The 57,671-nt window shown below is 43.0% G+C and carries 51 protein-coding genes (1 of these 51 running past the window's edge); 21 read left to right on the top strand and 30 right to left on the bottom strand.

Annotation, left to right across the window (positions count from 1 at the left end; genetic code table 11):
• On the top strand, positions 1-239 hold a 239-nt coding region (locus JWR61_RS07835), incomplete at its 5' end, for a hypothetical protein (RefSeq protein WP_301927288.1).
• 814 nt (positions 240-1,053) lie between these two features.
• Entirely contained in the window at positions 1,054-2,220 is a 1,167-nt protein-coding gene (locus JWR61_RS07840; protein WP_301927289.1) for a hypothetical protein, read from the top strand.
• Between the two features lie 12 nt (positions 2,221-2,232).
• Here the strand turns inward: JWR61_RS07840 and JWR61_RS07845 are convergent, their stop codons facing one another.
• The 6 genes from JWR61_RS07845 to JWR61_RS07870 form a co-directional block, all read right to left on the bottom strand.
• Positions 2,233-3,312, bottom strand: coding sequence for a hypothetical protein (locus tag JWR61_RS07845; RefSeq protein ID WP_301927290.1), 1,080 nt, complete (start codon positions 3,310-3,312; stop codon positions 2,233-2,235).
• Positions 3,313-3,402: 90 nt separating this feature from the next.
• Complete coding sequence (locus tag JWR61_RS07850; protein WP_301927291.1) at positions 3,403-3,942, bottom strand: hypothetical protein; 540 nt, start codon at positions 3,940-3,942, stop codon at positions 3,403-3,405.
• A gap of 35 nt (positions 3,943-3,977) precedes the next feature.
• On the bottom strand, positions 3,978-4,886 hold the full coding sequence (locus JWR61_RS07855; RefSeq protein WP_301927292.1) for an SDR family oxidoreductase: 909 nt from the start codon (positions 4,884-4,886) through the stop codon (positions 3,978-3,980).
• Positions 4,887-5,128: 242 nt separating this feature from the next.
• Positions 5,129-6,472, bottom strand: a complete 1,344-nt coding sequence (locus JWR61_RS07860) for a GntP family permease (protein ID WP_301927293.1) — start codon at positions 6,470-6,472, stop codon at positions 5,129-5,131.
• Between the two features lie 210 nt (positions 6,473-6,682).
• Positions 6,683-8,005 carry a glycerate kinase gene (locus JWR61_RS07865; RefSeq protein ID WP_301927294.1) on the bottom strand — a complete coding sequence of 441 codons (1,323 nt, stop codon included), beginning with the start codon at positions 8,003-8,005 and terminating at the stop codon, positions 6,683-6,685.
• A 90-nt stretch (positions 8,006-8,095) separates the two neighbouring features.
• Positions 8,096-9,037, bottom strand: coding sequence for a patatin-like phospholipase family protein (locus JWR61_RS07870; protein ID WP_290338739.1), 942 nt, complete (start codon positions 9,035-9,037; stop codon positions 8,096-8,098).
• Positions 9,038-9,187: 150 nt separating this feature from the next.
• Between JWR61_RS07870 and JWR61_RS07875 the strand changes: the two genes are divergently transcribed.
• Positions 9,188-9,637, top strand: coding sequence for an Hsp20/alpha crystallin family protein (locus JWR61_RS07875; protein WP_301927295.1), 450 nt, complete (start codon positions 9,188-9,190; stop codon positions 9,635-9,637).
• A 68-nt stretch (positions 9,638-9,705) separates the two neighbouring features.
• Here the strand turns inward: JWR61_RS07875 and JWR61_RS07880 are convergent, their stop codons facing one another.
• Positions 9,706-10,728: an LLM class flavin-dependent oxidoreductase gene (locus JWR61_RS07880; RefSeq protein WP_301927296.1), complete on the bottom strand. Its 1,023-nt coding sequence runs from the start codon at positions 10,726-10,728 to the stop codon at positions 9,706-9,708.
• A 203-nt stretch (positions 10,729-10,931) separates the two neighbouring features.
• On the opposite strand from JWR61_RS07880, the gene JWR61_RS07885 reads away from it, so the two are divergent.
• Positions 10,932-12,221: a hypothetical protein gene (locus JWR61_RS07885; protein ID WP_301927297.1), complete on the top strand. Its 1,290-nt coding sequence runs from the start codon at positions 10,932-10,934 to the stop codon at positions 12,219-12,221.
• Positions 12,222-12,236: 15 nt separating this feature from the next.
• Here JWR61_RS07885 and JWR61_RS07890 read toward each other — a convergent pair whose 3' ends face one another.
• Entirely contained in the window at positions 12,237-13,052 is an 816-nt protein-coding gene (locus JWR61_RS07890) for an alpha/beta fold hydrolase (RefSeq protein WP_301927298.1), read from the bottom strand.
• An 88-nt stretch (positions 13,053-13,140) separates the two neighbouring features.
• Positions 13,141-13,461, bottom strand: a complete 321-nt coding sequence (locus JWR61_RS07895; RefSeq protein WP_301927299.1) for a hypothetical protein — start codon at positions 13,459-13,461, stop codon at positions 13,141-13,143.
• 411 nt (positions 13,462-13,872) lie between these two features.
• On the opposite strand from JWR61_RS07895, the gene JWR61_RS07900 reads away from it, so the two are divergent.
• The 3 genes from JWR61_RS07900 (at position 13,873) to JWR61_RS07910 (ending at position 17,666) form a co-directional block, all read left to right on the top strand.
• Positions 13,873-14,871, top strand: a complete 999-nt coding sequence (locus JWR61_RS07900; protein ID WP_301927300.1) for an NADP-dependent oxidoreductase — start codon at positions 13,873-13,875, stop codon at positions 14,869-14,871.
• Between the two features lie 134 nt (positions 14,872-15,005).
• On the top strand, positions 15,006-16,451 hold the full coding sequence (locus tag JWR61_RS07905; protein WP_301927301.1) for an amidohydrolase: 1,446 nt from the start codon (positions 15,006-15,008) through the stop codon (positions 16,449-16,451).
• 147 nt (positions 16,452-16,598) lie between these two features.
• On the top strand, positions 16,599-17,666 hold the full coding sequence (locus JWR61_RS07910; protein WP_301927302.1) for a cyanophycinase: 1,068 nt from the start codon (positions 16,599-16,601) through the stop codon (positions 17,664-17,666).
• A gap of 272 nt (positions 17,667-17,938) precedes the next feature.
• Here the strand turns inward: JWR61_RS07910 and JWR61_RS07915 are convergent, their stop codons facing one another.
• Entirely contained in the window at positions 17,939-18,406 is a 468-nt protein-coding gene (locus JWR61_RS07915) for a DinB family protein (RefSeq protein ID WP_301927303.1), read from the bottom strand.
• A gap of 154 nt (positions 18,407-18,560) precedes the next feature.
• On the opposite strand from JWR61_RS07915, the gene JWR61_RS07920 reads away from it, so the two are divergent.
• Positions 18,561-18,974 carry a DsrE family protein gene (locus tag JWR61_RS07920; protein WP_301927304.1) on the top strand — a complete coding sequence of 138 codons (414 nt, stop codon included), beginning with the start codon at positions 18,561-18,563 and terminating at the stop codon, positions 18,972-18,974.
• Positions 18,975-19,048: 74 nt separating this feature from the next.
• Here JWR61_RS07920 and JWR61_RS07925 read toward each other — a convergent pair whose 3' ends face one another.
• Together JWR61_RS07925 and JWR61_RS07930 are read right to left on the bottom strand one after the other, a co-directional pair.
• Complete coding sequence (locus JWR61_RS07925; RefSeq protein WP_290338751.1) at positions 19,049-19,765, bottom strand: hypothetical protein; 717 nt, start codon at positions 19,763-19,765, stop codon at positions 19,049-19,051.
• Between the two features lie 430 nt (positions 19,766-20,195).
• The gene (locus tag JWR61_RS07930) at positions 20,196-21,224 is read right to left on the bottom strand and encodes an LLM class flavin-dependent oxidoreductase (protein WP_301927305.1); all 1,029 of its coding nucleotides are present in this window, start codon (positions 21,222-21,224) and stop codon (positions 20,196-20,198) included.
• Between the two features lie 571 nt (positions 21,225-21,795).
• On the opposite strand from JWR61_RS07930, the gene JWR61_RS07935 reads away from it, so the two are divergent.
• Entirely contained in the window at positions 21,796-23,085 is a 1,290-nt protein-coding gene (locus tag JWR61_RS07935) for a T9SS type A sorting domain-containing protein (RefSeq protein WP_301927306.1), read from the top strand.
• Between the two features lie 52 nt (positions 23,086-23,137).
• Here JWR61_RS07935 and JWR61_RS07940 read toward each other — a convergent pair whose 3' ends face one another.
• Positions 23,138-23,962: an aldo/keto reductase gene (locus tag JWR61_RS07940; RefSeq protein ID WP_301927307.1), complete on the bottom strand. Its 825-nt coding sequence runs from the start codon at positions 23,960-23,962 to the stop codon at positions 23,138-23,140.
• Positions 23,963-24,377: 415 nt separating this feature from the next.
• Between JWR61_RS07940 and JWR61_RS07945 the strand changes: the two genes are divergently transcribed.
• The 5 genes from JWR61_RS07945 to JWR61_RS07965 all read left to right on the top strand — a co-directional run bounded on the left by JWR61_RS07945 (position 24,378) and on the right by JWR61_RS07965 (position 30,655).
• A complete protein-coding gene (locus tag JWR61_RS07945) occupies positions 24,378-25,160 on the top strand; it encodes a 2Fe-2S iron-sulfur cluster-binding protein (protein ID WP_301927308.1) in 783 nt (260 codons plus the stop codon).
• A 32-nt stretch (positions 25,161-25,192) separates the two neighbouring features.
• The gene (locus tag JWR61_RS07950) at positions 25,193-26,197 is read left to right on the top strand and encodes a xanthine dehydrogenase family protein subunit M (RefSeq protein ID WP_301927309.1); all 1,005 of its coding nucleotides are present in this window, start codon (positions 25,193-25,195) and stop codon (positions 26,195-26,197) included.
• 24 nt (positions 26,198-26,221) lie between these two features.
• Complete coding sequence (locus tag JWR61_RS07955) at positions 26,222-28,507, top strand: xanthine dehydrogenase family protein molybdopterin-binding subunit (protein WP_301927310.1); 2,286 nt, start codon at positions 26,222-26,224, stop codon at positions 28,505-28,507.
• A gap of 115 nt (positions 28,508-28,622) precedes the next feature.
• Complete coding sequence (locus JWR61_RS07960; protein WP_301927311.1) at positions 28,623-29,162, top strand: hypothetical protein; 540 nt, start codon at positions 28,623-28,625, stop codon at positions 29,160-29,162.
• 221 nt (positions 29,163-29,383) lie between these two features.
• Positions 29,384-30,655, top strand: a complete 1,272-nt coding sequence (locus JWR61_RS07965) for a glycoside hydrolase family 172 protein (RefSeq protein WP_301927312.1) — start codon at positions 29,384-29,386, stop codon at positions 30,653-30,655.
• Positions 30,656-30,769: 114 nt separating this feature from the next.
• Here JWR61_RS07965 and JWR61_RS07970 read toward each other — a convergent pair whose 3' ends face one another.
• The 4 genes from JWR61_RS07970 to JWR61_RS07985 form a co-directional block, all read right to left on the bottom strand.
• Positions 30,770-32,116, bottom strand: coding sequence for a porin (locus JWR61_RS07970; RefSeq protein ID WP_301927313.1), 1,347 nt, complete (start codon positions 32,114-32,116; stop codon positions 30,770-30,772).
• Between the two features lie 392 nt (positions 32,117-32,508).
• On the bottom strand, positions 32,509-33,390 hold the full coding sequence (locus tag JWR61_RS07975) for an aldo/keto reductase (protein ID WP_301927314.1): 882 nt from the start codon (positions 33,388-33,390) through the stop codon (positions 32,509-32,511).
• A 155-nt stretch (positions 33,391-33,545) separates the two neighbouring features.
• A complete protein-coding gene (locus JWR61_RS07980) occupies positions 33,546-34,301 on the bottom strand; it encodes a TatD family hydrolase (protein WP_301927339.1) in 756 nt (251 codons plus the stop codon).
• A gap of 300 nt (positions 34,302-34,601) precedes the next feature.
• Complete coding sequence (locus JWR61_RS07985) at positions 34,602-35,588, bottom strand: hypothetical protein (RefSeq protein WP_301927315.1); 987 nt, start codon at positions 35,586-35,588, stop codon at positions 34,602-34,604.
• An 891-nt stretch (positions 35,589-36,479) separates the two neighbouring features.
• Here JWR61_RS07985 and JWR61_RS07990 point away from each other — a divergent pair.
• Positions 36,480-36,800: a hypothetical protein gene (locus JWR61_RS07990; RefSeq protein ID WP_301927316.1), complete on the top strand. Its 321-nt coding sequence runs from the start codon at positions 36,480-36,482 to the stop codon at positions 36,798-36,800.
• Between the two features lie 61 nt (positions 36,801-36,861).
• Here the strand turns inward: JWR61_RS07990 and JWR61_RS07995 are convergent, their stop codons facing one another.
• The 3 genes from JWR61_RS07995 to JWR61_RS08005 form a co-directional block, all read right to left on the bottom strand.
• On the bottom strand, positions 36,862-37,185 hold the full coding sequence (locus JWR61_RS07995; protein ID WP_301927317.1) for a hypothetical protein: 324 nt from the start codon (positions 37,183-37,185) through the stop codon (positions 36,862-36,864).
• A gap of 479 nt (positions 37,186-37,664) precedes the next feature.
• The gene (locus tag JWR61_RS08000) at positions 37,665-38,057 is read right to left on the bottom strand and encodes a DUF4242 domain-containing protein (protein ID WP_301927318.1); all 393 of its coding nucleotides are present in this window, start codon (positions 38,055-38,057) and stop codon (positions 37,665-37,667) included.
• 144 nt (positions 38,058-38,201) lie between these two features.
• Positions 38,202-39,302, bottom strand: a complete 1,101-nt coding sequence (locus JWR61_RS08005) for a nickel-binding protein (protein WP_301927319.1) — start codon at positions 39,300-39,302, stop codon at positions 38,202-38,204.
• Between the two features lie 265 nt (positions 39,303-39,567).
• Here JWR61_RS08005 and JWR61_RS08010 point away from each other — a divergent pair, with 265 nt between their 5' ends.
• Together JWR61_RS08010 and JWR61_RS08015 are read left to right on the top strand one after the other, a co-directional pair.
• Positions 39,568-40,653 carry a Gfo/Idh/MocA family protein gene (locus tag JWR61_RS08010; protein ID WP_301927320.1) on the top strand — a complete coding sequence of 362 codons (1,086 nt, stop codon included), beginning with the start codon at positions 39,568-39,570 and terminating at the stop codon, positions 40,651-40,653.
• 147 nt (positions 40,654-40,800) lie between these two features.
• Positions 40,801-41,829 carry an acyltransferase gene (locus JWR61_RS08015; protein WP_301927321.1) on the top strand — a complete coding sequence of 343 codons (1,029 nt, stop codon included), beginning with the start codon at positions 40,801-40,803 and terminating at the stop codon, positions 41,827-41,829.
• 154 nt (positions 41,830-41,983) lie between these two features.
• Here JWR61_RS08015 and JWR61_RS08020 read toward each other — a convergent pair whose 3' ends face one another.
• Entirely contained in the window at positions 41,984-42,550 is a 567-nt protein-coding gene (locus JWR61_RS08020; RefSeq protein ID WP_301927322.1) for a hypothetical protein, read from the bottom strand.
• Between the two features lie 784 nt (positions 42,551-43,334).
• On the bottom strand, positions 43,335-44,198 hold the full coding sequence (locus JWR61_RS08025; RefSeq protein ID WP_301927323.1) for a S9 family peptidase: 864 nt from the start codon (positions 44,196-44,198) through the stop codon (positions 43,335-43,337).
• A 439-nt stretch (positions 44,199-44,637) separates the two neighbouring features.
• Here JWR61_RS08025 and JWR61_RS08030 point away from each other — a divergent pair, with 439 nt between their 5' ends.
• Complete coding sequence (locus JWR61_RS08030) at positions 44,638-45,270, top strand: hypothetical protein (RefSeq protein ID WP_301927324.1); 633 nt, start codon at positions 44,638-44,640, stop codon at positions 45,268-45,270.
• A 394-nt stretch (positions 45,271-45,664) separates the two neighbouring features.
• Here JWR61_RS08030 and JWR61_RS08035 read toward each other — a convergent pair whose 3' ends face one another.
• Positions 45,665-46,651 (bottom strand): EamA family transporter, encoded by a 987-nt coding sequence (locus JWR61_RS08035; protein WP_301927325.1) that lies wholly within the window; start codon positions 46,649-46,651, stop codon positions 45,665-45,667.
• Between the two features lie 3 nt (positions 46,652-46,654).
• Entirely contained in the window at positions 46,655-47,125 is a 471-nt protein-coding gene (locus tag JWR61_RS08040; protein ID WP_290338781.1) for an Lrp/AsnC family transcriptional regulator, read from the bottom strand.
• A gap of 432 nt (positions 47,126-47,557) precedes the next feature.
• Here JWR61_RS08040 and JWR61_RS08045 point away from each other — a divergent pair, with 432 nt between their 5' ends.
• Entirely contained in the window at positions 47,558-48,523 is a 966-nt protein-coding gene (locus JWR61_RS08045) for a DUF1259 domain-containing protein (RefSeq protein ID WP_301927326.1), read from the top strand.
• 11 nt (positions 48,524-48,534) lie between these two features.
• Positions 48,535-49,542 carry a YncE family protein gene (locus tag JWR61_RS08050; protein ID WP_301927327.1) on the top strand — a complete coding sequence of 336 codons (1,008 nt, stop codon included), beginning with the start codon at positions 48,535-48,537 and terminating at the stop codon, positions 49,540-49,542.
• A gap of 211 nt (positions 49,543-49,753) precedes the next feature.
• On the opposite strand, the gene JWR61_RS08055 is transcribed toward JWR61_RS08050, so the two are convergent.
• Together JWR61_RS08055 and JWR61_RS08060 are read right to left on the bottom strand one after the other, a co-directional pair.
• Positions 49,754-50,161, bottom strand: a complete 408-nt coding sequence (locus JWR61_RS08055; protein WP_301927328.1) for a DoxX family protein — start codon at positions 50,159-50,161, stop codon at positions 49,754-49,756.
• Positions 50,162-50,297: 136 nt separating this feature from the next.
• Positions 50,298-50,768, bottom strand: a complete 471-nt coding sequence (locus JWR61_RS08060; RefSeq protein ID WP_301927329.1) for a GNAT family N-acetyltransferase — start codon at positions 50,766-50,768, stop codon at positions 50,298-50,300.
• Positions 50,769-50,994: 226 nt separating this feature from the next.
• On the opposite strand from JWR61_RS08060, the gene JWR61_RS08065 reads away from it, so the two are divergent.
• Complete coding sequence (locus tag JWR61_RS08065) at positions 50,995-53,427, top strand: TonB-dependent receptor (protein WP_301927330.1); 2,433 nt, start codon at positions 50,995-50,997, stop codon at positions 53,425-53,427.
• A 172-nt stretch (positions 53,428-53,599) separates the two neighbouring features.
• Here the strand turns inward: JWR61_RS08065 and JWR61_RS08070 are convergent, their stop codons facing one another.
• The 4 genes from JWR61_RS08070 to JWR61_RS08085 form a co-directional block, all read right to left on the bottom strand.
• Positions 53,600-54,436, bottom strand: coding sequence for a hypothetical protein (locus tag JWR61_RS08070; protein WP_301927331.1), 837 nt, complete (start codon positions 54,434-54,436; stop codon positions 53,600-53,602).
• Between the two features lie 23 nt (positions 54,437-54,459).
• Complete coding sequence (locus tag JWR61_RS08075) at positions 54,460-56,040, bottom strand: amidohydrolase family protein (RefSeq protein ID WP_301927332.1); 1,581 nt, start codon at positions 56,038-56,040, stop codon at positions 54,460-54,462.
• A 450-nt stretch (positions 56,041-56,490) separates the two neighbouring features.
• Positions 56,491-56,919, bottom strand: coding sequence for an rRNA adenine methyltransferase (locus JWR61_RS08080; protein WP_301927333.1), 429 nt, complete (start codon positions 56,917-56,919; stop codon positions 56,491-56,493).
• 141 nt (positions 56,920-57,060) lie between these two features.
• A protein-coding gene (locus tag JWR61_RS08085) for a ThuA domain-containing protein (protein WP_301927334.1) crosses the window boundary here: on the bottom strand, positions 57,061-57,671 show its 3' end. It continues 2,737 nt past the right edge of the window; 611 of the gene's 3,348 nt are visible here — the last part of the coding sequence; its start codon lies beyond the right edge, outside the window; the stop codon is at positions 57,061-57,063.

Raw genomic sequence — 57,671 nt, forward strand, 5'->3', positions numbered from 1 at the left:
ACCGCTACCTGAAACAAAAAAGTACTTTCACTAATTTACAATTCCTGTACAGGCTGGACAGCCTGCAAGTATCAAGCTACCCTATGCGGGATAGTGTAGAAAGCTGGGAGGCGGAAGAACGAAAGGCCTTTGAACTGAATAAGAAATTGCGGGAGCAATCAACAGCAACCAATGAAGTGAAAACAGCATTGGAGGAATTAAAAATTAGAGAAAAGTTAAGAAAAGCAGCTGGCAAATAGATCTGTAAAATTTGTTTTGCAAATAAATTAGCAGAAAAAAATAAAGAGTGATCAGCATGCTTCTGCAAAGGCAGTCCCTAAACTATACCAAGCAAGCTTTCTCAATACTCATTTTGTATAAAATCTTGTGTCAGCCATATGGTGCAGGGATGCAGATAAATATTAATAAGGAATGACAAAGACCCTGTATAGTACACCTGCCTTATATCTTTGTGCCTGCGGCAAATAAGCCAGGAGAACTATGCATGATAAAAGTATTGGTCATTGAGATTAGCTCTGCCCCGCCAACCACAATTCCCGATTTTATAAACGCTTACAGACAATTAAAACATCAATATGTGATTATATAATGCTTATCGCAAAAGGCCCGGCATGGTACTCCGCCCTATTTCTTTGCACCTTCGGCGAATAAGCCCGGAGAACTATGTCGGACAATGATATTGATCATTGAGGTTAGCTCGTACCTCCCCAACCACAATTCAAGCATTTTAAAAATTCTGATGATTTCTTAAAACAGATTCACTAAGTATTACTATCTGGAAATCTTTCAAGCGAATACGTTAAATAGAATTTTTTAGCACCCTTCATCCTTATCTGCCGCAAAGATCTTGACAGGCTTTGCCAAAAGCAAAGTCTGCGTTCCGCCAAAATACAAGGGCGGAACTGGCCGGGGTTTTGTAAAAACAATCTCCACCCCGGTTTGGCCTCCTTCGGAGATATATCTGTGGGGTCGTATTCTTTTTACAAAAACCTTGCTTTTGCCAGCCCCTTTTCAAGGCCGCATCAGATCAATCCCATTAAAATATTGTTCCAGTTGGATATAAAACCATATTACACTTATTTTTGGGTAACCATTTTGTCTGTTATGAAACCCTTGCTTTTTTGCCTGCTTGTTCTCCCCTGCCTCTTCAATAATGCGAAGGCTCAGACCATCGAAGAACAATTGAAAAAAACACATCCCACCTGCAATGATGTGTTCTTAAACGCCGTCGAGATATTTCCAACACTCTACCGGCAAAAGGCTTTTGATTCCATGCACACAGCCATTAACATCTGGAAAGACGCCTGTGGCGACAATGATAAAATAACCTGTACCTCGCTGCTGCTGTCTATACAACAGACTACATTTAAAAAAGATTCCCTCAGTGCTTTTACTATTTCGGTACTGGAGAACTACGCCCGTTCATTTTCTTTCTATAAAAGATATACTTCACCTTATTACAAAAATGAAGCGGCCTTTTATAAATTCATTTCTATCTGGGCAAAATTGCTGATGGCAGAAAGACGATTGGATGGATCTGAGAAATTTATCTGCTCCGTTTTTACTGGTGATATTACCGATCCGGCAACAGAAATTAAACACCATGCCGAAGAATATCCGGAACTGGCGGCACTGGTACAACAAAAAGAAAAAGAGCAAAGAAAAAGATCCCGTGTGAATGGCGCTTTTCTAATTGGCACCTGGGTTCCGAATGGTGATCTTAAAATAATTGGCAATCATCCGGCTATCGGGTTTCAGTGGGGCACAAGAAAAGACAAACAGGAAATTGATTTTACTATGCAGTTTCGTTTTATAAAAAGTGCTAACCCTTACCTGATTAAACGAAACAATACAATGTATCAAAGCGATCATTTTTTCGGTGGCTATATCGGATTTGATTACACCTGTTACCTGCTGAGCAATCAAAAGAATGACCTTGGAGTAATGGCTGGTATTGGCTTTGATGGTTTTGATGTTTCTAAATCAAATGATCAAAGCCTGAGGCCGCTGTCAATAAATGCATTCAACGCCAATGGCGGATTAAGGTATAACTTTTATGTAACACCCACTTTTTACCTGGGGTTGCAGGGCCGGTATAATGTAGTCAACTACTGCAACAGCGGCGGCAGCAGCCTGCAGGGAAATGCCTTTTCAATCGACCTGATTATTGGTGGTTATCACTCACGCTACGGCGGTTACTATTCCCGGTATGGCCGGTGATATTGCAACAGTTTATCTCACTGTTTGCTCTGATCCTTCCAGCGGGCCTCTGTAGCTTAACGGATCTATCTTAAAATGACGTGTGTAAATATTCGCCTGCTGAAAAATATTTTTTAGATTGGTGGCAGTTGCTTCAAAATTTTTACCGTCTCTTGTATCAAAATCATTCAGCACTAACCCTGTAGCTTCCTTCATCATCGCCTGCGGATCATCCAGGTAATAATACAACACGGCCAGGTTATAATAACTTGCATAGCGGATTTTTCGGTCACGTCTTTTGCTGGAAGTATACCTTTGTTTAACACTTTCAAAATAATCAATTACCGGTTTTAATTGTTCACGTGCACCTTCGATGGACTGGTTGGCATTCATCGAAAAAAGTACTTCCGTCAACTGCTGAAAAGCTTTGCGGTGATCTTCATATTCAGGATGCTTTTTGTTGCCCACGATCCACATCATATCATTTACCGTGACATCGCTGTAACCAAAATTATCGGTAATGCGGTCACTGAGGTAGTGCATGGCCCTGTTAACGCAATTGCGGTACAGGTCGCCGGTGGTGGTCATTGTGTTCAATACAAAATAACCTTCTGCCATTGGCCGGAAGGCAAATTCAGGACTTTTAAAAACTTGCTTGTAACCACGATCGGCCAGTGTCTGGTCCATGATATGCATACCCTTGTAATCAGATATCATTGCCATCGCAGCGAACGTGTATACCACTTCCTCGTGGTATAAGGTACGTGTACCGGTAATTTGTCCCAGGTTATTTTTAATATTTTCAATTCTTTCTTTAACAGAAACAGATTCGGGCAACAAATCTTCGAGTTTTACTTTAATAGTAATATGCCCGTACGCAGGAAGTTTTCTCCATCCTTCCAATATTACGGAGTTTTCTGCCACTGCCGGTTTCATAAACGGCTGCATCATTCTGCTGGATTCTACCACTACATTGTAAGTGTGATAAGTGCTGTCAAGGCGCATGGCAGGCAGCGAGTGAAACTGCACCGTGAAATTAAAACGATCTAGATCTACTGCTTGTGCAAAGGACATAAACGGGCAAAATACGAGGATAAACAGGTACTTTTTCATATAGAATTGGATTTGCTTTACCTGTTAACGTTTTTCTTCCCTTATTATTTCTTAAAAATCTTGTCCTAACGTATTGCCAGCAGTGTACTATTAAAATTTTGAAGGTTTTGCCTGATTTTTTCCCATATCCGGAGGCCAATCTTTTGTCTGGTCCCGTTTGCCCGCGTAACTAACAATTATTGAGATAAAGGAACCGGTTGCAAAATTCCCGATGGTAGCTGTGGCCAATATCATCCCCAGCAAGTAAACAGGTTTAGTAGTCAGGTCCTGCGCTGCAGCCCCGGGCAATAATTGTTGCTCAGGCACTGTAGAAAATAAATGCGGGTTGAAAAATAACATGGCTATCACAGCAAAAAGAACAGCCACCAATATCCCGGTCAAGGTAGTAAGATGACCGGCCAGGAGCATTGATACTGCCCGTTTTTGATCATAACGGGTATACAGCAGCTTATACTCGTAAAAAAAGATGGCTACCATAAAAAACAGGCAGCCCATGAAAAGATAATACAAATGCTGGTAACTATTATGGTAAAGAAATAAAACGACTGCCACAGTATATAATGTGGCAGCGGCCGATCCAAACAGCAGGTACTCTTTTAAATGTCGCCGGTCAAAAACAATGCTGCTCATCCAATTCTATTTAGAGGTGCTTCTTTTGGTGGACTTTAAATGGTAGGTGTTCCGCCGGTTACCTGCACTGTTGAACCCGTCATATAACTTGAATCCTGCGATGCAAGCAATACGTATACCGGTGCCAGTTCGGCTGGTTGCCCTGCTCTTTTCAGCGGTGTATCTTTTCCAAAGTTTTGTACTTTTTCAACAGGCATGGTAGATGGAATTAAAGGTGTCCAGATGGGACCGGGTGCAACACAGTTAACCCGTATTCCCTTGTCTGCCCAAAGCTGTGCCAGGCCGGACGTAAAATTTTGTATTGCTCCCTTGGTAGCCGCGTAAGCCAGTAAACCAGGCGAAGGCTTGTACGCATTTACAGAAGTTGTATTAACTACAGTGCTGCCAGGTTTAAAATGAGGCTCAGCCGCCTGGCACAGGTAAAACATGGAATAGATATTTGTTTTGAAAGTGTAATCCAGTTCTTCCGGAGTTATTTCCTGCAGTGACTCGTGTGTAGCCTGGAACGCCGCGTTGTTTACTAAAATATCAATCTCACCCAATTCTTTTACAGCCTGTTCAATCACATTTTTACAATGCCGGGGATCACTGATATCGCCTGGTATCAATACGGCCTTTCTTCCTGCTTCTTCTACATATTTGGCAGTTTCCTGTGCGTCATCATCTTCGTTTAAATAAGAAATGGCTACATCGGCGCCTTCTCTTGCGAATGCAATAGCCACGGCCCTTCCAATGCCGGAATCTCCGCCAGTGATTACCGCTTTTCTCCCCTGCAACTTGCCGGATCCTTTATAAGTCAGTTCCCCGTGATCAGCCCCGGGTTGCAACAAATCTTCGTCTCCCGGAGGTGCCTGTTGCTGTTCTTCATAAGGTGGCACCGGGTACTGTTCCAAAGGGTTTTCCATGCGTTTCGTTTCGTTATTTACTGTTGATGCAGATGTCATGATACTTGTCTTTTAAAAGTTATCAATAAATTGAGCGCAGGTATAACAAGCAACAGAAACATGCCAAAATAATATGCAGTAAACAACTTGCAAAGGCAAGCAATTTGTGTTCATAATCTTACCCAGTTGAGGAGGAAAACTGCCAGTAAAAAATTCGCTTGAACACAGTGATTGCCGGTCATGCCAGCGCCTGGCTCATCTCGTGAATAGTATTGTGAAGTAAATTCTGTTGGGTGATTTTTCTAAAGCAGTGCTGATGCAAGCAGTAAAACAACCAACAGGCAGCAAATACTCAGCACGATGCTTAATAAGGAAAAACTGCGGTAAGTCTGCTGCATACTGAGTCCGCTGAATTGCGATATTACCCAGAAGTAAGCGTCGTTGGCATGGCTTACCATCATGGCTCCCGAAGCTGTAGCGCCCAGTAATAATGACAATGGAAATGGGTCTTTGAACCCTGCTATAAATGCAACAGGCGATAATATGGAGGTAGCAACAATAATGGCTGATGTGGTTGAACCCTGTGCCGTTTTTAATAAACACCCAATTGCATAAGCAATCAGTAAAAAAGCCATCGGCGAAAATGTGCCGTTGCTTACCCAATGCTGCACCAGGTCGGCCAGTGGTGTTTTCTTTAACACATTTCCAAATACACCGCCAGCTCCAACCAATATCAGGATGGGTCCTGCGTTTCGGATCGCTTCTGTTATCCACCCGTTGAAAACCGGGACTTCAGATTGCTTCACCAGCAATAAGGACAACAATAAGCCACTCAGTAAAGCTATTACAGGGCTCCCCAGGAAATGCAATCCATTTTTCAGCTGTGCATGCATTGGTACTATTTCGGTGGCAGAACCTGCGGCTATTAATAAAACGGGTACTATTACCGGTAATACACTTTTCCAAAAAACGGGCAGGTGCATTAGTTCTTCTTCCTGTATTTCTGCTGCCGAGTCGTGTTCGTTCACTACATTTAAAAAGCGGGAGGCAAACAGCCAGCAAATGATTGTAGCGGGGATGCTTACAGCAAGCCCGGTTAAAATAACAGTGCCAAGATGTTGTCCCAAACCAAGATTGGCAGCACCTGCCAGTGCCCCCGGATGCGGCGGTAGTAATGTGTGCGTGATGTATAATCCACCAGCAAGCCCGTTTACAATGGCAGTGTATGATTTTTTTGTTTCCCTGCTCAAAGGTCTTGTAAGCCCGTTTAAAATTACAAAGCCGCTGTCGCAAAAAATAGGAATACCTATTACTGATCCGATAACGGTAATGGCCAGCACCGGCCTGTTCTTTCCTACAAAATGAATAATAGAATCAGCAATACGAAGCGTTGCCCCTGTTTTTTCCAGTACGGTTCCAATCAGTGTTCCCAGCACTACAACAAGCCCGATATGCGTCATCATGTTGCCAAAGCCTTCATTGGTAGTAAGCGCAATATCTTTTACCGGCATTCCCACAGCAATCCCTGTAAACAAAGCTGCTATCAGCAACGCTAAAAACGGATGCCATTTAAAACGGGAACAGGCTATCACGATAAACAAAATAGCAGCAGTAATAATAAGCAGTAAAGAAAAGCCTGTGACCATTTTAATGGATAATTGATAATTTTTTAATGGATAGTTTTAATGGATAGTGGATAATTTTTTAATGGATAGTTTTAATGGATAATGAGTAGCAAGTGGTAGCAAATCAATTTTCCTGCATCGCATCATTAAGTCTTTCACTATAATGAAGAAACCTATAACCTGACAACATTATCCATTATCAATTAAAAAATTATCAATTCACTTTATCCATTAAAGTTCTGCTATTACAATCACCAGGTCCATCACATTGGTTTGCGTTGCGCCGGTTTTAAACAGGCTGTCTGTTTGTTCAAATAAATGATATGCATCGTTGTTATTAAAATAGGCTGCTGCATCCAACTTCTTTTCGCTTGCCAATTCAATACTGTACTGGTCTGCAATCGCACCAGCTGCATCTGTTGGTCCGTCCGTTCCATCGGTGCCGGCTGCTAAAAAAGTAATCGCCGGTGTAGCATTATTTGCTTCCTTGCTCAATTCCAGTTGTGCGCTCAGTGCCATTTGCTGGTTACGACCTCCCTTCCCTTTGCCAGTAACTGCTACAATGGTTTCACCACCCAGTAACCAGCAGGCGGGTAGCGTTCCTGTATAATTTTTGCATTGCTGTACGAGCGCCGTACCTCTCTCAGCGGCGTCTCCATGTAACGTATTTTCAATGCTGACTACCTTGTACCCCAATGCCTTGGCCCTTGCTGCCGCAGCTTTTAAGGCGATGCTATTGCTGCCAATAATATGGTTGTGTACCTGATTGAAAACGGGGTCTGTTGACTTAGCTGTTTCATTTATTTTTCCTGTAATCCCGGCATGGATATAATCGCTGATAGCAGTCGGCAATCGATGCATTAAATTGTACTTAGTCAATACCGCTTCTGCATCTGCAAATTTAGATTGTTCAGCTACTGTCGGGCCACTGGCAATAACCGATAAGTCATCTCCCGGCACATCAGATATAATAAAAGAAAACCAGCTGGCAAGTGGTGCATATTGCAGTAATTGTCCGCCTTTTACACCAGATAAATGTTTTCGCACTGTGTTCATTTCATCAATCGTGGCACCACTTTTCAACAGCAGTTCGTATGTTGTTTGCAGTTTGCTTAAAGTTAATCCCTCCGGTACATCCATCCACAAAGAAGATGCGCCGCCACTGATGAGACAAATGATTAAATCACCTTTACCTGCCTTACTTATTAATTCGATGGTTTGTGCTGTAGCTACCACGCCACTTTCATCCGGCACCGGGTGTGCAGCTTCTGCGCAAATGATTTTTTGCAGTGGAAGGGAATGTTCATATTTTGTAACAATGATGCCGGCACTAATTAAATTACCCAGTATCTCTTCCACCGATTTTGCCATTGCTGCGCTGGCTTTTCCTGCACCAATTACGTAAATATTTTGCAACCCGGCTATTGGAAACTGTTGGTTGAAAATATGCAATGTGCTGTCGCTTATAAATAAATGGGCTGGCATTAATTGTGCCGGTTGCACTGCTGTAATAGCTGAGTTAAATATTTGTATGGCTTTGTCCCTTGTTGTCATATTTAATGCTGCATGCAATCATCCGCAACATACCAACTAATGCTAACTTAACCATAAATTATATCCGGCCAGGAAGATTGGTTTTGCAATTTATTTCATATGCTGAACGGCAGATGCGACCACTTTTGCAACATCCGGCGGATCGATTGTTCTGCAATCAGGGCAGTTTTCTTTTCCTACACTATATCCATATTGCCACCATTCGGCCATCTGAACGGGATCAAAAATCAGGGAGTTGGTGGTGAGCTCCTTTTTTGAATAATAAAAATTAAGTTTGATTTTTTTATTCATTCCTTCCAGCCTGCCGATAATCAAATCATCTGTAACAATCTGGTTCAGCATAAAAGAAAACACCCTGGAAGTAAGATCCAGTGCATTGCGGATAGGCAATTTATTCACCGGGTTTTCATTTGTTTTTAAAACAATAATATCCAGTTCGGTAGCCCCTTTTTGAATGGCCTGGTAAATGGGCACAATGTTACCCATACCGCCGTCCGCATATTCATACCCGTTTTTTGTGACCAGGCTCATAAAAGGTACCAGCGAAGCGGAAGCCCAAACCCACTCACAAAAATCAGTATAAGTACAGTCCTTCGCTTCCTTATATTCCACCGCCATTGTATTGAGGTTAGACACTGTAATATGAACATCATTTTTTTTGATCAGCTCAAAATCACTTTCAGTAATGGTTTTAAAAATCAGGTCCCGCAGGTTCTCACTTTCGCCGAATGTTTTCTTCCCCTCTAAAAACATTTTTACAATACCCAAGTGATTGATTTTTGTTTTATACACGTTCTTCTTCTTCTTCAACAAAAAAGGACAATTGTTAAAGATATCATCCTGTGTAACAGTGGTAAATACGTGCTTTAATTTATCAGTATTACCAATGGATAAAAGCGGTACCAGCAGACTGCCGGTAGAACTGCCAATGAAAATTTTATAATCCCGCTTACATACATTTATCAGGTATTCAGCAATCCCGCCAGCAAATGCGCCTTTGCTGCCGCCGCCTGAAATAACAAGTGCTTTCATACATTATTTTACAAAAGGTAGTATTTTTTTGGCTGAATTTTTGATGCATATGATTAGTTTTTTGTCCTTCAATTTAACTGATGACTGTCATTATTTTCCCTCAAAAATTCAGCGTAACTTGAACCTTCGGTCCACCTTAAATTAAGTCATATGAAAAATGCAAAATTGTTCCCTCCCGGCTATTCCATTTACCCCGGTCAGTTTGTTCCTTTACTAAGTGAAACTGCGGTTAAGAAAGAACTTAAAAAATCTCATACCGGAAACAGGACCATGTATCCTGCTGTAAGCCTGGCAGACGAGGCAGACTATGTTAAGGTTGAAATAGCTGTGCCCGGTGTTGTGCGGGAAGATTTTGTAGTTTACGCTGACAAAAACTTTTTAACGGTTTGTGTAACGCATAAAGAATCGGGCATTCAACCACAAGAAAACGACGGGCAACCGGGCTTTAACAACATCTTCTTTTATAAACGCATTGAGTTGCCATTAAATGTGGATACTGCATTTATAAGTGCTGAATATAACAGCGGCGTACTGCATTTGCATATTCCCAAGTCAAGTGAGCCTGCAGCAAATCTACATACCAGGATTGTGGTGTATTAATTTTATTGCCTGTTTTTACTTACAGTTTGCATGGGAACATTTGTCATGCAAAACACTGTAGCCTGCATTTATCCATTCACCAGCGGCATAACCTTTGAGCCAATCAGCCCGATAGACTGTACTAATTTTTTGTGCGAAAGCCCGGCATTATCCATCTGAAAAGTAAGTCTGGAAATACCACCCAGGGCCTCACTATGCCTTTTAATTTTTTCAGCTACTTCTTCAGGCCCTCCTACCAGTAAAGCTCCGAACATTCCGGTTTGCGCATTAAAGTGCGAACGGGTAACCGGCGGCCAGCCACGCTCCTTTCCTATCCTGGTAAACGTTTCAGCATAGCCGGGGTAATAGTCATCTACGGCTTCTTCTGTAGTATTGGCAACGTAACCAAGCGAATGTAAACCTACGGTCAATTGTTCCGGCGAATGACCTGCCTTTTTTCCTGCGGCCCGGTACAGATCAACCAGGGGACGAAACCGGTGTGTTTCACCACCAATGACGGCAACCATTAAAGGCAGACCCAATGTACCGGCACGGACAAAAGAAGCCGGCGTTCCGCCAACACCGATCCAGACAGGCAAAGGGTTCTGCAAAGGCCTTGGATAGATGGCCTGGTTATGTAAGGCCGGGCGAAACCTACCGGACCAGTTGACTGTTTCATTGGCGCGGATTTTTAAAAGCAGGTCGAGCTTTTCTGTAAACAGTTCGTCATAGTCTTCCAGTTTTAATCCAAATAAGGGAAACGCCTCAGTAAAAGATCCGCGGCCTACCACCATTTCAATACGGCCTTTGGAGATTAAATCCAGGGTAGCAAAATTTTGAAATACCCTTACCGGGTCAGCCGCACTCAAAACCGTAACGGCGCTTGTAAGGCGAATGCGGTTTGTTTTAGCAGCCGCAGCAGCAAGTAGCACCGTTGGCGCAGCATCTAAAAATTCCCTGCGGTGATGCTCGCCTATTCCAAAAACGTCCAGGCCGGCTTTGTCTGCAAAAACAATTCTTTCAATCAACTCGTCTATCGCCTGCATGCTATCCTCTGCAGTACCGCCGGCCTTTGCTGACGCTGCGGCAAAACTATCAATTCCTATTTCCATTTAGTGTTTATTTAGCATTAGCATAACTGTTTCGTCATGCAAATATAGTTGAATGACGACAGGCATTCCAACACCAGGATTAATCATTCCAACCCAACATTTTTCGGGCAAAAGGACTGACAATACTCAATATTTTGCCGGACGATGGTCAGTGTTATTTAAATATAATGCGGGTAGCTTTCTGCTTACTAAACAGCAAGCTCATGAAAAACATTTTGCTCAATATCGTCATTTCCTTTGCCTGTCTCACAGCCATTCTCTCCCTGATGTCGGCAGGCTGCGACAACGAGGAAAGCAATACGGGATATCACTACGTTAACATACCCGGCTTTGAAGAGGCAGACTATATCCCGATGCTCAACAGCAGCAATGAGGAAATACAGTACAATGCGGTTTGTTATTTTGCCGGGCATAATTACTATGACCATTACCTGATGACCGATTCGCTCAGGAAGACTGGGAGTTATGATACTGCGCTGTTGTTATACCAGAAAATTTATCCGATGATGAATTCAAAAAATAGCTGGGTCAGCAGTGCTGCCGTTCTGTTTATCAGTAAGTTTCAATACAACCGCCCGGCTTTTGTAAACTTTGCCCTTACAAACACCAATCCTTCCAAAAACGTGCAGTTAGAAATAATCGCTGGGCTTTTGGAGGATTCTGCTAAAGACAGCCGGCTGCTTCAGCAAAAGGTCAGCTTTCTGAAGCAGCAACCTTCCTGGCTGCTGCAAAACGGAGTGTACCAGTTAATAGGCGAATACGATTCGGTTTCTTCCGAACCATTGATCCGTGAGTATAAAGAAATGAAGGACGACTATAAAAAAATACTGGTGCTGGATGTGCTGTGCAATCACATGACGGACAAAGTATTTTCGTTTGTTGCCAACGAATGGGCTTCCACAAAAAATGAGCGCATCAAAAAAATGATTTCATCCAATATTGTATTTGGCCATAATCACCGGCAGGTGCTAAACTGGTATGCTGCACATTGGCCGGTATTAGAGCAGAACATGGAAGAAATGATTGAAATGGCATCTGAAAACAAGACCCGCAATATCAGTAGTGAACTTATTGTAATGGCGCTATCCAGGGGGTGGAAGCCATCTTCGGTTCTGCAGATAAAAGGGGTAAATGAAAATGAATATGACGGGCAACCGCGTTTGTTTATCACACTGAAGTTGCATCAGCCATACCGTGATAGCAGCAGCGATAAATATTCACCTGCATTAATAAGTATAGAAAACGCACTGCTCCAAAATCCATCTTTAAAAAATGAATGGCAGGCATTCGAAAAGCGATTTACCAAATATCCATTGCCATCAGAATTGATCAGCCAGCAAAAAAAATTAACTGCAACTTACCTGCAGCAAACCGCCATGTTGTTACAGCAATATAAAATCGATACGTCGCTGGCCAATAATTTTATGCAGGGGATCAATTATCAGTTGAACGCATTGACGGGTTCGAGAATCAGCAGGAAAGAAAAAGAATAGGTGAGGTGGTAAGCACTATCGTTGATGAAAAGGTGTCACAAAAAAATCATGTACTTTTTGATTGAATTCGGAGGTGTGTTCTTCCAATGTTCCATGCCCCGAATCGGGCAATATCCATAAATAGGCATGTGGAATATGTTTAAAAATTTGAACCGTATGTTCCAGCACAATTAAGTCATGGTCGCCGCTGATGATCAGTGAGGGGCATTGAATAGCAGTCAAATCAGTTAATGGAATATTGGGTTGCAGCCAGTCGAGCATAAATATTTTCCAGTCATTTTTCTCTTTGGCATCGGTCATTTTTTTTGTATGCAGGGCATCATAATGCTTTTGTTCATCTTTCCATAAAGAAGGAATCAATGCGGTAGAATCCGGCCACAGATTGGCACCTGTTGAAGCCAGTTTAATTACTTTACCCGGGTGACGCATAGCCAGCGAAAGGGCTATAATACCCCCGTCGCTCCAACCAATTACATACGCTGAATCAATATGCATCTTGTCCAGTAATGCAGCCTCATCATCGGCCATCATTTCAAAACTCAGGGAATCATTTGTATCTGTCGATTTACCATGCGCACGGCTATCGGTTACAATTACTTTATACTGCTTAGAAAAGTAAGGAATAATACTGGTCATACTGCTGATGCTGCCTCCGTTACCATGTATCAACAATAGCGGTTTGCCATTACCGTATTCTTCTACATACATTTTCATTCCACGCACATCGTAATATTTCGCCGCGGCTTTGTTATTGCCATAATTCGCTTTCACCTGTGCACTGTTGGTACCTGAAACAATTACACTGAGCAATGCCAACAACCATTTTTGCATGACCATTATTTTTGCAGTAAAGATAAGATTGTCTTCACGTCAAAATACACCAGGTTGATTCATTGGGCGTACTGTACGCTCCATCACATCATACTTTCATGTGCAATTTTTCCTGTATCCAGCCGGTTGAAAAGCCATAGATGACAAGCACAATAACCAGCACCACAATGATTGCCATTACAACTCCTGTTGAAGAATACCTGCTTCGGTGAGCCGGTTTGGCGTAGCTGGAATTGCTGTTCACCGGCAACGTTGTTTTGGCTTTAATCAGTTTACCTGCATACCGGTTGGTAAAAATATCTATCTCAGCTTGATTGCTTACGACCTGCTCGGCCAAAAAAATTTCCTTATTATCCATCAAATCGAATGCCTGTAATGTGGCAGGGAGATCTTCACTTCTTAAGTCCATTGCAGTAAATTTTTAAATTAAAAACTTACCTGTACAATTTTGCTGCCAAGGACATATTGTGCATTTAACAGCCTTATCAGAGACAACCTTCCCGCAGATGGCGCAGGTTGCCGCAAATATTGTTTAATTCATTGCTCTCTTTGTAACAACTGTTTCTTAATGGAAGTCTGCATATTCTTCCCTATTAATCTGCGGGACCGGCAGAAATTTATTTAACGAGCCACTATTGTATGACTGCCCTTTTCTCCATCCCTCAGCGGGTAATAAATTCTACTAAGCAAAAAAATACTTACCGATCAAAACAAAAATAATTTGAACCTTAGCACCCGGCACTTGTAATATTTCTGGTGCAGAACTTGCTAAACAACAGCAAATTTGCTTATTTCAACTTATAACAATAATAACAACAACATGACAACAAAACAAATAGTGCTTGCCCGGAGACCAAAAGGCCTTCCGGTGGCAGCAGATTTCAGAACAGAAAATATAACATTGCCTGCGTTGCAGGAAGGTGAAGTGTTGCTGAAAGGATTGTATTATTCCGTAGACCCTTACATGCGTGGCCGGATGAATGACGTCAAGTCTTATTCCCCGCCCTTTCAAATTGATGCCCCCATTGCAGGTGGAGTTGTTGCCTCCGTTGTGGAAAGTAAATCTGCCAATTTTACAACCGGCGATTTGGTTACAGGCTTTCTTCCCTGGCGCACTGAAATAGTTGCTTCAGAAAAATTGATCTCTAAAATTGATACTACGCTTGCACCTGCAAGTTATTATATCGGCATACTGGGTATGACGGGGCTAACCGCTTATTTCGGGTTGATGCACATAGGTAAACCCAAACCGGGCGAAACAGTAGTGGTATCCGGTGCCGCCGGTGCGGTGGGTGTTGTAGTTGGCCAGCTGGCAAAAATAGCGGGCTGCCGTGTGGTTGGCATTGCCGGGTCTGATGAAAAAATAAAATTGCTGAAAGACGAATTTGGCTTTGATGAAGCCATCAATTACAAAACCACAACGGATATGGAAAAAGCAATTGCAGTTGCTTGTCCTGGTGGTGTGGATATTTACTTTGATAACGTCGGTGGAACAATATCGGATGCGGTGATAGCCAATATCAATTTTCACGCCCGCATTCCTTTGTGCGGACAAATATCTACTTATAACAGCACTGAAGTACCGACCGGGCCACGATTGCAATCTATGTTGCTCACCCGTAGCGTATTGATGCAGGGTTTTATTATTAACGACTTTCAAAGTGAATTTGCGGAAGGCATTCAACACCTGGCCCAATGGGTAAAAGAAGGAAAACTTAAATTCACTGAAACCATTATCCATGGCTTTGATTCACTGCCAACGGCGCTGCTGGGACTATTCAAAGGAGAAAACACCGGTAAGATGATTGTGAAAGCATAGCTTGTTTCAACAACAAGCGTCAATCGTTATTTATTGCATGGCTGAATGGAAGCATCTTATAAAACAAATGCTGTCGATGGATACAGGCTTCGTATTTTAGTACAACCGCCATTCATTCGTTTAAAATAACATTCATGAAATTAATTTTTATTTCCGGCTGCTTACTCGTGGCAGCGTTAAATTCCATTGCTCAAAACAACACGTTTAAAATTGGGGGAAATTTAAAGACATCAGCTGCAAAAAATATACAGGCTGGTTATGAAGACTATAAAAGAATTGCATTAAATATTTGGGACTATGCCGAAGTCGGATTTAAAGAAAACAAAAGCTCACTCCTGTTACAAAATACCCTTAGCCAGCATGGGTTTACAATTGAAGCCGGTGTAGCAGGAATGCCTACTGCATTTGTAGCCAGTTACGGAACTGGTAAACCTGTGATTGGTATTCTTGCGGAGTTTGATGCCTTACCGGGACTGTCACAGGACACCTCATTTACCAAGACGCCCATTGAAGGAAGAACAAGCGGACATGGTTGCGGCCATCACCTTTTTGGTACCGGTTCTGTAGCTGCGGCCATTGCCATTCAGCAATTGATTGAAGCGGGTAAAATCCGGGGCACCATAAAATTATATGGCACTCCGGCCGAAGAAGGCGGCGGTGGAAAAGTATACATGGTGAGGGAAGGTTTGTTTGACAATGCAGATGTGGTACTGCACTGGCACCCGGGTGATAAAAATGAAGTTACTTACAGCAGTGCATTGGCTTACCGCTCTGCCAAATTCAGGTTTTACGGCGTTGCCGCACACGCCGCAGCGTCACCCGAAAAAGGACGTTCAGCACTGGATGCGGTGGAAGCCATGGACAACATGGTGAACATGATGCGGGAACATATACCGCAGGAATCCCGGATTCATTATGTAATTACAAATGGTGGTAAAGCCCCTAATGTGGTCCCTGATTTCGCAGAAGTGTTTTATTATGTGCGCCACCCGGAAAGAGCCACTGTTGAAAGTTTGTTTGAGCGGGTAGCCAGGGCCGCCCGGGGTGCAGCAATGGGCACCGAAACTAAAATGGAGTATGAAGTCATTGATGGAACACATGATTTACTGATCAACAAAACACTGGCGGCAGATATGCAGACCAACCTTGAAAAAGTAGGTGGCATAACCTATACGCCCGATGAAATACTGTTTGCACAAAAATTGCAATCCACTTTTTTAGGTAAGATACCTTCACTGGATTCGGCGGCGATTGTTACTCCCTTGCATACAGATAAAAACCAGGGGTCAACCGATGTAGGTGATGTAAGTTATGTTGTGCCGACTGTGGGTTTATCCACGGCTACCTGGGTGCCCGGCACAGCTGCACACAGCTGGCAGGCGGTTGCCTGTGGAGGGAAAGATATGGGCACAAGAGGCATGATAGCAGCCGCAAAAACGCTGGCTTTCACGGCGATTGATCTGTATTTAAACCCGGCGTTGATCAAAAAGGCAACGGATGAATTCAACACACTTAAGGGTGATTATAAATACAAACCTTTACTGGGAGACAGAAAGCCGGCGTTGAATTACAGGGATTAATTCGCCTGCTGCTTACAACAACTTAATTAATCTTCCACATATTCTTTAATTCTTACAGAAATGGTATAGCATCATTGTAGCAATAAATTGGAAATACATACCTGTTATCAACTATATTTGATAATCCACTTCACTCAAAATTTAATCATGCAAAAGCAATCACCATCAAAGCTGCTGTTACTGATTTCTCTAGGTGTGTTTTTTAGCTGCGCCAAGCAGACAGCTGTTCCTGCAGCTACCAGCCTGTCAGCTGATAAAAGTGCAGGCAATGCACTTAAACCTGTGTCATCGGTAGTAACCTATTTAACAGGAGATGCTGCAGATGTAACTACCTCACCCACTGCAGGTCTTATTTTAATGGGTGGTGGTACAGATGTGGATGCAGCCATAAAATGGTTTTTACAAAGAGCCGGTGGCGGGGATGTGGTGGTGATAAGGGCTACGGGTGCCGATGGGTATAACCAGTATATGTATGATATGGTGGGCGTAAATTCTGTTGAGACTATTATTATTGATAGCAGGGCCAAAGCTGACCTTGCAGAAGTTACGCAAAAGATACGCAATGCCGAAGCGTTGTTTATCGCCGGTGGCGATCAGTGGGATTATATTAATTACTGGAAAAATACCGGTACCGAAGACGCCATCAATTACCTGATCAACACAAAAAAGGTTACGGTGGGTGGCACAAGTGCCGGTCTTGCAGTGATGGGCAGTATTTATTATAGTGCACAAACGGGCAGTGTAACTTCTGCCCAGGCGTTAAAAGATCCATACCATAAATACATCACGCTGGGGCAAAATGATTTTATTGCTACTCCCCTGTTGCAAAATACCATTACAGATTCTCACTATACGCAGCGTGACAGGCAAGGCAGGCACATCACGTTTCTTGCAAGAATGATGAAGGACTTTGCATATGCCAATATCAAAGGCATTGGCATAGATGAACAAACCGCAGTCTGCATCGACCAGACAGGCGCAGGCAAAGTTTATGGCATTAACCAGGCGTATTTTTTACAAAATGAAACCCTGGGGGCAGAAACCTGCATCAGCGGAATCCCACTTACCTGGAACCGCAGCGGTCTTGCAGTAAAGGCCTATAAAATCAGCGCCAGTTTAACCGGTAACGGAAGTTTCAATGCCACCAACTGGACGCTGGGTGGTGGTACAGCCTATCATTATTATGTAAACAATGGTGTACTGGTACAAAATTAATTTCGAAGGGGTTTTATAAAGCGCAACTACCATAAATGCTTCGGCATTGCTGAAGTATGAACCAGTTATTTTGATGAACAATACATAGCGAGTAAAAGAAATTTAGGTTTTCATTTTAGTATGTAAAGCTTGGCAGAAATGAAGCATTATCAGGAATTGACCTTATTATTGTATTGAAAATTTGTCCGGTTAATAAGGTAATGAGGTTGCAGTAAATCAGGTTATTTTCCTACTAGGATGGATGACCCGGTAACAATGATTAAAAGAAAGGCTTATTGCAAACCCTGTTTAATAATACGCTGTATTATTTTTAAATGATGCCGCGTATGCAGTTTCAAAAATGTAATGGCAGGTTTTACATTCAGATCACCGAAAAAGGGATGGGTAAAGAAATGATTGGCAGGTAAGTCTTTTAAAGCATTTACATTTTGTTGAACAGTTATAAAATCTGCTTGTATTTTTTCTATATTGAATTCCCCTTTCGGCTGTACAGCAGCCGGTGCTTTTACTTTTCCTGCGGGAATTTTTCCAATCGTATAAATAAAGGTTCTCATCAAATTGAACTTCCATTTATATTTCGCGGCATCTGACTTTTTTAGCGCATTCATAACCGCATTTAACACAAGTAAACTGTGTTCAATGTGCCAGCCCACGCTGGCCTGGGAAATGGCGGGATTTATTTTTGCAGCATTTGGAATCTGTTCTTCCAGTTGCTTTACGAGACCAGATAATTTTTTCATTTTTAAACCCTTTTTGTACAATTAATTGATGATTCTTTTCAAATATACACCACTTAAAATAGCATCTCCTTTTTATACATCTATCTGGCATGAGCCCGCGGCGATTGCAATTCATCAAAAGTATTTGTAATTTTCATCCCCTAAAATAACAGGTATGAAAAAGATAAGACTCTGCACGTTGTTCTTACTAACGTTTCATTTTTTACTGGCGCAACAGCCCGATTACCGGGTAGTTTTTGATATGAGCACAAAAGATTCAATCAGTCAGCAGGCACTCATCCGTGAGGCGACACTGATCGTCAAGGAAAATCCTGCGGCAAAGCTGGAGGTAGTCATTTATGGTCAGGGGCTTCCACTTGTCACCAAAGCACAATCAGGCCAGGCAAAGCCCATTCAAGACCTTATGGCTGGTAAAAATGTGACCTTTAAAGTATGTGCCTTTACCATGAAAAGAAACGGCATTAGTGAACAGGATCTGTTGCCGGGAGTGCAGGTTGTACCGGATGGCATCTACGAAATTGTCAGCAAGCAGCATGAAGGCTGGGGCTATATTAAAGTAGCACACTAAATGCAATGGTTTTATTTAAAAAAGCAGCGCCGCAAATACATGTGCGGCGCTGCAACAAAATAGTATGCCCTTGTTCAGGCTACCGAGCAGTAAGCACAACCATGCTCCTGTGCACGGCCTACGGCCCACACGCCGGAAGGAACAGGCTGCATACCGGGCAGTAATCCCTGCAGCCATTCTTTTTTTACATCCTCTGCCTTCAGTCCCATTTTATCAGCGGTTGCCGCACTGTAAACGGTTATCGCCGCATCACATACACAGAACATAACACCACTGGCCTGCAGTTCATCTATTCCAATGGCTACTTCTCCAAAACCAGGCACCTTAAATGTGCCCTTCTGTGGCTTCCAGAAAGGGTTTCGGGTGGCGGCGGCTTTCGTGGCGGGGTCATCGGCTTTAAACATTTCTCCAAATTTGTATTTGGACCACAGTTTATCTTCCATAGCATAGGGAATGGCATCATGCCGTAGTATCACAACGACACTGCAATCATTTGCCGCGGAACCGGTCCCTTCATTCGTTAATAAAAAAACCCTTGGCCAGGCAAAGGGAAATATTTCTTTAGGGTGTGTGACATCAAAAACAATACGGTGTTTGCCTTTTATTTTGGCAAACCACGCATCAGGATCTTCAGGGGCCGTTTCAATTTTATTGTTACCGGTTGACTCCACTCCAGCTTTCATGGTAAGGGGAAACGCCAGCGATGCCACGCCAAGGGTGGCAGCACCGGAAGCCAGGAAACCTATAAATCCACGCCTGGCTGTAGGTTGATTTAACATGTTGAGTTCCATTGCTCGTAATTTTAATTGTAGAAGATATATTTTGACCACGAAAAGTACAAATTAGAATCGCCACTTGCAAGCGATTCGTTGTGATAATTTTCGATTACACACAGAATCTGGCAATAAAAAAAATCGTGTGTTATGCCCAGTTATTTTGGAATCAATTGGTTGTTAATGGTTAAATGGCCAGGGAAGACGCAGGTAGGTCATTGCTGCTTATAATTAAGCGGCGAACCAGGCAAAAAGGCAATTAATTTTGTCCGGGCTTTTAGAAATTGGTTCAGCATTGTTGCATCGCCCTCTTATACTTTTCAGCCCAATGCGCCGTCTTCAATTCGTGGTGCCCTTGCTTTCCTGATCTGTGAAAAGTTGTGCTCTTTTCCACGGTCGGTACCGAAGGTCAGACCGTGGAAAAATCAAATTATATCGCTCCTGTCAATCACACAGTTAATTTCATTGTGATCCCCTGCATCACTTCTGCAAATATTTTATACGACTGTAACCTCGCATCCTGGTCATATATATGAGATACCGCCATCACTTCATCCACTTTTGTCTTATCTAAAAAAAGTTGCATTGTATCTTTTATTTTTTCCGGTCCGCCAACAAATGTATAGCCCAGCATTTGCTGCAACATGGCCAATTCAGATGCGTCCAAAATGTCATTGATGTCATCCACAGGCGGTTGTAATAACCTTCGTCTGCCACTTATAATGCCAAAAAACATTTGCTGCAGCGAAGTGGCCAGCTGGGTTGCTTCCGCGTCTGTATCAGCTGCAATTACATTTACACAACTGATAACATACGGACTTGCTAAACTGCCAGAAGGACGAAAATTATTCCTGTACAAATCAATAGCAGCTAAAAACTGGGCCGGTGCAAAGTGACTGGCAAAAGCGTATGGCAAGCCCAGGGCAGCAGCGAGCAGTGCGCTGTCTGTGCTGGAACCTAAAATCCAAATGGGGATATCAAGCCCTTCGCCGGGAATAGCCCTTACCCGGCCATTACTGTTATCTGCAGAAAAAAACTGCTGAAGTTGTTGGATGTCCTGCGCAAAAGTGTCGCCGGCACGGATATTTTCTCCCCTGATCGCGTAAGCGGTAACCTGATCAGTGCCCGGAGCCCTGCCCAGGCCAAGATCAATGCGGCCCGGGTAAAGAGAGGCCAACGTTCCAAACTGTTCTGCAACTATCAAAGGCGCATGGTTCGGGAGCATAATACCGCCCGACCCTACCCTGATGTTATTGGTTCCAGCCGCCAGGTAACCAATTAAAACAGGCGTGGCAGAACTGGCCACTCCCGGCATGTTGTGGTGCTCGGCAACCCAATACCGGCTGTATCCCAGTTGCTCAGTATGTTTTGCAAGCCGCAGACTATTGTGAAAACTATCCGCTGCTGTATCCCCTTCTTTTATTGTTGCAAGGTCCAGAACTGAAAAGACGATATTGTTTAGTGTATTATTTTGCATGATTTAAACCGAAAATTTGTATGCTGATAACAGTTTGCAAACCATAAAGTTCAATGGTGCGTTCAGGTAAGTTGTTATACCGGTACCAATTTTCAATTAAAAATTTTTGCAATAGAAAGATTGCTGAAAATAAGGTAGTATTCGTTCTAAGGCACCTAATAAAGTCCGGTTACAATCTGCAATATCACACCGTAGATTGTAACCAAGCGTTCATCAATTTTTGCAGCAGTATACCCAATTCACTTATCAATTATCCAGCCGGCTGATCTGCTACAGGGTTCATCTTTCTACACAATTGTATGCGGTCAAAGACAGGTTGCAGCATAAAAAGAAGTTTGTTAGTTGCTCGTCTTCCATTTACTGGTTATGATTTTACCGTGTAGTAAAATTTTGAAAGCAAAACTATTGTAACATAGCCGCAGCCGGTGTTGCAGCGATTCAAAAAAAATAAGTCGTGCAATAAGTACAGCATTATAACAGTTAGGCAAAAAAGCATTTAATACGGTCAACCAACGGTGAAAATCGCCTGAACTTGATTTCCGTTTATTATCCAAAGTCAAAAGAAAAATCCATGCAAGTTTTTTACTCAAAATCAGATCAGGTGGCTGACGCCGCAGGCAGCAAAAATCACCTGAAATTATTGTATACTTTAGTGTTTGCGCTGTGGGGTGTTACAGGCAACCAACTGACAGCAGGTCCTGCACGAATTCCTGATTCAACCCCGAATCAAATAATTGCGCCTGCGAGCCAGAAAGGAGCGTTTACTTTATCGCCATGCCCTTCTACCCCTGCAGATCAAAATTTTACCGGCTATACAAACAATACTTATCCTGCAACTATTACACTCGCTTGTATGCTTTATTCTACCAGTGGGGGCACGGGCGTTGTAGGAGTTGAGGATGCGGTTGCAGGAGGAATAAGCGATGGCCCGGTGTTTAGCGGCAACGCCCTGGTGATGACCTTTTCGGGTGGAATAAGTCCAACTTACGCAGACTTTAAATCAACCAGTAACACCATTAATTTCAAGATGGCTTCCCTTGATGTTGAATTCTTTGGCCACTCAAACGGCAATTGTGCCGAAATTTATAATATAATTGGTTACGATAACGGGCTGGTGGTCGCTACTGTTAACAGTTTTAATGTAAAAGCGTCGGGAACTTATGGCACTGGTAATTCCGCCATTGTTTATAATCGCAATGCCTATAACGCTTCGGGTAATAACACCGGGAGTTTAACATTTGGTGCGTTGTGGGCAAATGTGGATGAAGTGCGTTTTGTAATTGCGGATGCCGCTCCCTATAACAACCTTTGGGTGGCAGTGGACAATCTGAATTTTGAACCGGCGATTGTTTTACCAGTTACGCTCAGCAATTTTACAGTTTCGAACGCTAACGGAAAGGCCTTGCTGAAATGGCAGACATTGAGTGAACAGGGAATAGAAAATTTTATGGTGCAAAACAGTATGGACGGCGTAAACTGGCACGACCTTGCTATGATACCGGCAGCAGGCAACAGCAATAGTAAAAAAGACTATAGCTATATGCAGTCAAATCCTCAAAAAGGTACTAATTATTACCGCCTGCTGAAAACAGATTTCAGCGGCAACACAAATTATAGCGATACAAGGATATTGAAAGTAGAAGACAATACCCGCTCTTTTTCGCTGCTCAGTACATCAGCGCATGAATGTCAATTACAAATCAATGAGCCTGTTACATTATCAATCTTTAATGCCAATGGTATGCTGGTGAAGAAAACTAAATTTGCTCCCGGGGTACAATGGCTTGATCTGAATAATTATGCCAAAGGCCTGTATTTTATCCGTAGCAAGGATTTAACCGAAAAGATCATAGTCAGGTAGATCAAAATTTTGATTTCAAAGGGTAAAGTCATCCGCTTTACCCTTTTTGTATTTATTGTAATTTCTCCAGGTAATCTATCATTTGCTTCTTCATTGCGGCATCCGGTAAAATACCTCCATCAGCTTTTAGATTATCCCTGGCATGGGATGGGTTACCGGTAGCAGGTATTACGCAGTTAACAAAGCGATTTGCTATAATGTATTTTAAAAAATAAGCAGCCCAGCTGTCGATGCCCAATTCCGCAGCCCATATTGGTAAAGGTTTTTCTTTCACTTTTGCAAACAATTTCCCTTCTCCAAAGGGACGATTTATAATGGTAGCAACGCCGAGGTCCGCAGCAATATTCAGCAGGCGCTTTTCGGCATGCCGGTTTAAAATGGAGTAATTGAACTGTACAAAATCCGGCACTTGCGCAATCATTATTTTTTCCAGTTCATCATGACTGTCGTCTGTATAATGGGTAATGCCGGTATACCGGATTTTACCTTCGGTCTTCAGCCGGCGCAATTGCGGCAGATGTATTTTCCAGTCAACGAGATTGTGTACCTGCACCAGATCCATGGTGGTTCTTTTCATCTTTATAAAAGAGGCGTTTAACTGGTCAATACCTTCCTGCAAACCGGTTGTCCAAATCTTCGTGGCGTAAAAAAAATCGTCTTTTACCTCCATTTCCGAGGTCAGGTCGCCGATCACCGTTTCAGCATTGCCATACATTGGCGAGCTGTCTATCAAACTTCCGCCAGCGGAATGAAATTCTTTCAATACATCTTTTAATACAGGATAGTGTTGCGTGTTATTGACGTCAAATGTTTGCCAGGTGCCCATTCCGATTACAGGAAGAGCTTCACCCGATGATGGTATAATTCGTTGTAACATATTTCTTGGTTGGATAAATTTACTTAAACTTATCATTGCATGTGCCGCAAATGTCATAACAATTCTTTTTTTTTATAAGGCCGTACCCTACTCTGCTTAAAATAGGTTGATGAATCAAAACCTGCATGAGGAAATAAAGCGCAATCAATTTACGATTGGGGAATATTTGTAGCAGCAATCAGCCCTTTTTACCCTTTATGGAGTTTGCGATAAAAGTTTACTGTCCTTGTTGCGATGGCTTGTATCAGCCAGGCACATTATAATTTGTTATTTATTAAACAATTTAACGTTCGCTATCATTTATACAATCTGGTTCTTTTTTTGTAGCGTGTTATAACGCCCTGCCCTATCAAAAATAGTCAACCAGTACTTTCATATTTTTAAATGTATAGTGATCCATGTTTAAATTTTCTTTATGACAGATCAAAAACAAGCTGCTGATTTTAATGAGGATGAAAAAAAAATAATCGAAGACATGATAACCGGTGATCCTGAAGACATGACGATCTTCGGTGTAAGCCGGCGCCAGTTTCTAAAGCAACTTGCCGTAATTACCGGTGGCTTTGCGGCAGCACAATACATCGGACCGGATGAGCTTTTTGCAGCGCCTTCCGTACTTGCACCCGGCACCATCCCCATAAACAGTATTGAAAATGGTGTAAACGCTTCTTTCAATGTAAATGGTGCGCCGGTCGCACTGGAGGTGGATTCCCGAATGACTTTACTGGACAGCCTGCGTGAAAAACTACAGCTGACCGGCACCAAAAAAGGTTGCGACCATGGGCAGTGCGGCGCCTGTACGGTCATCATTGATGGCAACAGGGTTTTATCCTGTCTTACGCTAACGGCCTGCTGCCAGGGTAAAAATGTAACTACCATTGAGGGCCTTGCAAAAAACAACCAGTTGCATCCTATGCAGACCGCATTTATAAAACATGATGGTTTTCAATGCGGGTATTGTACACCCGGGCAAATATGTTCCGCAGTGGCATTAATGGATGAAGCAAAGAAAGGCGAAGCAAGTTACCTCACTGAAAACATCAGGGAAAAGCCAGTCTCCGTGCAGCTTTCGGACGATGAGATCCGGGAACGCATGTCGGGAAATATTTGCCGTTGCGGCGCCTATCCCAATATCATTGCGGCTATAAAAGAAGTGCATAGCGGAAAGGAAGCTGCACAAAACTGGCAGTTTGCCTGACCAGATTTATCAGACTTATAAAGTAACATTTCATGAGGCCATTTAAATTTTCCACCACAGCCGACAGCAATGAAGTATCAAAAATATTGATAGCAAATCCGCATGCGAGGTTATTGGGAGGTGGTACCAACCTGCTGGATTTAATGAAGGAAGATGTGGAGCGCCCGACTGAACTGGTGGAAGTTGGCAACATCGATGTGATGAAAATTGTATCACCGGCTTCTGCCACCGGAAGCGTTGTTATACCAGCTGTTGAAAAAAACGCCCGCACGGCCAACGACCCGGCGATAAGGGAAAATTTTCCGATGCTTAGCCAGGCTATTTTATCCGGAGCTTCTGCACAGATACGCAATATGGCAACCAATGGTGGCAATTTAAACCAGCGTACCCGCTGTACTTATTTTTATGATGTAGCGATGCCCTGTAATAAGCGGGAACCCGGCAGCGGCTGTGGTGCCATGAAAGGCCTCAACCGGATGCATGCCATTTTTGGATGGTCAGATAAATGCGTGGCGGTGCACCCTTCTGATATGTGCGTGGCCCTGGCGGCATTGGATGCCGTTGTAAAAGTGCAGGGCGCTAATGGCAAACAGCGCAGCATTCCTTTTACAGCTTATCATCGTTTACCCGGCGATCAGCCGCAGAAAGATAATACGCTGCAACCCGGAGAACTGATAACGGCTATAGAAATACCCAGAAACAACTTTGCTGAAAATTCTTATTACCTGAAAGTGCGGGACAGGGCCAGTTATGCATTCGCACTCATCTCAGTGGCAGCAGCAATGGAGTTAAAGAATAACAAAATTGTGAGGGTCAGTATTGCCATGGGTGGTGTGGCACATAAACCATGGCGGGCAAGCGTTGCAGAAAAATATTTGCTACATAAGGAAGCAACCGAAGCCAATTTTAAGATCGCCGCAGCCAATGAGATGAAACTGGCCAAACCGCTTGAACATAATTTATATAAAGTGGAGCTGGGCAGAAAGGCCCTTGTAAGGGCCCTGATGCAGGCTGCAAATGGAGGAAAAACGATTTAAGAAAATCATTAAACCGAAGGATAAATGGCAATCATTGGTAAACCAATCAACCGCGTTGATGCATTATTGAAAGTTACCGGCGCGGCAAAATATGCCGCTGAATTTAATCAGCCAAATATGGTGTATGCTTTCCCGGTGCGCTCAACTATTGCGAAGGGAAGCGTCAGTGCTATCGACAGTTCGGCAGCGGAAAAAAGTGCAGGTGTTATAAAAATATTAACGCCTGAAAATGCACCACAGTTAAAAGCAATCGATCCAAAAGTAAAGACAGGTGGCATGTTGGGTGAACAACTCCTTCCCTTGCAGGATAACCTGGTGTATTACTTTGGACAATACATTGCATTGGTAGTTGCAGAAACCTATGAACAGGCAAGAGCTGCGGCCTCCCTGGTGAAAGTAAATTATTCAAAAGAAAAACACGCCATTGATTTAAATACTGAATTACCCAATGGATACAAACCTCAGAAAGTTCAGGGGGAGGATGCTCAGGTGAATGAAGGAAAGACCGCACCCGTCATTGATGCAACGGCAAATAAAATCAGTTACACTTATACCACACCTACAGAAAATCATCATCCCATGGAGCCGCACGCAAGCATTGCGGTTTGGGAAGGCAGCGATAAGCTGACTCTGTATGATTCAACTCAGGGTGTAATGGGTGCCCGTGGCACGCTGGCTTATCACTTCAGTCTCACACCGGAAAATGTACAAATTGTATCGCCTTATGTCGGGGGAGGCTTCGGTTGTAAAGGCTCCCAGTGGGGGCATATGTTACTTGCTGCTATGGCGGCAAAGCTTGTACAGCGACCCGTTAAACTGGCCATCACCCGGCAAATGATGCAGACCAATGTCGGCCGCAGGCCTGCTACGCAACAAAAAATGGCCATGGCTACAGATGATAAAGGGATGCTTACGGCTATTCGCCATCACACAGATAGTTATGGAAACAAGTCTGATTTTTTTGAACCCAGCGGTAAGCAAACAGCCGTGTTGTATAATGCGCCTTTGCGTGAAATAACCTACAAAATTGCCAAGTTGAATATCGGCACGCCAACTTATATGCGTGCTCCCGGTGAAACGCCCGGCACCTTTGCGCTCGAATCTGCCATCGATGAAATGGCATATAAAATGAAGATGGACCCGGTTGCATTCAGGGTTTTGAATCACACAGCTGAAGACCCATCCAAAAAGCATCCGTTCAGCAGCGAAAATCTGCTGGACTGTTATACCATAGGTTCTGAAAAAATTGGCTGGCAGCAACGCAAAGCTGAGCCGGGGCAATTGCGGAAAGGCAAACAGTTAATTGGCTACGGTGTTGCTACCGCAACCTATCCAGCCGGAAGAAGTGCGGCATCCGCAAAAGTGCAACTGAGGGCGGATGGTTCGGTGATAGTACAAAGCGCCACCCAGGATATTGGCACGGGCACCTATACCATCATCGCACAAACCGCCTCAGAAACGCTGGGTATCCCGGTTGAAAAAATAACTGTAAAGATTGGTGATTCAAGCTTTCCCCCGGCTCCTGTTTCAGGAGGTTCTATGACTACGGCAAGTGTTAACCCGGCGGTAATGGCGGCAGCAGAAATGGTAAGAAAAGAGTTGCTGGCATTGGCAACTGCTGATACTGGTTCTTCGTTAAAAGGAAGACGACTGGAAGACATTGGTTATGCTGACGGTCATTTTTTTGTAACGGCTGATAAAACAACAGTTGATTCCTATGCAGACATCATGCGCCGCAATAATAAAAATATAGTGGAAGCCTGCACTACGGCTATGCCTGCATCTGGCAGCGGACTTGGTGCTCCAACAGCACCGTGTATGGAAGCACCCATCGATAAAGAAGAGAACAGCGATAAAGAAAAATATTCTTTTCATTCCTTCGGGGCCCAGTTTGCTGAGGTTTGGGTAGATGAAGATTTTGGAACCATCAGGGTAAAGCGATTTGTGAGTGTGCAGGACGTTGGCAGAATCATGAATGAAAAAACTGCCCGTTCGCAAATTATCGGAGGCGTTATTTATGGCATCGGTGCTGCCCTGATGGAAGAAACTGCATACGATCACCGATGGGCCAATCCTGCCACCAGAACACTGGCGGATTATCATGTACCGGTAAACCTTGATGTGCCTGATATTGGTGTGCATTTTATCGGCAAACCCGATCCGCATATATCACCTATTGGTGCACGGGGCATCGGTGAAATTGGCACCACGGGTGTGTCTGCAGCCATTGCCAACGCGGTATTTAATGCCACTGGAAAAAGGTTACGTGATCTTCCTTTTACACCAGATAAAATGTTGCTTAAGTCTTAATATCTCAAAGTACAGGTGATGCCTGATATCAAAAAAATTGGCCAAATGTTAAGTTTTGCCTTGTGCATTTCTTATTCCTTTGGATGTTGTATTTTTATAGCATAACCTGAAACGTATGCGCAGCAAACTTCTATTGACAGCATTGATTTTTACTTCCTTTGTAAAAGCTCAGACAGTTTTACCGGGAAGTTATGGTAATCATCTGCAACAGCAACAATTTACAAGGATGAATCAAATGAATGACAGTTTGCCTCAGCCGAAATGGTTTATCAGCAGGTATGCCGGTATTTCTTCCAGCTTTACATTTTTTAAAGGCGGTAACGCCACTGTCTTTTCAGTTCCGGCAGGCATTCAGTTAAACCGCCGGCTGAATAACAACTGGTATGCTTTTGCCAATTTGGCTGCCGCACCGGCTTCCGTCAATTTCAATCATTCTTTTATGTTTTCCAATACCGGTAAATTTGGGCAGAATAACAACCTGTTTGCACGTAACCATTTTGATATGCCGGCAAGCGCCTCCCTGGGCTTGATGTACATGAATGATCAAAAAACCTTTTCGATTTCCGGCAGTATTGGCGTTGAGCGGAGCAGCTATCCGTTTATGCCTTTTAACCAGGCAAGCCCCAACGTTGCTGCTACCCCTTTTAAATATTAAGTTATTCTCTTTACATTCAGATTTTTAATTGCCAAAAGAGATAGCATTTGATGCCGGGCGAAAAGCTATTTGAATATGCGAACCGGTTCAATACCTTCCAGGAGCTATTTATTTTCCCTGGCAAAACACTTCTTCTGTTTGTGCCATAAAAATCATTACATTTAAAAGTCTGATTATAGTATCCCCGTCTGTTCAAAACAGTTTATCATTAATAACAACACGTGAAAAAATCTTTTTCATCGGCCACCTTTTTGATGGCGACATACTTCTTTTTTACAGCGCTCCGGTTATGCGCACAAACTACAGACCCCTTGTTCAAGGCTCCCCCTGCCGGCGTACAATCCGTTTGGGTAAGTCCCGAAAATCCAACAGGTGAAAAAGGCCAGGGTGCATTAACCAACAAGGGTGAAAAAGGGAATGCGTTTTTTATCATTGCTCCCGGCGAAACCAAAAGCATACTGGATATGAAAGGGGCGGGTATCATCCACCGCATGTGGCTGAGCGGCACCATCGGCATTAACGCCGAACAGCGAAGGGCTGTGCGCATTGATATGTACTGGGAAGGCGCAAAAAAGCCGGCTGTCTCCGCTCCCATCGGTGACTTTTTTGGTATCGCGCACGGGCTTATTGCACGGTACGACAATGAATTATTTTCCAGCCCGGAAGCCCGTTCGTTTAGCTTTACCATCCCAATGCCTTACAGAAGATCTGCTTACATCACCGTTACCAACGAATCTACTACAGAACTCTGGCTTTGGTATGATATCAATTTATCGAAGATGAAAACGGTACCGGCTGATGCACTATATTTTCATACTTATTGGAATCGCAATATAAAAACCACGCCGGGCGCGGATTACGTAATACTGCCCGAAGTGAAAGGCAGGGGAAGATTCATCGGTACCAACATTGGCGTAATCGGTGACTCATTGTATCGCGGTACATGGTTTGGTGAAGGAGAAGTAAAATTTTACCTGGATGGTGATGAAAAAAATCCTTCGCTTGCTGGTACGGGCACTGAAGATTATATCGGCTCCGGATGGGGACAGGGCGAATTTGCGCTGCGATACACTGGCTCACCCATTGCATCCAAAGAGCAGGATGTATACGCCTTTTACCGCTATCATATTCCTGACCCTGTGTATTTTCATACTGCCTGTAAAGTAACCATACAGCAAATTGGTAATTCGGATAAGAACGGCCTGTTAAAAATGAAAGCCGGGGGTGCAGTTGTAACCCCTGTTTGGATGCTGGGACAGGATGGAAAAAAGACAATACAGCGCCGCCTGCTGGATGAACACAATCCACCGAAATTAGAAGATGAAAACTTCCCCGTGACCTCCACTAATTATTTGCGCAGTGATGATGTTTGTGCCACTGCCTATTTTTATCTTGATAAACCAGAAAATGATTTACCCGCGCTGCCACCATTACAACTGAGACTATATAATTTAAAAACAGCTGTTTGGGAAAAGCTAAAACCGAAAGAATAAATTTAAGACTGATGTGCCGTCGCATCATCCCGATTCTTAACATGCAGCTGAATCCAGCCAATAAATAATTCCGGTAATTAAAGTTACCAGGTATTAAACGTTAGCATAGCCGGCTTAAAAAGACAATTGATATTGTAATACCAGTTCTCCCCGCCTGGAACGCTGTACCAGTGCGCCATTAGCATCCTGTTCAAAATAAGGCCGGTTCTGATAATTTAAAGTAAGCTTGGTGTTATTGCCATACAACAGCCAGTGTAAACCAATGTCAAAAACATACATCCTGTCGCTCAGCCGGTCGTATTTTGCATACTGCAGATCTGCAAAAGGCTGTAAGGTTCCCTGGTTGCCAAATAACCTGTCTTTTAATTTATAGGCAGTTTGCAGATACGCCACGTTGCCGCTGCCAATGACCGGGAAAGCGTTACCAAAATTTAATTTGCTGAACGTGCTGCCTGTGTTGTATGATCCGTTGGCAGGATTATCCGCCCCTGCAACCCTGATAAAACCGGTTCCATAATTATACCTGGAAAAACTGGCGTAGAAGTTATAAGCAGTTCCCTTTTCTTCACTAACCGGGGCATCATAAAATACATCCACCGCAAACAAATTAATAGCTTCGCCCACGGTATCTTTCAGCGCAACATCTGCATAGCGCATCATGGCATTTTTCTGGTGGTTAAAGCCAGCTCCGATATTGAACACTTTTTTCCTGCCAAGATAAGTGCCGGTTGTGCCGCTCGAAAAATTACTTTCCTGGTCAAGAAACTGGTACATAAAATATCCCTGCGTATTCATGGCGGGTGGCCTTGTTGAAAAAACAGCATTTGCATTAATGGGTTCAATACCTGAGCCTGATGCGGTTTGAATGACAAAAGGTTTTCCAACAGAAAGGCGGTAATCCAGTTTGCCCAGTTTACCTTTCATGTACATGCCAAGCCGCCGTACATTCTGGTCATAAGTGTCATTGGTAACTTCCTGGTAAGCGGGTACATCCAGCACCGCAATGCTTGCCACACTTGCATTAGCAAAACGGGATGGCCCGTTAAAACCATTGAGGCCTACCCCTACAGACAGGTGCTTTTTTACGATCGCATAATCTGCTGTTGCATCATGAAAAAAACTGCCGGCTTTACGAGCCGATAAATAATTCAGGCTGTTTTGGCCGAATTGTACAAAGAAATTGACACGGTCACTTATTGCGCCACTCAGTACAAAACGAATACGCCTGATACTGAAATCGGTCGTGTTATTTTGCGGAGTTCCCTGCACCAGCGAGTAAGGATTATTGGAAGTATTGCGGGCCCATAACTGGGCCGTCATACCGAAGCCAATGTATCTGGAGCTGTCTTTACTATCCGTATAATATCTTAAACCGTTTTTTAATTTATCGGGAAATTGTGCATGTGCATTGGTTACGATACAGCATAGCAGAGCCGTGATAACACGCAGGTTATTCTTCATGAATCGATAATATTTGTTCAAAATAGCAGCAAACTATTTTGACCTTAAGCAAGATGTTGATTTTTAATAGCGGCGCAAGCTACTGATTTTGCAAGATAGCGGCTAAAATTATTATCCCCTTTATTAAAAGGATAAACGCTGTATCACCACATGCATTGGGCTGAAAAAATGAATTCAAGTTAAATGACTGGAAAGTACTGAGGAATTGTTTTTGTGCAGGCATTTAAATGACAAACCCGGGATATGAAATTTGCTATTCATTTGCTTATGAATCAACCTGTGTTGGTAAAAGCTTTGGATTTAATTGTTGAAAGATGCAAGACGCTGAATAAAAAAAGTACTTTCCTTTAGTGGATTAAAAGGAAAGTACTGTAAAGGAAAAATTGAATAATCTAGTTCAGGAACAGCATATCTTCTTCGCTCAATTCAATGTCGGCAGCCAATAAATTTTCTTCAAAATGTTGCAGGGATGACGTGCCGGGGATTGGTAATATCCAGGGAGACCGATGCAGCAGCCAGGCTAAATTAACCTGTACCATTGTGGCGTTGTATTTTTTTGCAATGGTCAAAATCCGGTCGTCTTGTTTTGGCATTGATTGCACCAGTGAAAAATAAGGCACCAGCGGAATACCGTTTTGCTCACATATGGAAAGTACTTCTTCTCCGCCCCTGTTTTCTCCGCCATGTACCATATTTAAAGAGGTACGCTGACCATGGCCATACATATTTTCTACTGTGGCAACCGGCCCCATGTGCATTGCGGCCTCCAACTCAGCCACACTTACGTTGCTTACGCCAACGTGTGCTATTTTGCCTTCTTTTTGCAATTCAAACATGGCTGCCATTGATTCTTTAAAAGGCACATCACTGCCGGCAATTACCCTGAAGTGCACCAGCGGTAACTGTTCCAGCTTTAAGGTGCGCAGGTTATTGTCAATGCTGCTGCGCAGGTCTTCGGGCCTGTTGAATGGTATCCAGCTTTTATCAGGCTTTCTTGCGCCGCCCACTTTTGTGCAGATCACCAGCCCGGCAGGATACGGATGCAGGGCTTCTGCTATCAGCCTGTTGGTAACATCATCGCCATAATAATCTGCGGTGTCTATAAAATTAAGACCACTGCTGATACATTGCTTTAAAATTTGCAGTGCTTCCGCCCTGTTGGCGGGTTCTCCCCAAATACCCTCTCCTGTCAGCCGCATGGTACCATAGCCCAAACGGTTTACTGTTAATGGAGTGGTACTCTTTCCCCCGATAATAATTTGCTTTGCGTTCATATTTGTTAATTGATTTTTATTGTGAGAATTAATGAAGCAAAGGTAGGATGGAGGAAAAAACAGGTACTTGCTAACTTCAATCCATTGCTTGCACAATTCAAACAATGTATGCAAGAAATAAAAAAGGCTGGCTTAGCTGCTTCAGCGAAACATTATCATAAGGCAAAAAACTTTTTAGCATTTAGTGTGGTCTGTATTGCCACATCCGCCAAAGCAATATTTTTTATGTGCGCAATGGTGGCCGCTACATAGGGTAAAAAAGCGGGTTCATTCCTTCTTTCATGGTGAGGGAGCAGCACCTGCCGGTCAACATTTTTTGGCATCATGTAGGGTGCATCCGTCTCTATCATCATACGTTCCATTGGCATATAGGCAATCACTTCTTTTAAATGTGCAAACCGCTTTACATCGCTGACAGCACCGGTAAAACCAAGGTAATATCCTTTATCCAGGTAAGTTTTTGCTTCCTGCAATGTACCCGTAAAACAATGCACTACCGCATTTGGCAAGCCAGTTGAAAAATTATCTGTAATGCTGTTGAACCTTGCAAAGGCAGCACGTTCGTGTAAAAACAGTGGCTTCTTAATTTCAACTGCCAGCTGCAACTGTGCTTCATAACACTCTTCCTGTAAAGACCTTGGCGAAAAATCCCGGTCAAAATCCAGCCCGCACTCTCCTACCGAAACCACGGTGGGTTGCAGTAACAGCAGCCTTAGTTCATTGATACTTTCTTCATTAAAATGTCTGGCATCATGCGGATGAATACCTGCAGTTGCAAACAACACACCAGGATACTGCTGTGCCAGTGCTGCGCCCTGCCTGCTATTGGCTGTACTTGTACCTGTCAAAATCATCGGTTGTACGTTGGCGCCAATCGCTCTTTGTACAACGGCCGCCGCATCGTGATTAATTGTTTACTGGTAAGGTTGATGCCAATGTCGGTATACATTACATTCATAAAGGTGGGTGCTGGTTGTCGCTGCCATGAAGCAACTAAATATTTATACGAATGTAGAGAAGTTTAATTGAAAGCACCGATGTGCAAACCAGGTTGACTGACTGCGGCTATTCCATAATACTACTTTGAAAGGCCCCCCGGTGCCCGTTCCCATTACTGCTCATAATTACAGATCACCGAAATGTATATCCGTATTGTAAGCCGCCCTGCAGGTAATTACTGCAGGGATGGTAGCTGCACAGTGAAGTATTTTTCAGGAGGCTGCTTTACCATTTTTAGGGCCAGTGCTACGCGGTTGTTTTGCAGGAGCCGGATTACTCCTTTCTACCTGGATAATTTTAATTACGGCATTCAGCACAGCTGCACCAATACCCAGACGTTGGGCATTTGAATTGACAGGTATGGCCATCATGGCTGCGGGGTTAAAAAGCAATACATCACGGGTTTTTGTAAGGGAATCTGCCCCGGGTGTGGGCACATATACCTGTATTTTTACCTGTTGATAACTGGCAGGGAAATAACGCACAAAATAGCCACCATCCTGTTTATACCATTGATCTGTTTTAAGCGCAGGCTTTGTAATGGCTGATAGTTCACGCTGCACGGCGATGCGTTCAAAAGCTTCATAGGATGAATTGCCGGCATCAAACAATTGTTGCATGCTTCTGTAAGTGCCGGCCAACGGGTTATCCGGTAATACGGAAGCTACTGTTTTTACAACGCCCATTACCCCGCCCTTTAGTTCAAATATTTGTTGAGATGATAATAGTTGGCTTGCCGTATTCCGCACATCCGGGGAGAGCCGGTTGTAACCGGAACCGCTCACCACAGACCATAATAACAGTTGTATGTTTCGCTGGGGCAACCAGGTTTTTTTGCGTGAGTTACTTAATATTGTTGCTACAATTTCTTTTCGATATCCCTTTATGGGAGCCTGCAGGTATGCATCCCTCGCAGTGGGTGAAGGCGTACCGGGTTGAAGGCAATAACTTTTAAAATCGGCTTCATAAAAACCGTTTGTCAGCACAATTTCGCCTTCTTCAGTTTGCGGTAAGTCGAGCAGTGATAAGGGTTGCTTTCCGGCAATCGAATCCTGCGGATCAAAGGCAGGTGCAGCCGTTAACTTATCCTGTGTAGTTGCGCTGTTGCCGCTTTTTCTGTTAGCGGCATTGCGTGCCGCAGAGGAACAGGCCGTAAAAAACAGTACGATGCAAATGTTTCTTAGTAAAGCTGTCGTCATCAATTTTTATTTAGTATTACTGCAGTTTGCGGGCTCTCATTGAGCGTATTGAACCATTATAAACCTTCATTAAAAACAACGTATATTTTGTTGACCAAGTATACAGGAACGCCGATTTGTAAAACCAGGCAGTAACGATGTACCCGGGCTATTGCGATGCAGGCGAAAAATACCGATCATCCCTGATGGCCATTTTTGTGTTTTTTGCAGCCTCTTTTGTAAATTTCTTTAATGGGAGTTAGCCCGGAGGTTGAAAAGCCTATCGGCGGGTTTGTATTTACCAGCTTAAAACAGCATGATTGTTTGTGATAAAAAAGCAGCTCACCAGGTTCTGAGAGGCTGTGTTGTTTCACCCGTTCCGCAATGGTAATGTGCAGCAAGCGGTGAAATAATTGCTACACTCGCATGTGATTGCCGCTTACTAAAATGCCGGACGAACTGATGAGCAATAGGCATCCACAGCAACCTGCCAACTACCTATTTCCCGTTTTTCCGTGGGCCTGATTTATATACCAGGTAGCCAAATCCAACCAACAGGTGAAGAATGATAATACTAAAAATAATTACGCCTGTTGTATCCATGATTTGTTTTAACATGCAATGTCTCAAAAGAACCTCACAGGAACGGTATCCTTTGTTACACAGATGGTAAGTGGCCGGTTGTGTACCATCGGCGGCTCCGGGCTGACGTATTTCTGGAGAATCGGCAGAGAATGAAAACACTTGCTTTTATTTTATCCTGCAGAATTCAAACCAACTGCAAACGGCAGTCGTATATTAAGATGTGCATGAAGGTGAGTGCTAAAGCCTTAACATTTATTTATCACTACACATTATTGCTTTAGTGCCTTTCACACATCTAAAGTATAAGCTGTTTTAAAGCTTTTGATTATGAAAAATATTTTTACAACACAGGAAATATTGCTGATGACCAATACTGCATTTTCTGCCCGGGAATACTCGGACAAAAATGAGAACCAGCCATCAAAAAACAACAATCAAAATAAGCTGGCTGAAGCATGCTGGAACGGACAAATACCGGCTATGCTGCCGGAGCTGTTTGATGATCCGTACAGCAAACGCCGCACTATGTGGCAACTGTCCGAATGCGATCACCTGCTGTATGCCCACCTGGGAGAAGATAACACAATACCAGATCCGGAATTTACAATTAATCCTTATGCGCTGGTGGAAGAAATGAATCCCAATTAACATGGCAGGATCGAAATAAATGCCAGGATACCCTGCAGCGGGTATCTTGTTTTAAATGGGTTTAATTGTAATCCTGCACTGGCATAAAAATATGTGGATCAATCGAAAAATTCCCTTCATCTAACGGATAAATCTGGCTGTAATTCAGTCCTATAAAGGCCCTGGTTTCTATAACGTCCCAAAGGCAACACTCCCGCTTCAATCCTGTCTGAAAAATTTCTGGTAAAATTTCAGGTACAAGACCGTTCCAGCAGGCTGCTTTAAGGTCATCTTTCGCTGCATGCTTTTTGTCTTGATAAACATCTTTTTGCGCCAGCCAGTTGCGAAGTAAAAACCTGGTGTTGTGCAACAGGAGTATTTCCTGCACGGAACTATTGTTTTTCATGATATTGCGTATCTTGTTTTGGATGGATGGATAAAAACCGGGAATACAGTAAATGTAACACCGCATCCGGGTGAAAATTATAGTGAAACTGTGTATTATTTTATAGGAAATTTTCTACCCTGTTTATTTGTATGCCAGTTGAAGGATTTGCGGCAGGTTCAGCCGGCCTTTTAGCGGCTTAAAATTAATTCCCCCCGGCGGCGCCGCCGTAAATTACTGCCCCAGGCATATTGAAGTTGACGCTGTTGGCTATGAATTTCGCATTGTGGCGTGGTATAAGCGCATAACAACTAAAAGGTAAAACTTGTTGCCAGGCTAACGCGGATACGAGCTTTCATATCGGGGCCATTTTTTGTGATATTGCCACCAATTATGCAAATGAGCTTGCATAGAAGAATTCTTACCAAACACATTTTCTTAATACAAAACAAAAGCCCGTCAAACCGACGGGCTTAAAAAATTCAGGCATACTTTACAAATTACTTTGCCGTAGCAGGACTTATAACTGAGCCAATTTCAACGATTGTATTGGCAGGAAATCCTCCTTTCTTTGCATGCTCCCTTATCAGGTCTGCATTTTCGGCTTTGTAGATACAGTAAATTTTATCGCCTGTTACATAGCTCTGCAGCCACTCAATTTGGGGCCCCATTTCTGTAAGCACAGAACAGGATTTTTGTGAGATGCCCTTTAACTGGTCAGGTGTAAGTTTTCCGGCGCCGGGAATTTCCCTTTCGATTAGATAAGTCTTCATTTCAGTTGATTTTTTAGTGGTGGAAGTTGTTGTTACATTGGTGTTTTGCGCTATGGAGGCATAGCATGTAAATAGCAGGATGGCAATGAGCAGTGCAAACCGCCTGGTGATAAAAGTCATAATTGTAGTTTTTAAATTGTTAGCTGATGCAATAAAGATACTATTGCAGCCAGGCGAAAGGCTGTAACGAATCATTCAAAAAATGTAAAACGGGCTGCTACAAATCGTTCAAAAAATAGTAAAATTAAATCGCGGTGATGTATTTTATTGCAGCATATCAAGATAGGCCATGGGTAAAAGGCCGTATTTATTTTTAAAACACTTGGTAAAGTAAGATGGGCTGCTGAATCCGGAATCGAACGTTATTTGTGCAATGTTATAGTGCTTTTTCCGCATCAGGTCTTTGGCTTTTTCCAGCCTGAATTCTTTCAGCAATATATTGGGTGGTAAACCCGTCAATTGAATTGTTTTTCTGTACAACTGCGATTTACTCATGGCCATTTCGCGGCTGTAATCTTCCACATCAAATTCAGCCGCTTGCCAGTGGCCCTCCAGTATGCCGAACAACGATTGCAGCATTTTTTCATCCTGCGGAGAAAGTAGTAAAAAATGATCACTCTTTATTTTGAAATGATCTTTTGCCACCAGTTCCTTAACGGCAGCAGCTACAACTACCTGCAAAGGGCCGGCAATGGCGCACATATACCCTGCAAGTTGTAAAGTATCTCCAAATAACTTATTGCTGTTTTCTACCGGCTCGCCGGCGCTGATGGCCATCCTGGCACCACTTAATCCAGCATCATATCCCTTCATTTCTTGTTGAATAGCCAGGGCACAGGAAACCGCTTTTGAGGCGGATGTAAAAGAGATGATAAACCCGGCGCCGCCAGATTCCACCTCCCTGCCGCCGTATTGTAACAACTGTTTCCTGGTAGTATCATTCTGCAGGTTCAGTAGTGCACGGGCTTTATCAACGCCAACCCTTGCCTGCAGCAAAACAGGATCACAAATTTTGATTACAAGTACCGTGCGAAACGAAGGATCGGTAAAAACCTTCAGTCCATCATCCATGGTAACAACTTCGGAGGGATCGTAAATTCGTCCCAAAAAAGACGACACTACTTCAGGACTTACTTCAATTATTTTACTGGGTATCAGGCCATGGGCTTTTCCATGCATTTTTTCCACCGCATCTTTAGAGGGCGCTTCAATCAGGCAAAAAACATTTTCTCTTTCCTCATCTATCCAATAGGTCATGCACTTGCATTTAAACTCTTCCTGGTGCACCATATCCAGCCGGTGAGCTTCGGCTACATTATTGGCTTTAACCCCGGGAACAATATGTACATCCATGTAAATCGGCATCCCTGTTTTTTTAGCTGCAATGCAGTCCGGTGCAAAAAATTGTCACTTTAAAGCTAAGAAAAAAATATACGAAAAATCATACAATCCGGCAAACACTGGCAAAATAATAAAACGGGTTAAAGGCACAGGTCAGTGCTTTTGCCAGTCACCCGGCAACCCTTGCAATACTATCAGCTGGTATTTTAATATCAGAACGCCCATCACAAGACAATTAAACAAGTTTTACTTTACATTCGCCTTCTGTTAACATAAACAAATTCACTTTATGCAAAGTCAATCAAAAGCCTTGCGCATCCTGGTAGTGGGTTGCGGCAACATGGGCGCTTCTCATGCCATGGCATATCATACAACAGATGGATTTCAAATTTGCGGATTGGTATCCAGGGGGAAATCCAAAGAATTGCTAAATGCCAGGCTGGGCAATCAATATGCCTTGTTTGATGACATGGATACCGCCATGAAAGCAACGCAGCCCGACGCCGTCTGCATTTCTACTTATCCTGATACGCATGAAAGTTTCGCCATTAAAGCATTCGAAAGCGGTTGCCATGTATTTATAGAAAAGCCGGTGGCTGCCTCTGTTGTGGCGGCAGAAAACGTTGTGACCGCCGCAAATAAAGCTGGTAAAAAGTTAGTGGTAGGTTATATCCTGCGGCATCATCCTTCGTGGGAGCGCTTTATTGAATTAACCAGGCAATTGGGCAAACCACTTGTAATGCGCATGAACCTGAACCAGCAAAGCGATGGCGCCATGTGGACACTGCACCGCAACCTGATGAACAGCCTGAGCCCGATTGTAGACTGCGGTGTACACTATATCGACGTGATGTGCCAGATGACAAGGAGCAAACCTGTTGCCGTACATGCCATCGGTGCAAGACTTACTGAAGCCATCCCTGCAGGTAATTATAATTATGGTCAGCTGCAAATAAAATTTGAAGATGGTTCCGTTGGCTGGTACGAAGCGGGCTGGGGACCAATGATCAGCGAGACGGCCTTTTTCGTAAAGGATGTCTTTGGTCCAAAAGGCTCAGTATCCATCGTGGCCAAAGAAGCAGGCGGTACAGGCAAATCTTCGTCGATTGAAGCACACACCAAAACAGAGTCGCTGCGTTTTCATCATGCAGACCTGGATGAAAATGAAAAATTTCTGAAACCGGATGAATGGATCAACCTGGAAGATGAGCCCGATCACCAGGAACTTTGCAACCGCGAGCAGCGTTACTTTTTAAAAGCCATTTTGGAAAATACCGACCTCAGCGCTCATGCCGAAGATGCTGTGAACAGTTTACGGATTGCTTTTGCGTGTGATGAATCAATCAAAACGGGGCAGGTTGTATCGTTGCTGTAAAGATTGACTGCCTGAGCAAGTCACCTGTAGTGCAATTCGTAGTAAGGATCAGAGCACCAATTAGTGAAGCATAGAATTGATATGATTAGCCATTTGTAAGCTATTGAAGTTATCAATGAAAGTAGGATTAAGTTTAATTTTACAACTATGGGTTCGGCTAAATTAATATGGGCAAATAATCTAAGGGCATTGGCTACCATTGCGGTCATTGTGCTTCATGTAGCTTCCACCATTTCGTCTTTATATCCTGCTATTTCAAAGTCTTACTTTTTGACCAGTATTTTTATTGACTCTTCTGTGCGATGGGGTGTACCAGTCTTTATTATGCTTAGCGGCTCGTTTGCACTGGAGAATTATGATAACCGCCTGAAGAGCTTTTTTGCAAAAATGTTTCACCGCATTGTACTGCCTTTCCTTTTCTGGAGCGTTGTGTATCTTTTCTTTTTTTCCTGGAAGGAACTGACCGACCCGGCTAAAAGTATTGGTCAACTACTGGCCTTTACAGGCAACCAATTTTTATCCGGCACCGCTTCACACTTGTGGTTTGTGTACGTTATTGTGAGCATGTACCTGGTATTTCCTTTTCTATCAAAATGGACAAAGGTTGCTACAGAAAAAGAGTATATCTACTTTTTTGTGCTCTGGCTTTTCTTCTTATTAATTGACCCATATTTGTCTGATTACGATATTAATTTCAGCTATAACTTTTTTACTGGTTTTATAGGTTATATCGTGCTTGGCAATTATCTTTTTAAAACCACCCGAAAATTTAACCAGCTGCTGCTGATCTCACTTTTCCTGACAGGATTTTTGTACACGGCCATCCGTACTTATTTTGCTTCGGTAGAAGAAAATGAAATCAACGAGCTTTTTATGGACAATCTTTCGTTGAATGTTTGTGTAATGTCTTTTTGTGTTTATTTAATTTGCAGGCAAAGAAATTATACCCTCCATTCAACCTGGCAAAGGGCGGTTGATATTATATGTAAGTATAGCTATGGTATTTATCTTTCCCACCTGCTTATTTTAAACATTTTTTTGCGGCTCGGATTAAAGTTTGATTTCCTTCATCCCATAATAAGCATCCCCTTAATAACTGTTACCTGCCTGGTTATTTCATGCGGGTTAATAATGGGAATGAAAAAAATACCGGTCTTAAAAAAATTGGCGGGTTAAAGTGTTGAGCTGGTAACCCATCTGTTGGCTGGTACAGGGCTGGCTGGGGGCCAATGATCAGCGAAACCGCCTTTTTTATAAAAGATGGTTTGGGTCGTTTAATATCCATTTTACTTTGAGGCATCAACCCGCAATTGACGACGAACGCTGAAGTCTATTCTTCAATTATTTCGTCAGCATTATCTGTTGTTCTGTTCTCAATAAAATCAACAATTCGTTTTCTTTCTCCTAAAAATAGTAGCCCGATAATAATTTTTGCGGCGGAAAAAATCATGTAGGAAGAGTCTCGCTTTACTGGGTTGTATTTTGAACTACTCTGACTGAAATACACATATAATTGTCTGCAAAAATTGGGGATTTCATCCGTTAGAATGACGCCCCCTATTACTATCAGCGCAATAGTAAATATTGCTGTACTTGAAATGCCTTTTATGAATTCGTCCGGACTATCAGACGAAAGCGCTTCTTCTGAAAATCCCTGATCAAGCTTAAGCATATCAATAAATTTATTGGTTTTAAACAGCAGTTGCATAACGAGCAGAGTATACAATGAAAGAATAAATATTGAAACAAGAAAAGTTACAATAATGGGCCCTGCGTCTGAGCTGACAAAATATCTAAAAATAGAAGTAACAAGCTGCGGAATGGTATTGATAATTTCCCGTAAAAAAAAGAGCCCGAATATTTTCAGGATAACGTTGAATAATTTTCTCGGATTCATAAGGAAAGCTGTTTAATTATTTTACGGGTAATATGCATGTTGCTGATATAATAATAAGCTATTTCTTTTATCCGATCTGCTATTTACCCAAAATAAATTGCTTATCCTCTTTTCATTTGCCAGATTTCTGCTATGGAGATTTATGTTGTTTTCTACAGGACGACAACATAATAATTAACAAATACATTGCCTTATGATTCCATCTGAGCCTGTGTTGTAGTTTATTCTTTTGTTGTTGGATACTAACGTCCGGGATATGCGCAAAAAAGAAAACAATAGGCTAAATTATTCTACAAACAGCGGCGAAACTATTCTGCCAGCAGCGGCGTGTGCGAAGTTTTATTGACATGAAATCCCGGTCAGTATCATTGCGTCATTGAACTTAAGAGCGGCCAAGTCTTTCAAAACATCGTTGTTGGTCTTATTGACCAACAACCGCAGCATTGTATTTTAGTAATGTGTAAACATGGCAGGCTTATCGATCCCTGTATTATAAAATGGGCTGACGAATAATAATAATATTCTTCCGGGAAACTGCATAGCCGGACTTCACCGGTTCCAATATATGTATTCAAGCTTCTGCACAAAAAACAGCATGGGAGTACAACTCAATACCTAAAGTTTTATGGGGTGTGCTTCGGTTGTTGGTCAATAAGACCAACAATGGCCTCCCTGATAGTTGGCTATTTTAAAGACATACCAACTGAAGCCTGGAGATCCATGCTTGCACAAAACTATATTACCTTGTTTACCGCTGCTTAAGTGAACTTTACCTTAAGCTGATTTACCTGTCAAGAAACGAAATAAGTTTATTCATCAGTGAAACTCTTTTATTTGTAAACCCATGATCTGTTTCCCAAACCTGGTAATCGAAAAACGAACCATGTTGCTCTTTGATTGAATCAGCAATTGCTTTGTTGCCTGTATGCTCATCCAGCATTATGAGTTGTTTGGCGCTTAAAGCCTTTGCATTCCTTTCCAGTTGGTAATAAGAAATTGCTTTGAATGCAGGAAGAAAAATATCCATCGCTGTTGCGTTGAGCACAAAATAATCAGGGAAGATTTTAGGGTTTTTCACCAACGTCGCCAGTTGCTTTTCATTTTGGATATTTTTCAAATCACCGGCTATATTCCACGTTGATAGTGCGAAGCCTTTTTTAATTTGGGGCAATTGCTGCAATGCTTTAAGGCAAACCCATCCGCCCATACTATGACCAAACAATACAATATTGGTTGTATCAATTTTTAAAGAGTCCTGGTATTTGTTGCAGAAGGCAACCACATTGCCTACATCTTCCACACAATTTTTAAAACTAAATTTACCCTGGCTGCCCCATGCACCCCTGTAATTAAAATAGAGCACGTTCCATCCATGTGCTCTTACAACTTGTGCCAGGTCAAGATTTCTTTCATTGCCCGGAAAGCCATGAAGCAAAATTAACGTGGGATGTTTTTCATGGCCGTTTGGTCTGTAAATAAACCCAGCCAGCATCGAGCCGGCAGAGGGAATAAATAATTCTGTTGAACCTGCAGGATTGGCTTTGTCCCATTGCAAATCTTTCAATACAATGCTGTCTGATTGTGCAGAAGCATTGATTATAGAGAAAAGGAAAAAGGCAAAGAAGTAGTGTTTTATAAATCGGGGCATATTGTACATTTTAGCGGGATGATGAAAAATGGCACACTACTCAAATATATAGGCTGTAAGCTGCAATGCCAAATGTCCTTACCGGAAACGAATAAAGCTGTCGTTGTTTTTGCAAGGCTGGCAGCAAAAAAAAGACTGCCATGCATGATGGAGTTTTAAGGAAGCAACCACAGTATTGCTGGTAAATAATAGTCCTGCCGTTTATATACCAACACCGGGTTTCATTCGTTATTCATCCGGCATCCCTTCGTTATATCTACGTTGGCTAACGTAGATATAACGTACTTGTACAAAACAATACAGCTCCAAAAGGAGAAGGAGACATAAAGGGTCACAATACATTTACCAATAAAATCAATCCGTATGGCTTTACAAATGGAGACCTATCTCAGTGGGCCGGATGAACAATGTGGTGTTCTTTAAAAGGGCGGGAACTTATATGGCAAGGTCACTGCCTGCTACCGTAAAACTATCTGCTGCTACCAAAGTATGCAACGGTAATTTCGGCATCGCTTCGGCCTGCGGAAAAAGCCTGCGGCAATTGCTGCTGCCGGTACTGCCCTTTCCCAAAGACAGGCGGATGCAGATCCGGTTTTCGGGCGCTATTGCAAAGTGGCTGGGTGCTGCCAATGCTGCTACCCTCCCCCCTGTCACTGCTATTCCTTTTGTAAACCAATTCCGCTTTACGGATTGCCCGGGTGTTGCCGAAAGGTGGAAACTGGGTTTACTGGTGGAACAGCCTGCTGCCAATACAATCACCCTGCATATCCCTGCCTTTATACCAAAACAAACCATTACTGCTCCTGAACATACGGTGGCCGTTACCTGTACCATTACCGTCGCAGGTTCTATGCTAATGGGAGCTGCGCCAACGGGCAGCCACTCCACAACGATGGAGATTGCCTATACGGATACGTTGATTCCTGCACAGACGATGCAGTGGACGCTTCCGGCTCCTGCCGGTACGGTGATCCTTGTTGCGGTGGCGTTGCGTTACCGGCTGGCCGGTGGCGGGTATTGCAGTGCCCCGGCATTTTTACCGGCTTCGGTTATTGATGCCCGTTATTGCTGAGTGTTAGGTTGTTGCTGAAGATAACTCTCGTTATCGTTGGTATCCCGTACTATCGGCTTTAAAACTTTTGGCGACGGCATCGCTGGTATTTGGCTACTTCAAAAAACATATTAACTGAAGCCAGGTGAATAAAAGCCTGAGCGGCTACATTAAATTATTTACCAATAGCGGCGAAAGGTGCCATGCACTGGAACGAAGCCTGGACAAGCAGCGTAGCTTTCCCGTCCGGCTGTTCTTATTCTCTGAATAACATACCATCTCAAAAAACCGCATGTATTAGTAACAAATGTATACCAGACAGAAGTCCGGTGTATGATGGATCAAAAGCAACATCTTTTTTTACAACGTAGCTATATGCTTTGTCTTTATAGTGTTTACCTAATAAACACCTGTCTTATCGTTTCCCCATTTCCACCACCACCCCTTTCACGGTACAATTCACCTCCGGTTTCTTTTGCGCCGTGCGGTATTTTGACAAATTGATCAGCAGCACGCTTGTAAGAATTACCACGAGGCCGGTGATCTGCAGCGGGCTCATGTGTTCGTTGGCGAAGAATACGCCGAGCAATACAGCTACCACAGGGTTTACGTATGCATAGGTACTAACCTGTGTGGCAGACCGCACCTGCAGCAACCATACATAGGCACTGTACCCTACCAGTGAGCCCATAATGATTAAATATACCAGTGCAAACCAGGAATCTGCTGTTACGGCCTGCCATTGAAAACCACTCCATTCATGCCCTAAAAAAATACCCGGAATAAAAGCCAGGCCTGCTGCCAGCATCTGCCAGGCTGAACTGATGGTAGCCGTAGTGTTGGAGTTGTATTTGGAATACAAAGAGCCGCCTGCCCAGCTCATACTGCCAATAACAATCACCACCAAACCAACAATGGCCTTGCTGCTGTCGGGAGAAGCAAAAGCTTTGGTAACATTTTCGCTGAACAATAAGATAACACCCGCAAAGCCGATCACCAGCCCGGTTAATACAGAGCGGTTGCTAAAGTTCTCTTTCCACTTTGGTCTGTCGAGCAACACAAACCACAAAGGCGAAGAAGATACAAGCACCGCTACCAAAGAACTTGGCAACGTTTTTTCAGCCCATATAACAGCGCCATTACCTACCAGCAGCAGCAGCAAACCACTGATGATGGCGGGCTTTATCTGCTGCCAGGTGCCCATGCGTTCTCCCTTTATCAAACTCCACCCCATCAGTAAAGAACCGGCTATCAAAAAACGGATGGCGCCCAGCATCATCGGCGGAATGTGCAGCACCGCTTTGCGGATAAAAAAATAGGTAGATCCCCACACCAGGTAAACCGTAGCAAAGGCAATTACTACCAGCAGTGTAGAAACTTCTTTTTTTGAACTGGTTGGCATGGCTTATTTTTTTGGAATGATTAGTTGTTGTTGCTCCTTTACGGTTTCCAACACAATCACCGATTTAGTGGATGCGATGTTGGGTATTTTCTGAAAGGAGTTGCGCATTAAATTCATCAGCGATGCGGCGTCTGCTATCCGCACTTTTACCAGGAAACAATCTTCGCCGGCAATATGGTGCACTTCCTGTACCTCCGGAATTTTTGAAAGGGCCTGTGCCGTTTGACTGCTGCAGGTAAATCCTTCTGCCGAACGGATAAAAATAAATGCCAGCAGTTTCTGGTTCAGGGCAGCGGGATCAATCCGCGTGGTATACTGAAGAATCACTTTTTTCTGCTCCAGCTTTTTAACCCGTTCCAGCATGGCCGAAGGCGCCATCTTAAGTTCCCGTGCAAGGTCGGCATTGGAGATCCTGGAATTGTCCTGCATCAGTTTTAAGATGTTTAAATCCGTACTGTCTAAGATAAGTTCCATATTTGAATGTTTCTGTAAATGTACTATAATTCAGAATTAAATTCTAAAAAAAAAATACTTACCGAACAAAAGACTGAATATTTCCACATTTATGAATTTTTTTTTCTTGTAGTGATCTGTATGGCCTGAATAATTGCAGTAGCAGAGCTTCAAAACGTCCTCATTTTATATCCCTTTAGAGAGACAAGGCGAAACGATTTATATCAGCTGTAGTATGTATAAAAAATCCGGCAAAAAATAAATTACAACAGCCGGTATACCCGGTTCAAAGTATTGGTGAAACAGTATGCAGCTGTTACAGGCGGATTTTGTTAACGATAGCGCAACAAATATTTTCAATACATTTAGAAGTGTTAAAACAATCATCCATCCAGGTTTTATTATTACCGGTATCACGCGGCATACTTATACCAAATTGCTAAAACAATAAACATGAAACAGTCAATAAAAATAGTTCCGTTATGTGCATTTGCCATCGCAATTTTGCTGATGGCTTCCTGTAATAGTGGCACCAGGCCATCTGCCATCGTTGAAAACAAAAAAGATACCCTTGCCTGTTCCCCCGAAAGCAGTAAACTTGATACCGCTAAAATTGCTGCAGTTACCGGCATGAAGGGCACAGTAAAAAATGGTGAATATAAAATTACTGTTCCGCAAAATGACCTGCATATTATAGTAGATGGTTTTAAAATAATCCCCCCCATGGGATTGGGTACATGGATAGCGTTTACCCCCTGCGGGGATAGTGTAATGATGATGGGAGATATTATCTTATCTGAAAACGATGTAGCACCGGTACAGCAGGAAGTAATCAGGCAGGGGCTTTCCATCACCGCAATTCACAATCACTTTGTACGCAACCGGCCTAATGTAATGTATATGCATATTGGTGGCTTTGGCAATGCTGCAACTCTTGCAGCCAATGCAAAAGCTGTTTTAGACAAGGTAAGCCAGTCAAGAGGCGCAGATCCCAAAGCAGCCAAAGCTGACAGTGTAGTAAATACTTTAAATATCCCCATGCTGGATTCTTTGATGGGACATAAAGGAGAAATGAGCAAAGGCGTGTACAAATACACCATTGGCAGGCCCGATGTAATGCTGAGGGAGCATGGTGTTCCTATCAGCAGCTTTATGGGTTTCAATACCTGGGCTGCATGGCAGGGTACTGCTGACAGAGCCGCAGTTGCCGGGGATTTTACCATGCTGATGGATGAGGTGCAACCAGTAATTAAAACACTTATTGAAAATGGAATTGAGGTAGTAGCTGTTCATAATCACATGGTACATGAAGAACCAAAAATTTTCTTTCTGCATTACTGGGGTGTTGGCCCTGTTGAAAAGCTGGCAAAAGGATTAAAAGCTGCCTTAGACAAAACTGGAAAAGGTATGGGGCATTAAAATGTAGCAGAATGAGTCAATTAAAAAGTTATTGTATTGCTATTATACTGGTTGTTTTTTGTTTGGAAGGCTGCAACGCACAGTCTTCCAAACAGAGCCAGGCACTTCAACTGATTACATCCGTTGCTTTGCCCGGTGTAGCCGGCAGGATTGATCATCTTGCATTTGACAGTGCTAACGGACATATTTTTATAGCCGCACTCGGAAATAACAGTGTAGAGGTGGTGGACTTAAGAACAAACAAAATTATTCATAGCATTACCGGTTTAAGTGAGCCGCAGGGGATCGCTTTTATCCCCGGGAAAAACATGCTGTTTGTGGCAAATGGTGGTAACGGCGTATGTGCTATTTTTAACACAGCAACTTATCAGAAAATAACGTCGGTTCAATTACCAGGCGATGCCGATAATGTGCGCTATGATGCCGTAAACAAAAAAATTTATGTTGGTTATGGTGAAGGAGGTATTGCAGTTATTGACGCAGCTACATTAAGACAGGTTGCAGATGTAAAGCTACAGGGGCATCCTGAATCATTTCAACTGGATATTGCAGCAAAGAAAATCTATGTAAACGTACCCGGCAAACAACAGGTTGAAGTGATCGGTTTGGAAAAGCAGGTGGTAACAGACAGATGGAAGTTGACAGCTGCTAAATCGAATTTCCCGATGGCATTAGATGTTACCAGCCACCGGCTATTTATTGGCTGCAGGCACCCTGCAAAATTGCTGGTACTGGATGCTGATTCAGGAAAACTGATTACAGCTTTTGATACCGATAGTGATGTGGATGATATTTTTTACAACCCAAAAAATGGAAGTATTTATTTTAGTTGTGGTGGTGGTTACATTGATATTTTTAAGCAGGAAACTCCCAACACTTATACTTTAGTTGAGAAGATACCTTCCCGGTCAGGGGCAAGAACCTCGCTCTTTCTTCCGCAATCAAACCGGTTAATAGTTGCCAGGCCAAAAAGTTTTAACAGTGACGCAGCATTATTGGTTTATGGTATAAAAAATTGAGCTGGTATCTGGAAGCATCAGTACTCGCTGAACTATCTTCTTTAAGCGTGAACGCTATGAATAAAAATAGTAGTACTTCATTTGCAAACAGTTTTGTCTATTAACTGAGCGGGATAGCACGCAATACCTGTAACCTAAATAAACGCAGGCTGGCCTTGTACAATCTACTCCACCGTTTGCACTTTGTGCAGGTCGAAATATTACTTATTGCTTATTTTTCCGGCTGGTTTTCTTGTATCAGGGGCAGGTACCGTTTTTTGTTATCGTACATTATCCAAATTAATATCGCAAAGAGAATGATTGAAACAGGTAAACCGCTGGTATCCTGCACTATGGTAGTCAAAAATATTCCTGCCATCACAGGGAAAATAATCAAAGCCCCCAGGGCTCTTGTTCGTGGAATGATTATTAAGATGCCGCCAAGGATTTCTGCAACTCCAATCAGCGGCATAAGCCAGCCAATTGCTGCCACTGCAGCCATCGCTTTTAAAAATTTAGCAGGTAAATTTTCCGGTGCGGGCATATAATTAAAAAATTTGCTAAGCCCGGCATTTATAAACACCAGGCCAAACAACAGAGACACTATAAACAATAATTTAGTTTTCACTGTACTTTTCATTTTAATAAATTTATAAGTAAGGTATTGCCCACCTGGTAACTTAATGGGATGAAAATACAACACTTTCAAACGATGTAAACCTGCTCATCACAAGGGATTTGATTCATGCCATCCCGGTGTACGCAGATAACCTGCTCTACTCCTCTCCCAGCCCCAACCGCATTTCTATTAAATTTTTAGCAAAGCCCATTTTTTCATACGCTTTGATGGCGGGCTGGTTATCAAAATATACTTCTAAGCGCAACTCTGTAATTTGCCGCGATAATGCCCAATTTTTCAGTGCTTCCAGTATAAGGGCATTTACGCCCCTGCCCCTGTATCCGGGCACTGTATACATAAACCCAAGGTAAGCGTGCTGCACATGCCTGTAAAACAGTTTCGACTTTTCAATACGGGCGTAACCGGACGCGATGAGTTGATTATCAACTACAGCAACCACCAGTTCTGCATCCTCCCCGGCTATCAGTTGCTGCAAATTGTAGTATTGAATGGGATCATCTTTTAAGGTAATATCAAAGGGACGTTCCGCACTAATAACCCCTTGTTCAAACTGCAGCAGTGTTTCCATATCTTCCTGCCTGGCTTTTCTTATTGTTATTTGTTCCATGAGTTATAGTAAAATAATTTTTGCAAACTTAGCATTTTTCGCAGGGCCAATACATTGCGTTGTCATCAATCAATATGCGCAACTGGTTACAAATAAATAAATAAAAATATCCCCGGTGGTTACATTTCGGTTTTTCCGCATTGTATAAACCGATTTCCCGATTTTGAAAGCCCTGCCCTTTTTGTTTGATTTCCTTTGCATTCTATTCTAACAATATAAACTGATCATGAACATACAACTAACTGCGATTTTCTTTTTTCTGTTTTGCAGCGCCGCCTGCGTACAAACAGCAACTGCACAAACAGGCACCGTACAGGGCCGGGTTATAACAAGCGATGGACAACCTGCCAACAGTGTAACCATCACTGTAAAGAATACTGTAAAAGCTACACAGTCTGGCACAGACGGTAAATTTATACTGCGCAAAATAAATGCAGGAGAGCAAATACTCGTTGTTTCTTTTGTGGGTTTGAAAACACAGGAAACGTCCATAACAGTAACAGCTGATCAAATAAGTGAGGTGAATGTGACGCTGGATGAAAGCATGAAAAAGATGGATGAAGTAATTATCAACAGCAACCGTACCCAGAATCATAAAACACTTTCTTCTGCCAAATCGTTGCTTGGGAACATGGATCTGCCGCAAACTGTTGGGTCTGTAAGCAACACGGTTATCAGCGATCAGCAAGCAACCCGGGTAGGCGATATTGTAAGAAATGTAAGCGGCGTGTCCATTACACAAACCAGGCTGGGCGTTAATGAAACTTATACCGCACGTGGCTACAGCATTGGTATTAATGGCGGCGCAGGCAGCATTTTAAAAAATGGATTGGTAAGTAATATCGCCGGTATGCCGGAAGCTGCCACGCTGGAAAGTGTGGAAGTAATGAAGGGCAGCAGTGCTATGTTGTATGGCAATGTATCCGGTGGATTGATTGTAAACCTGGTAACAAAGAAACCAAAGTTTGAATATGGAGGCGAAGTAAAAATGCAGGTGGGCAGCAACAGCCAGTACAAACCGATTGTTGATGTGTATGGTCCCATTTTTAAAAACCTTGCTTTCAGAATGGTGGGAACGTATGAAAATGACCGCAGCTTCCGAGACGTGGTAAAAACCAAACGCACTTATTTTAATCCGTCTTTTTTATACAATATTGGCAAAAAAACAACGCTACTGGTACAGGGCGATTACCTGGATGCAAAGCTTACCCCAGACTTCGGCATTGGTACGCTGGACAGTGGACGCGTACTGCCTTCCAACGTTCCTGTTTCCAGATTTATCAATGTGCTTTGGGCGTATAACAATGTAAAACAGCAGTCCGGCGCTTTTAATGTAAACCACACTTTTAATGACAGCTGGCAACTCGCTTTCAGCGGATCGGTACAAAAAACGGATGTCAATTCTTTTGGCGCAGGCCTGCCCAATGTAGTGAGCAAAACAGGCGACTGGAACCGCACACTGGCAAGAGCGCACAGCATTGAAAAAGACTATACAACCCAGGTAAACCTGAACGGGAAATTTACAACCGGTAAAATTTTGCACCAGGTTTTGGTGGGTACTGACTTTACAAGAGTTGAAACTCAAACAGATGCTTTTAAAATCACCAGTAACGGAACGGTTGTTACCACTTACGATAAAATAAATATACTCGACCCCAGCCTTTATACCCGCCGCAACGATATTCCCGATGCGGCCGTTACCACCGCTACCACTGCTCCCAGTAACCGTGTTGGTATTTATGTACAGGATTTTGTAAACCTTACAGATAAAATAAAATTGCTGGCAGGTGTAAGATGGAGCTACCAGGAAACGGTACAGACCAGCATCTTCACCACAGCTACGCAAGCCACTACAAAAGGCGCTGCAGCAACAGCCAACAACCAGGCCTTCTCGCCCAAACTGGCCATTGTGTATCAGCCAACCAAAACAACTTCTGTATTCGGCAGCTACTCCAATAATTTCACCATCAATACTGGTACGGATATTTACAGCCAGTTGCTGAAACCTTCTATCGTTGACCAATATGAAGTGGGTGTTAAAAACAATTTCCTGAATGACAAACTTTCTGTCAACTTCAGCATGTATAAAATCATCAACAGCAACCTGGCACAGCAGGCAGAATTTAAAGCAGACGGCACATTGAATTCGGACGCTACTGTAAAAGAACTGAAAGGACAGACAACCAGCGACGGACTTGAACTGGATGTGAACGGCACCATTTCAAAAAACATTTATTTTATTGCAGGCTATGGTTATAACAACATGCGTTTTACAAAAACATCCGGCGCTAAGGGATCTAATATTGAAGGCGAACAGGTGGTAATCAATCCGCACCATACCGCTAACTTCACTGCGTTTTATACTTTTAAGAAAACCGCAGTAAAAGGTTTAAAACTGGGCATTACCGGCTTTTACACCGGTGATCGTTTGGGTGGTTACAACAATACCATCGGGCAGGTACAGCTGGGAAGCAGACTATTACCGCTACAGGGATTTACAACGGTTGACCTTTCCGCAGGATACAGCATTAAAAAATTATCACTGCAATGCAAACTGGCCAACGTATTTAATAAAGTAAATTACCTGGTGCATGATAATTACAGCATTACGCCTATCACGCCGAGGCAGGTAGTTGCTACCGTGGGATATAAATTTTAGTTGCACAGCACGACTATTTTTTTAAAGCTGGCATCCCCAATTTATATGGGGGTGCTTTTTTATATATCTGCAAATAAAAATAACTACACAGCGATGGTATGGATAGTATGTTCAATCATTACTTAACAACCTGGTTGCCGGAGGTAGTTGTAATAAGAATTTTTAACGGAGGTTAATTGCCTGAACGCCGCAATAAATTAACGCCAATAAAATAAGGCATTATAAAAGGGATGGCAGGAATGGACACTGCATAACCGGCGGTAACGAATGGTTCGGGGCAACAGGTAGATAAGAGAACGATAACAAAAGCAAGTACGCTAACAGCAACATAAATTCTTGCCGGTATTTTGTTGAACAAGCCCGCACGATTTAATGATATGGCAAAAGCTGCAGTGGCTAAATAAGTAAGCGCTACTTCAACAACCGAGATCATGCTAAACAAACCCCTGACAGGCTTATACCATTCAGGCATTTTTTCTGAACCTGATGCCGCTAAAATGTTGAATGCAGCCGTTAAAAAATATCCCCAGAAAATCATATTGATGATAAAGAGCGGAATAAAAATAAGGATGGCAACAAAACCAAGTTGCGAATAAAAATGCTCTCCCCTCTTTTTCAATTTATCCCGAACCACGGCAACTCCAAACACGATAAAAATACCGGCAACAATCAAGATAGAATATCTTACCTGCTGTTCAACAGCCGTGGCTGTCCATTCAGTTGCTGTTGAAGGAGGTGGCCCGAAGCCAAAGAAAATAGAAACCAGTATCCAGGGTACAATTAAAAAGAATGCACCCAAGGCCAACTCTCTTTTTTCAGCATCGGCATTTCTTACAACATTCAGCCCCAGCACCCAGGCGGCGGTTATCATCAGGCAAACATTGATGATCCAAACCGGCAGGTAAATGGTGTAGCTTATATGCCCAACGCCAAAGCCCAGTATCGCAGTTACCAACGGCACAAGCGAAAGATAAAAAAGGCTTAGTTTTTTTGAAATGCTGGTTTGCATCTGCAGGCGTTTGAATGAAACTATTATTCCTCTCCCGGCTGTTTCAATTTCCAGCCTGTTTTTGCTTTTTCAGCTTCTACCATTTTCTTTACATCTGCCAGCAGCTTTTTAGCATCGTACACAATGCCGTCTTTAATGGTATATTTGATTCCGCCTGCCCTTACTACTTTATTATCAGCTGTAACCTTAATGGTTCCTGTGCCATACAGTACCTGTAAATTTTCCAGCGGGTTAACATCAATGATCACCATGTCGGCCAGTTTGCCCACTTCTACTGAGCCTAAATCTTTTTCTGCACCCAGTGCCTGTGCAGCATACAGGGTGGCTGAACGAATTACTTCCAGCGGATGAAAGCCTGCTTCACGCAGCATCTCCAACTCCCTGATATAACCAAACCCATACGTTTCATAAATAAAACCATCATCGCTTCCGGCAGTAACCCTGCCGCCACGGTTTTTATATTCATTTACAAAAGTCATCCACAGGCGGTAATTTTCTTTCCACGCAATTTCATCTTCTGTTCCCCAATGCAGCCAGAAAGAACCATGCGATTCCCGGCTGGGTTCATAAAATTTCCATAAGGAAGGCAGGGTATAATTGTCGTGCCACTCCAGTCTTCTTGCACGCTGCAAATCCCGGGTAGCATCGTAAATATTAAACGTTGGATCCAGTGTAAAATCCAGCGCAATCAACTCATTCATCACCTTGTTCCATTTATCACTGAAAGGTGGTGCTGCCTGTTTCCATAGCCTGCCAGCTTCCCCAAAGCGATCGGCTTCATTGGCGTAATTATAATTGAGCGAATAGTTCTGGATCGTTTTATCATCAAACATCGCTTCGGGTAAACCATACCAGTGTTCCATTGACGTTAATCCTGCCCGTGCAGAGTTCAGCACATTCCAACGGGCCACATCCATTTGTGCATGGTGACAGGCGCTGCGCAAACCCAGTCTTTTATTTTCCCTTAATGCGGCATCCATTATTTGCGGTGCTGCGCCAAAAAACTTTACGCCGTCGGCTCCTTTCTTTTGATTTTCTCTAACCCAGTTAATGGCCTGCTCGGGCGTACTGATAGGCTGTTTGGCTCCCTGTCCAAAAAAGGAGTAGGCATAAATACGGGGCGCAGTGATTTTATTTTCAGCACTTAATTTTTTTTCATCCAGCACCCATTCAAGACCGTTGCCGCTTCCCGGTTCCCGAATCGTGGTAATGCCATGGGCCATCCATAATTTAAACACATATTCGGCTGGCGTGCCCTGTTCCGTGCCACCAATATGACCATGCATATCAATAAAGCCGGGTAACAAATACATACCTTCTGCCTGTATCTCTTTACCACCTTCTTTCAGTTGCGGACGGCGTTTTGGATCGATGGAAACGCCCGGTGCGCCTACATTCGAGACGTTTACAATGCGGTTGTTCTCTACAACGATATCGACCGGGCCGATGGGGGGTGCGCCCGTGCTGTTGATTAAGGTAACGCCGCGGATAATCAGTTGCGGCCATGGCCCCTCACCCTCTTTCACCAAAGGTGCCTTGGCTATTTGTGCAGTTACCGCATTAAAAATTATTGCTGAAAAAATAAGCAGAAAGGTTGAACGCATAAGGAGTAGTTGAATACGTAATTTACAAAGTTTTGTTTAGTGAAAATTAAATCGCGTACAGACGGGCCACGATAGTCCGCGAGTATCTGCATGTTGAAGTAGTGCGTTTTAACAGTGTTTGAGGAAATAATGATGCCTGGTTTCGAAATTAAAATTTGCTTATTGATAAGAGCGGCTAACCAGGACCTACAAAGTGCTTGATATTATCAGCCCTATTTTTAATATTGGAAATCACTTTCTATTCATTCATCTTTCTCCACTCCAAAGTATCTGCTGTTATTTTAATCACCAGTAATTTTAACCTGGCTTGCAGTTGCATCTTCTTGTTTACCATCTTTAGTACATGAATAAATCACACATAGAAAGGACTTGGTTGAAAAGATAAATCTCATTAGATGAAAGTAAAAGCCGTGGTGTTAGATTGAAGCCCTGGTGAAAATTTGTATCAATTTATAATTGCGAGACCCTCTCTATCCCATTCTTAATTCCGCTAATTATCATCTTTCCATAACCATCATCTGGCAGCTTACCAGAAAATAAGGATGCTAATTGATAGTTTTCTTTCGCTTTGTCAAAATCCCTTAAATCTTCATAACATTTAGCGACGTTGAGGTAAAGAGAAGGATAGTTTGCCTGCATTGTTTTCTCCCCTATTTTCAATGCTGCTTGTAAAGCAATTTCGTCCCACTTCAATTTGTCCGCAACAGTTTGTTGATGTCTTGCAACATAATGAGCAGAAATAAATTTTTCAAAGTCAGTTGCAGCTGCTTGCCAGGCCAGCAGGAATAGTTTATGGGCTTCTTCTGTTTCACCTTTTCCCTCCAGTTCCATGCCTTGTGCGCAAAGCTTAACAATGCTGTTATCAGGATCAAAATTCACTCCTTCTCATTTTTTAATTCAACATAATATGCATGTTTATATCCATGCGCACTACACACTAAGCACAGGCAGAACAAACTTAAAACATCTTTAACCCAAAAGAAATCAGATATCAAAAAATCAGCCTTCCGACATCCGGCTCTATTGCTCAAACCGCAACCAATCCAGTGCAAACATATCATGGTTGGGCTCTGTATCTTTTTTAAACACAAAGTACAAATCATGTATACCGCCGGGATCATTAACAGTGGCGCTTACCTGTTTAAACTTGTTCCAGCCGCCGGTTTGCTGGTAATTCAATGTGCTGACTACAGGGCCTTTTATGGAATCAATATGCACTTCGATGGTTGCGTCTATTTTTTCGGATGAATAATAATAGGCTATGTTTTTGATGCCTTTCAGATCAATACCTTTTAGTACGAAATAAGATTTGTTGTGAATGCTCCCGAGCATCTTATCATCCCGTTGTATGCGGTTAATTACATCCGCATCTTCTGCCTGTATGGTGGGCTGCCTTAGCACAAGTTGTTTGCTGGTTGTTAATGGCACAACACCATTGCCGCCATCTGTGTAAGCGGCCGTCAAAGCCCAGGTGCCGCCTGTTGCACCCACAGGTTGTTTCAATAATGCAGTGCCTGTTGCTGCCAGGCTATCCTGCGTTTTTTGCTGCGCCAGGGAAAGAATATATTTTACAATGATAGTGGCATTGTCTTTACTTAACTGAGGGTGTGCATTCATATAGTGATCGTTTC

This window comes from Ferruginibacter sp., from assembly GCF_028288465.1.
Classification (GTDB): Bacteria; Bacteroidota; Bacteroidia; order Chitinophagales; family Chitinophagaceae; genus Ferruginibacter.

What these genes read in the sequence shown, in the direction of transcription:
- JWR61_RS07905 (WP_301927301.1), top strand. Translation starts at nt 15,006, where the DNA reads ATGAAATTAATTTTTATTTCCGGCTGCTTACTCGTGGCAGCGTTAAAT.
- JWR61_RS07925 (WP_290338751.1), bottom strand. Translation starts at nt 19,765, where the DNA reads ATGGAACTCAACATGTTAAATCAACCTACAGCCAGGCGTGGATTTATA.
- JWR61_RS08055 (WP_301927328.1), bottom strand. Translation starts at nt 50,161, where the DNA reads ATGAAAAGTACAGTGAAAACTAAATTATTGTTTATAGTGTCTCTGTTG.
- JWR61_RS08010 (WP_301927320.1), top strand. Translation starts at nt 39,568, where the DNA reads ATGCAAAGTCAATCAAAAGCCTTGCGCATCCTGGTAGTGGGTTGCGGC.
- JWR61_RS07890 (WP_301927298.1), bottom strand. Translation starts at nt 13,052, where the DNA reads ATGCAAAAATGGTTGTTGGCATTGCTCAGTGTAATTGTTTCAGGTACC.
- JWR61_RS07960 (WP_301927311.1), top strand. Translation starts at nt 28,623, where the DNA reads ATGCGCAGCAAACTTCTATTGACAGCATTGATTTTTACTTCCTTTGTA.
- JWR61_RS08040 (WP_290338781.1), bottom strand. Translation starts at nt 47,125, where the DNA reads ATGGAACTTATCTTAGACAGTACGGATTTAAACATCTTAAAACTGATG.
- JWR61_RS08025 (WP_301927323.1), bottom strand. Translation starts at nt 44,198, where the DNA reads ATGCCCCGATTTATAAAACACTACTTCTTTGCCTTTTTCCTTTTCTCT.
- JWR61_RS07885 (WP_301927297.1), top strand. Translation starts at nt 10,932, where the DNA reads ATGAAAAACATTTTGCTCAATATCGTCATTTCCTTTGCCTGTCTCACA.
- JWR61_RS08065 (WP_301927330.1), top strand. Translation starts at nt 50,995, where the DNA reads ATGAACATACAACTAACTGCGATTTTCTTTTTTCTGTTTTGCAGCGCC.
- JWR61_RS08050 (WP_301927327.1), top strand. Translation starts at nt 48,535, where the DNA reads ATGAGTCAATTAAAAAGTTATTGTATTGCTATTATACTGGTTGTTTTT.
- JWR61_RS08000 (WP_301927318.1), bottom strand. Translation starts at nt 38,057, where the DNA reads ATGACTTTTATCACCAGGCGGTTTGCACTGCTCATTGCCATCCTGCTA.
- JWR61_RS07920 (WP_301927304.1), top strand. Translation starts at nt 18,561, where the DNA reads ATGAAAAAGATAAGACTCTGCACGTTGTTCTTACTAACGTTTCATTTT.
- JWR61_RS07990 (WP_301927316.1), top strand. Translation starts at nt 36,480, where the DNA reads ATGAAAAATATTTTTACAACACAGGAAATATTGCTGATGACCAATACT.
- JWR61_RS07865 (WP_301927294.1), bottom strand. Translation starts at nt 8,005, where the DNA reads ATGACAACAAGGGACAAAGCCATACAAATATTTAACTCAGCTATTACA.
- JWR61_RS07945 (WP_301927308.1), top strand. Translation starts at nt 24,378, where the DNA reads ATGACAGATCAAAAACAAGCTGCTGATTTTAATGAGGATGAAAAAAAA.
- JWR61_RS07985 (WP_301927315.1), bottom strand. Translation starts at nt 35,588, where the DNA reads ATGACGACAGCTTTACTAAGAAACATTTGCATCGTACTGTTTTTTACG.
- JWR61_RS08015 (WP_301927321.1), top strand. Translation starts at nt 40,801, where the DNA reads ATGGGTTCGGCTAAATTAATATGGGCAAATAATCTAAGGGCATTGGCT.
- JWR61_RS07935 (WP_301927306.1), top strand. Translation starts at nt 21,796, where the DNA reads ATGCAAGTTTTTTACTCAAAATCAGATCAGGTGGCTGACGCCGCAGGC.
- JWR61_RS08060 (WP_301927329.1), bottom strand. Translation starts at nt 50,768, where the DNA reads ATGGAACAAATAACAATAAGAAAAGCCAGGCAGGAAGATATGGAAACA.
- JWR61_RS07900 (WP_301927300.1), top strand. Translation starts at nt 13,873, where the DNA reads ATGACAACAAAACAAATAGTGCTTGCCCGGAGACCAAAAGGCCTTCCG.
- JWR61_RS07875 (WP_301927295.1), top strand. Translation starts at nt 9,188, where the DNA reads ATGAAAAATGCAAAATTGTTCCCTCCCGGCTATTCCATTTACCCCGGT.
- JWR61_RS07850 (WP_301927291.1), bottom strand. Translation starts at nt 3,942, where the DNA reads ATGAGCAGCATTGTTTTTGACCGGCGACATTTAAAAGAGTACCTGCTG.
- JWR61_RS08035 (WP_301927325.1), bottom strand. Translation starts at nt 46,651, where the DNA reads ATGCCAACCAGTTCAAAAAAAGAAGTTTCTACACTGCTGGTAGTAATT.
- JWR61_RS07975 (WP_301927314.1), bottom strand. Translation starts at nt 33,390, where the DNA reads ATGAACGCAAAGCAAATTATTATCGGGGGAAAGAGTACCACTCCATTA.
- JWR61_RS08075 (WP_301927332.1), bottom strand. Translation starts at nt 56,040, where the DNA reads ATGCGTTCAACCTTTCTGCTTATTTTTTCAGCAATAATTTTTAATGCG.
- JWR61_RS07855 (WP_301927292.1), bottom strand. Translation starts at nt 4,886, where the DNA reads ATGACATCTGCATCAACAGTAAATAACGAAACGAAACGCATGGAAAAC.
- JWR61_RS07860 (WP_301927293.1), bottom strand. Translation starts at nt 6,472, where the DNA reads ATGGTCACAGGCTTTTCTTTACTGCTTATTATTACTGCTGCTATTTTG.
- JWR61_RS08005 (WP_301927319.1), bottom strand. Translation starts at nt 39,302, where the DNA reads ATGCCGATTTACATGGATGTACATATTGTTCCCGGGGTTAAAGCCAAT.
- JWR61_RS07910 (WP_301927302.1), top strand. Translation starts at nt 16,599, where the DNA reads ATGCAAAAGCAATCACCATCAAAGCTGCTGTTACTGATTTCTCTAGGT.
- JWR61_RS07870 (WP_290338739.1), bottom strand. Translation starts at nt 9,037, where the DNA reads ATGAAAGCACTTGTTATTTCAGGCGGCGGCAGCAAAGGCGCATTTGCT.
- JWR61_RS07915 (WP_301927303.1), bottom strand. Translation starts at nt 18,406, where the DNA reads ATGAAAAAATTATCTGGTCTCGTAAAGCAACTGGAAGAACAGATTCCA.
- JWR61_RS07970 (WP_301927313.1), bottom strand. Translation starts at nt 32,116, where the DNA reads ATGAAGAATAACCTGCGTGTTATCACGGCTCTGCTATGCTGTATCGTA.
- JWR61_RS07995 (WP_301927317.1), bottom strand. Translation starts at nt 37,185, where the DNA reads ATGAAAAACAATAGTTCCGTGCAGGAAATACTCCTGTTGCACAACACC.
- JWR61_RS08045 (WP_301927326.1), top strand. Translation starts at nt 47,558, where the DNA reads ATGAAACAGTCAATAAAAATAGTTCCGTTATGTGCATTTGCCATCGCA.
- JWR61_RS07955 (WP_301927310.1), top strand. Translation starts at nt 26,222, where the DNA reads ATGGCAATCATTGGTAAACCAATCAACCGCGTTGATGCATTATTGAAA.
- JWR61_RS07940 (WP_301927307.1), bottom strand. Translation starts at nt 23,962, where the DNA reads ATGTTACAACGAATTATACCATCATCGGGTGAAGCTCTTCCTGTAATC.
- JWR61_RS08020 (WP_301927322.1), bottom strand. Translation starts at nt 42,550, where the DNA reads ATGAATCCGAGAAAATTATTCAACGTTATCCTGAAAATATTCGGGCTC.
- JWR61_RS07950 (WP_301927309.1), top strand. Translation starts at nt 25,193, where the DNA reads ATGAGGCCATTTAAATTTTCCACCACAGCCGACAGCAATGAAGTATCA.
- JWR61_RS07880 (WP_301927296.1), bottom strand. Translation starts at nt 10,728, where the DNA reads ATGGAAATAGGAATTGATAGTTTTGCCGCAGCGTCAGCAAAGGCCGGC.
- JWR61_RS07845 (WP_301927290.1), bottom strand. Translation starts at nt 3,312, where the DNA reads ATGAAAAAGTACCTGTTTATCCTCGTATTTTGCCCGTTTATGTCCTTT.
- JWR61_RS08030 (WP_301927324.1), top strand. Translation starts at nt 44,638, where the DNA reads ATGGCAAGGTCACTGCCTGCTACCGTAAAACTATCTGCTGCTACCAAA.
- JWR61_RS07895 (WP_301927299.1), bottom strand. Translation starts at nt 13,461, where the DNA reads ATGGACTTAAGAAGTGAAGATCTCCCTGCCACATTACAGGCATTCGAT.
- JWR61_RS07930 (WP_301927305.1), bottom strand. Translation starts at nt 21,224, where the DNA reads ATGCAAAATAATACACTAAACAATATCGTCTTTTCAGTTCTGGACCTT.
- JWR61_RS08070 (WP_301927331.1), bottom strand. Translation starts at nt 54,436, where the DNA reads ATGCAAACCAGCATTTCAAAAAAACTAAGCCTTTTTTATCTTTCGCTT.